Genomic DNA, 56,457 nt, shown 5'->3' with positions numbered 1-56,457 from the left:
CTGCGCCGTCCGGTTCGGAGCCAGGACCCGGTCGCCGGCGTACGCGGTGTGCAGGTAGAAGTCGATCACGCGCCGCAGTGCGGCCTCCCGTTCGCCTGAGGTCAGCTGCTCGTGCGCGGTGTCGGCGGCGTAGTGGCGGATCAGGTCGTGCATCGAGTACCGGCCGCGCGCGTTTCGCAACACCAGCGACGCTTCTTCGAGTTCTCGCAGCACCTTGACGGTCTCCGCCACCGCCAGTCCGGCGAGATTCGTGGCCGCCGGGAGACCGATGTCCGGACCGGGTGCGATCCCGAGCAGGACGAACAACGTGCGCTGACGTGCGGTGAGTGCGGCGAAGGACCAGGACAGCACCGTCGGCAGACCAGCAGACGGGTCGTCGTCGACCAACGCTGCCAAGCCCAGGTCGCGCAGTTCGGCGGCGAGCTCCGTCAGCGGGACGTGCCGGTGGACCAGGGCTCGTCCGGCGATGATGCCGAGCGCCAGCGGGAACCCGCCGCACAGCTCGACCAGCTCGGTCACCGCCGCGGGCTCGGCTGCGATGCGGTCCGCTCCCAGCCGCCTGACCAGCAGCAAGCGGGCTTCCACCGCGGTGAGCGTGTCGAGCCTCAGGTGGTGCGCGCCGTGCCGGGTGATCAGGCCGGTGAGGGCACGGCGGCTGGTCACCACGACGGTGCACGAGTCACCGCCGGGTAGCAGGGGGACGACCTGTCCGGCGTCCGCCGCGTTGTCGAGCACGATCAGGATCCGCTTGCGGGCGACGAGGCTGCGGAACAGTGCGGCCTGCGCCGTGAGGTCGACCGGCATCCTGGCGGGATCCACGCCCAGCGCGTCGAGGAACACCCGCACGGCGACCGCCGGCGCCATCGGCTCGCTGTCCGGGCTGAACCCGCGCAGGTCGACGAACAGCTGTCCGTCGGGGAAGTTCTCCAGCTGCCGGTGCGCCCACTGCAGCACCAGCCACGTCTTGCCGATCCCGCCCGCGCCGCCGACGGCCGAGATCAGCATCGTGCTGCCGGAAGGTGCCCTGCCCAGCTGGGTGTCGAGCGCGGTCAGCTCGTCGACACGACCAGCGAAGAGTCCCGACCGGGAGGGCAGTTGGCGTGGGACGACCGGGTCTTGTGCGGCGTGGACGTGCACGTCGCCGTGGAGGGTGCCCGCCTGGACCACCGCGCCGGCCGACGTGCCGACCACCTCGTTGCGCATCTCCGGGCGATCTGCCACCCGTCCAGCGTGCGCATTCGCTCAATGCCGCGGAACCCGGTTCACCCGTCCGCCCGCGCACGTGGTTCCGCGGCTGCGGGCTGCGCCGGCTCCGGCCACGACTCGGGGGCGTCGCCGAACGCGTGCCGCGCGGCTTTGACGGCGAGTACGGCCATGGTCGCGTTGGCACCGCCGCCGATCAGCGCGCCGATGCCGAACGGGATCACGCGACCCAGTACGACGATCCCCTGCTTGGTGCCGTACTTGGTGACGAAGTTGACGCCCAGGACGCGGTTGATCTGCTTCAGGGTCGTCGTCGGCACCGCGCTGATGATCTGGCGCGCCCAGTGCCGGCCGGTGCGTTCGGCCACCTTGCCGATGGTCTTGGACCCCGACTCGCCGAGCAGGATGCCCAGGACGAGAGTCCGGCGGCGTTCGATCTCGTCGAGCGGGATGCCGTGGACCTCGGCTGCGGAGAGCACGAACAGGGCGCTGAGCTCGAACGACGTCAGCGCCTCGCCCGCCGACAACGCCAGGGCTACTCCTGTGCCGACGCCGGGCGCGGCCGCGGCTCCCCCGACCGCGGCACCCGTGCCGGCCAGGGCGCTGACGTACATCTTCTCCAGCGTGCCGATGACCTCCGCCGGAGTCGCCTCGGGGTTGCGCTGCCGGGCACGCGCGATGTTCTTGCGGATTAGCGGTGTTTGCAGGCCGATGGCCTTGTCCAGCAGGTCGAGGATCGCCTGGCCGGGACCGCCCGGCGAGACCGGTTCCTCGACGACGGCAGGCAGATCAGCGGGTTCTTCCGGGTTCTTGGCGTCGACCACGGGTCGTATGTCGCCGAACGGCCGCCCCGCGCTACATCAGCGACCGGCCGCCTCCGCGAACCCGATCTCCTCCAGCATCTGGTCCAGCATGCTGTCGAACATCGGCTCCGGGTTGCTCACCGCGAACGGGAACCGCCCGAACACCTCCAGCGCCACGTGCCCGTACAGCCGCACCCACGACTGCACGACGTGGTAGATCTTGCCCAGGTTGAGCACCTCGTCCGACAGTGTCACCCCGTGCGTGGCCACCGCGTCCCGCAGCACCTGCTGGAACCGCACCAGGTCCTCGTGCAGGATCGCGGGCACCTCCTCGCCCACGTGGTTCGCGTCCTCGTTGGACGCGATCAGCGGACCCGCGAGCTGCAGGAAGACCGAGCCGAACTGGTCGGCGCCGATCGGGTCCCGTGGCGACGCGAAGACCAGCGCGAACTCCTGCGGGTGGGCCAGAGCCCACCGGCGGAACGCGTGGCACACCGCCCTCACCTTGCAGCCGACCTGGCCTGACGTCTCCGCTGCCAGGTTCGCGTGCAGGGCTGAGGCCATGTCGTCGCAGATGTCGTCGCACAGCTGGCGCAGCAGGGCGTCGTGCGAGTCGTAGTAGCGGTACAGGGCTGGTGCGGTGATCCCCAGTTTGCGTGCGATCGCACGGAGGGTAACCGCGTCACGTCCGCTTTCCACCAATAGAGCGCGGGCCGCCTGCCGGATCTCACGCTCGGTCTCAGCACGGAGTCGTTCTCGGCGAGTGGCCTCGGTCATATGTCACTCCATCGGGTTGTAGACCCTGTCCACGGCCCCGTACGGTTTCAGTGAACGGTGTTTACGCAAGTTCACGGGATTTACAGAACGGTAACCCAGGAGGCCGTCGCCGATGTTCGCGAAGTGGGGCTCGATCGCATATCGCCGCCGATGGGTGGTGTTGGTCGCGACGGTGCTTCTCGCCGTTCTGGGCGGCGTGTGGGGCCTGGGCGTGTTCGACAAGCTCAGTCAGGGCGGCTACGAGGCTCCTTCCAGCGAGGCGGCGCGGGCCGACAAGGTAGCCGAGGAGGCGTTCGGGCGGCAGAACGGTGACGTGATCGTCATTTACCGCGGCGACTTCGCGAACCCGCTCGAGCTCAAGAAGGTCGCCGACCACATCAGCGGCTTCCCCAAGGACGACGTGCTCAAGACCGTCGGGCCGGTGCCGTCCGACGACCAGCGGCAGGCGCTCGTCGCCATCACGCTGAGCAGCGGCGACTCCAACGAGCAGATCAAGCAGTTCCAGGACGTCGAGGGCCAGCTCGCGATCGACGGCTTCACGCACCAGGTCGGTGGGCTCGTGCCCACCCAGAAGGCCATCAACGACATGTCGCAGGAAGACCTGACGCGCGCCGAGATGTTCTCGTTGCCGCTGGTCCTGCTCCTGCTCGTGATCATCTTCGGCGGCCTGGTCGCTGCCAGCCTCCCGGTCGTCGTCGGCGGTCTCGCGATCATGGGCGCGCTCGGCGTGCTGCACGCCGTCGCGATCTTCACCGAGGTCAACTCGTTCGCCGTCAACGTCGCGTCGCTGCTCGGCCTCGGCATGGCGATCGACTACGGCCTCTTCATGGTCGGCCGGTTCCGCGAGGAGCTCGCGCAGGGACGCACCACCGAACAGGCCGTCGGCCGCACGGTCGCGTCCGCCGGTCGCACCGTCGTGTTCAGCGCGACGCTGCTGGTCATCGCACTGGCCGGCCTGCTGCTCTTCCCGCACGGCTTCCTGAAGTCCCTCGCGTACGGCGGTGTGGCGTCGGTCGCGATCGCGGCGCTGGTCTCGCTCACCCTGCTGCCCGCGCTGCTCGGCGTCCTGGGCAAGCGGGTCGACAAGCTCGCCATGCCGTGGCGCAAGAAGGAGCCGAGCGAACGCGGCTGGCGCAAGCTCAGCGGCGCGGTCATGAAGCGGCCCGTGCTGATCGCCGTGCCGATCATCGGCGTGCTGGTCGCGCTCGGTTCGCCGTTCCTGAACGTGCAGTTCGGCCAGGTCACCGAGAAGGTGCTGCCCGAGGGCAACGCGGTGCGCGTCGCCACGGAGAACATCAACCAGAACTTCTCCGCGCTCTCCAGCCAGGGCTTCAAGATCGTCGTCAAGGGCGGCGACCAGGCCGCGGTCCAGGAGTACCTCGGCAAGGTCAAGGACGTCGCGGGCGTCAAGGACGTCCAGCCGACCGGCGCCGCCAACGGCGTCACGTCCGCCTCGGCCGGGCTCGACAACGACGCGTTGAGCGAGGAGTCGAAGCAGGCGCTCAAGGACGTCCGAGCGCTCACGCCGCCCGCCGGCGCCGAGGTCCTGGTCGGCGGCAGTACCGCCATCGTCAGCGACTCCCTCGACGCCATCGCGGCGGGCCTGCCGTTGATGATCGCGCTGCTCGTCGGCGCCACGCTGATCCTGATGTTCCTCGCGTTCGGCTCGGTCGTGCTGCCGATCAAGGCGGTGCTGATGAGCGCGCTGTCGCTGTCGGCGACGTTCGGCGTGCTGGTCTGGGTCTTCCAGGAGGGCCACGGCGCCGGCTGGCTCGGCGTCACGCCGGGGCCGCTCGAGTCCGGCATCGTCGTGCTGATGGCGGCGATCGTGTTCGGCCTGTCGACGGACTACGAGGTCTTCCTGCTCTCCCGCATGGTCGAGGCCCGCAGCCAGGGCGCGACGACCGAGGAGGCCGTGACCACCGGTCTGGCCAAGACCGGCCGGGTGATCACGTCGGCGGCGCTGCTGCTGATCGTCGTGACGGGCGCGTTCGCGTTCTCGCAGGTCGCGATGATGCGGTTCGTCGGTGTCGGCATGATCCTCGCGCTGGCGCTCGACGCCACCGTGGTCCGGATGCTGCTCGTGCCCGCTGTGCTCAAGCTCCTGGGCAACGCCGCGTGGTGGTCACCCGGTCCGCTCAAGCGGATCCAGGAACGCCTCGCGCTTCACGACGAGCCGGTCGACGACTTCGACGACTGGGACGACGAGATCCGCGAGCCCGTCGGGGTGCGCTGACCGGCGGAGAAGGCGATCATGGCCGCGTCGAACCGGCGCGGCCCCATCTCCCCCAGCCCGTCCGTCGTCATCCGGTACGTGGTGAGCACGGTGTTCGAGCTGTCCAGCACCGTCGTCGTCGCTCCGGTCGCGAGGAAAACCCTCGAGTCGCCCGGAGCGATGGCGACGCCCGGCGAGTCGATGGGCAAACGTTCGCGCACCGTCATGGTGGCCGCGTCGACGACCACGACCTCGCTCTCCTTCGGCAGCGTCAGGTAGACCGTGGCACCGTCCGGCGTGACCGCGATGCTGCCCGCTCCCCTGCCCACCTCGACCGAACCGACCACGCGGTTCGCGACCGTGTCGATCACCAGCAGCGTGCCGGGCGTCTGCTCGCCCAGGCGCAGGGTGCTCACGTAGAGCCGGCTGCCGTCGGGGGAGATCGCCAGGAACTGCGGCATGCCGCCCACCTCGATCGTCGAGGTCTGGGACGCCGTCGCGGTGTCGACCAGGCCGACCGTGCCGTCCTGCGAGTTCGCGACGTAGAGCACCTCGTTGTCCGGGTGCACCGCGAGGCCCTGCGGCTGACCGCCGACCCTGATCGCCGCGACCAGCCGGAAGTCCTCCGGGTCCACCACCGCGACGCCGCCGCTGGCCGAGACGTAGAGCCGCTGGCCGTCCGGGCGCATCACCGCGTGCGACAGCTGCACCTGCGTGAAGATCCGGTCGAGGATCTCCCCGGAACGCGGGTCGACCACGGTGATCGCGCCGGTCCAGCCGTTGACCACGTAGAGCCGCAGCCCGTCCGGCGACACGGCGACCCCCGTCGCCCGGCCGCCGGTGTCGGCCTTGGCGAGAACGGCACCGGTTCTCGTGTCGACGATCTGGACGAGACCCGACTTGCCCACCACGTACGCGAGCGGCGCGACCGAAGCGGAGGAAGTGGTGGTGTACTCGAGCCGTTGCTGAACACCCATCGCCGCGAAGGCCGCCGAGAGCGCGATAACCGCGGCCACGAGGCGTGGCTTTGCCATGCGGCGATGGGACCACTTCCGGGTGCTTTCAATCCACTTCGGTCACCCGGTCGAGCGAAATCTTTGCCTTCTCGTAGTACTAACGAGGACCGTTGGCCGACGCCACCAGCTTGGCGTACCGGGTGCCCGCGGTGAGCAGGACCAGACCGGCACCGAGGAACGCCAGCACGCGGGCGATGCCGTCGAGCGCGGACAGGTCGAACAGCACCAGCTTCACCACCGCGGCGGCGACCAGGATCAGGCCGGAGATCCGCAGCGCCTTGTTGCCGATCCCCTTCACCAGCAGGAACAACGCCGCGATCGTCCACGACACGGTGACGATCGAGTGTCCGAAGAGGAACCCGGTCTCGTCCGGCGACACGAGCAGCGCCGCGCACAGCACCACACCCGCCGCGCCGTAGAGCAGCACCAGGCCCGAGACGATCCACGGGAACGGGTGGCGCGCCGGCTCCCGCAGCACCTGCATCTTCAGCGCGGCCCACGGTGCGACGGCCGCGTAGATCCCCAGCACCACGGCGGTGACGAGCCCGGCCGCGTAGTCACCCGGCGAGACGGTGTTGAAGAACCGGGGTTCCTCGACCAGCCACGTGATCGGCACGGCGAACCCGACGGCCATGAAGAACCCGACGACGCCGAACACGATCGACCCGACCAGCGCGCTCCGCTTGCCCAGCCGTGCCGCGAGGAACGCCAGCAGCACCGCCTCTGCCAGCACGATCGCCGTGCGCACGTTGCCGTCGAGAGCGATGACCGTGGTCTGGAACAACGCGAGCATGCCCGTCGCACCGGCCGCCGTCGCAAACGCTCGCGGCAGGTCCGGGACCATCCAGATCGCGAGCAGCACCGCGGCCACCGCACCGGCGAGGACCGAGGCGGACGTCCTGTCCAGCAACGTCGTCGCGAACAACGCCGGCAGGGCCGACCCGGCGACCAGCGCGATCGCCACGACGTCGTCGCGCCGCTTCCTGATCGTCAGCAACGCCACCACGATGCCGACGACGGTCGTCGCCGCGGCGACCCCGACGACGGTCCACTCGTAGCTGCGCGGGATGGCGTTCGCGGTCGTGACCAGCGAAGCGACGATCGCGGGGAAGCCACCGGCGATGGCGAGACCCGGCCAGTTGCGCCGGATCTGCACCGGCGTGCTGGCCATCTTGAGCACCAGCAGGAACGCGACGAGCAGGACCGTGAAGCCCTCGGTCAGCGCGGGTGAGCAGACGGCGCAGGCGGTGACGACGGTGACCGCGAGCGCTTGCGAGTCCCAGCGCACCGCGAGCACGACACCGGTGACGGCGACGGCGAGCCCGACGAGGAGCCCGGCCGCGGGCGGGAAGTAGTGGTAGAGGCTCGTGGCCGCGATGACGTCGAGGTAGAGCCCCGCGAAACCGGTGAAGGCCAGCGCGAACGCCCCCACGCGTCCGGCCGGGGTGCGGTGCAGCCACACGCCGATGCCGATCAGCGCGCTGCTGAACACCGCGCCGCCGATCACCCGCGGCAGCGGGCCGAGCCAGCCGCGCTGCACGGCCAGGACCAGCAGCAACACGAAGCCGAGCACGGTGATCGCGCCACCGACCCACGCCAGCAGCTTGGCTCCGGCGCCGTCCTTGCCGAGCTTCTCGAACAACGTCTCCCGCGGCGGGGGCGGACCCCACGGCTGCTGCGGCGGCCACGGCGCCTGCGAAGGCGGGGGGAACTGGGGGCCAGGGGGCGGAGGCAGCGGTGCGGAGGCGGCCTGCTGCGACCACGGGTTGGCCGGCACCTGCTGCTGCACGGGAGGCGGCGGCGGTGCCTGCTGTGGAATCGGACCGGGAACCGGTGCCTGAGCGGGCATCGGCCGCGGGGGCGTCGGAGGTGCGACGATCTCGGCCACGGCGGTGGCGGCAGCCGCCACCGGGCCCGCAGTGCGCTCCCGCATCTCCGAGCTGATCGTCACCAGCCGCTGCCCGATGGCCGCGAGCTCCAGCGCGAGGCGCTGCTCGTCCCCGAGGCGATCCTGTCCGTCCATGTGATCAGAGTGCGGCAGAGCATGCCGAGTGACATCCGTACACCTACTCATCCACCGGTCTCAGCTTGACTACATAGATGTGTAATCGATTAACTAAGGCCTCGTGACGACCATGAAGGACGTCGCGCAGCACGCCGGCGTCTCCACGGCCACCGTGTCGCGCGTGCTCAACGGCCATGCCGCGCCGACGCCCGAGACCCGGGAGCGCGTGCTCGCCGCGATCGAGGAGCTCGGCTACCGGCCCAACGCCCTGGCGCGATCCCTCCGCACCACCAGCACCCAGACCCTCGGTCTGGTCATCAGCGACCTGCTGAACCCGTTCTTCGCCGAGATCGCGCGAGCGGTCGAGGACGAAGCCCGGTCACACGGCTACTGCGTCGTGATCGGGAACGCCGACGAGAGCGCCGAGCAGGAGGCCACCTACGTGCGCACCCTGCTCGACCGCCGGGTGGACGGCCTCCTGCTGTGCCCCGCGACCGACGACCCGAGTCTGGTCCGCGAAGTGAGCGCAGGCGGCGTACCACTGGTTCTGCTCGACCGGACGGTCAAGGGCGCGACATGCCCTGTCGTCCGCGCCGACGGCAGCGAGGCATTGACCGCGCTCGCCCGGCGGCTCGTCGGCGCCGGCCACACCCGCATCGGAGTGATCGCGGGTCCGCCGAACACCTCCACCGGAAGAGAACGAACGCAGGTGCTCACGGGCTCGCTCGGCGGCCTCGCGCAGGTCGTGCACGGCGACTTCCGGCAGGAGAGCGGCAGCCAGGCCGCCGCGAGGCTCCTCGACGACGGCGCCACCGCGCTCGTCGCCATGGACAACCTGATGGGCCTGGGCGCGTTGGGCGAGGTCAGGGCCCGCGGCCTGCAGATCCCGCACGACATCGCGTTCGCGGTGTTCGACGACCAGCCGTGGTTCCCGCTGCTCGACCCGCCGATCACGGTCATCGCGCAGCCGACCGTGGAGATGGGCAAGGCCGCCGCGCGCAGCCTGCTCGCCCTGATCGACGGCCGCCAGCCCGACGACGTCCGCCTGACCGCGAAGCTCGTGCTGCGCGGCTCGCTCGGGGAGGCCGAGCTGTGAACACGCTCATCACCGCACGCGGCATCACCAAGCACTTCGGCGGCACCTTGGCGTTGGACGGCGTCGACCTCGACATCAACGCGGGCGAGGTCCACGTCCTGCTCGGCGAGAACGGCGCGGGCAAGTCCACGCTGGTCAAGGTCCTCGCGGGCATCCACGGCCACGACTCGGGCACGATCGAGGGGCGCGCCAGCCTCGCCGTGATCCACCAGGAGCTGGCCCTGGTCCCCGAGCTCAGCGTCGCGGAGAACCTGTTCCTCAACCGCCTGCCGCGCCGGTTCGGGTTCGTCGACCGCGCCGAGATGCGCCGCCGCGCACCGGAGCTGCTCGACCGCGTCGGCCTGCGCGTCGACCCGGACACCAAGGTCCGCGACCTCGGCATCGCGCAGCAGCAGATGATCGAGATCGCCCGCGCGCTCGACAGGGACGCCGGCGTGCTGATCCTCGACGAGCCGACCGCGGTCCTCACCGACACCGAGACCGACCGGTTGCTGCAGATCATGGCCCAGCTGCGGGACAACGGCGTCGGGCTCGTCTTCATCACCCACCACCTCAACGAGATCCAGCGGATCGCCGACCGCGTCACGGTCCTGCGCGACGGCCGGTCCGTCGGAGTGCTCGGCCCGCGCGCCACCACCAGGCACATGATCGAGCTGATGGTCGGCCGTCCCATCGACGAGCAGTACCCCCGCGAACGCCAGCGCGCCGGGCAGCCGTTGCTCAGGATCTCGGGTCTGACGAAGAACGGCGTGTTCAGCGACATCGACATCGAGGTCCACGCGGGCGAGGTCGTCGGCATCGCGGGACTCGTCGGCGCCGGCCGCACCGAGGTCGCGCGGGCGGCGTTCGGCGTGGACGACTACGACCGCGGCACGGTCGAGGTCGACGGCAAGCGGTTGCGCCGCAACGACGTCCAGGCCGCCATCAGGGCAGGTCTCGGCCTCGTGCCGGAGGACCGCAAGGGCCAGGGCCTGGTCCTCACGGCGACCGTCGGCCAGAACCTCGAGCTGGTGACGCTGGAGAACCGCGACGCAGGGCGGCTGCGCGACATCGCGGGCAAGCTGCGGATCAAGGGCCGCGTCGACCAGCCGGTGAAGGAGCTGTCGGGCGGCAACCAGCAGAAGGTCGTCATCGGCAAGTGGCTGCTGGCCGACCCGAAGGTGCTGATCCTCGACGAACCGACCCGCGGCGTCGACGTCGGCGCCAAGGTCGAGATCTACGAGCTGGTCAACCGGATGACCGCGCAGGGCAGGGCCGTGCTGCTCGTGTCCAGCGACCTCCCCGAGGTGATCGGGATGAGCGACCGCGTCGTCGTGATGGCGCACGGCCGCGTGGCCGGTGAGCTGCCGAAGGGCGCGACCCAAGACCAGGTGATGGCACTCGCCGTGCAGGAGATCTCCGCATGACCACGATCAGCAAGCCTAGGTACACAGCCAAGAATTTTTTGGCAGAGAACGGCGCTCTGGCAGGGCTTTTGATCCTCGCCCTCGCACTCGCGATCTCCAACCCGGCGTTCCTCACCGCGCAGAACCTCGTCAACGTCGGCGTGCAGGCAGCGGCCATCGCGATCCTGGCGTTCGGCATGACGTTCGTCGTCGTCGCGGGAGGCATCGACCTGTCCGTGGGCAGCATCGCCGCGCTCGCCGCGATGGTCGGCGCCCTCACCGCCGGACCGGTCGGCCTGGTCGTCGGCGCGCTGTGCGGTCTCGTCAACGGCGCGATGATCAGCTACGGCAAGCTGCCGCCGTTCATCGCGACGCTGGCCATGCTGAGCGTCGCCCGCGGCCTCACGCTCGTGGTCTCGGAAGGTCAGCCGCACAACACCGACGAGCTGGTGACGTTCCTCGGCTCGAACCTCGCGCCGATGCTCCCGTTGCCGCTGCTGCTGATGCTCGCGTTCTTCGGCATCACCGGCCTGATCCTCACGCGCACGAACCTCGGCCGGCGCATGTACGCGATCGGCGGCAACGAGGAGGCCGCGAAGCTCAGCGGCATCGACGTGCGCAGGCAGAAGCTGTGGATCTACGCCCTGTCCGGCCTGTTCGCCGCCGCCGCGGGCCTCGTGCTCGCCGGACGGCTCGGGTCCGCCGGCCCGCAGGCCGCGGCCGGCTACGAGCTCGACGCCATCGCCGCGGTCGTCATCGGCGGTGCGTCGCTGTCCGGTGGCGTCGGCCGCGCCACCGGGACGTTGGTCGGCGCACTCGTGCTCGCCGTCCTGCGCAACGGCCTCAATCTGCTGCAGGTCCACCCGTTCTGGCAGCAGGTCGTCATCGGCGTGGTGATCGCTCTCGCCGCGCTGCTCGACTCACTTCGCCGTCGCTGAGCAAGAACCCCGCAACAGGTAAGGAAGACACTGATGAAGGTGACCCGACGGATCGCGCTGACCCTCGGAGCCGCGGCACTGGTCGCGACCGGGTGCAGCGGTACCGGGGCGTCCGGAAGCGACATCACCATCGGGCTCGCGGTGTCCACTTTGAACAACCCGTTCTTCGTGGAGCTGCAGCGGGGCGCGCAGGAGATGGCGGACCAGCTCGGTGCCAAGCTGACCGTGGTCGACGCGCAGAACGACGCGACGAACCAGGTCAACCAGGTGCAGACGCTGGTGACCCAGGGCGTCAAGGCGATCCTCCTCAACCCGGTCGACTCCCAGCAGTCCGCACCCGCCGCGAAGGCCGCCGAGCTGGCGGGCATCCCGCTGATCTCGGTCGACCGCTCGGTCGAGGGCAAGGTCGCCGCCGAGGTCGCGTCGAACAACGTGCAGGGCGGCAGCCTCGCGGCCATCGAGCTCGGCCGCGCCACCTCGGGCGAGGTCGGCCACCTCAAGGGCATCCAGGGCGCCTCGGCGTCGCGTGACCGCGGCCGGGGCTTCGAACAGGGCCTGAACAGCGGCAACATCAAGGTCGCCGCCACCGCCGTCGCCGACTTCGACCGGGCCAAGGGCCTCAACGAGACCACGAACCTGTTGCAGGGCCACCCCACGCTGAAGGGCATCTTCGCCGAGAACGACGAGATGGCGCTCGGCGCGATCAAGGCGCTCGGCGCCCGTGCCGGCAAGGACGTCCTGGTCGTCGGTTTCGACGGCACGCCCGACGGTCTGAAGGCGATCCAGGACGGCACGCTCGCCGCGTCCGTCGCGCAGCAGCCGAAGCAGCTCGGGTCGAAGGCCGTCGAGCAGGCGGTGCACGCCGCGAAGGGCGAGACCGTTCAGCAGGTCGTGGACGTCGAGGTCAAGGTCGTCACGAAGCAGAACGTGGCAGAGTTCCTCAAGTGACGAAGCCTCTGCTCGTGCTCGGGTCCGCCAACGCCGACCTCGTGGTCGAGGTCGGCAGGCGGCCCGGCGGCGGTGAGACCGTGCTCGGTGGCGACACCGTCGTGCTGCCCGGCGGCAAGGGCGCGAACACCGCCGTCGCCGCCGCACGGGTCGGCGCGTCCGTCGCACTGGTCGGTGCCGTCGGCGGGGACGGGTACGGCTCGCTGCTGCGCGAGTCGCTGGAGTCGTCCGGCGTCGACACGGCGCTGGTGAGGACCTCCGCGCGGCCCACCGGGATCGCGTACATCACCGTGACGCCCGACGGCGAGAACTCGATCGTCGTCTCCCCCGGTGCGAACGCCGACGTGTCGTCGTCCGATGTGGACGGACTGTCGTTCGACGGCGTCGAGGTGCTGGCGTGCTCGCTGGAGGTGCCGCTGGAGACGGTGGTCCACGCGATCGGCGTGGCTTCCGAAGCCGGTGTCCGCACGGTGCTCAACCTGTCGCCGGTGGCCGAGCTGCCCGCGAAGACGTTGGCGCAGCTCGCGGTGCTGGTCGTGAACGAGCACGAGGCCGCGCAGCTCGCGCCGGAGTGGTCCGGCCTGCTCGCGCTGGGACCGGCGTCGGCGATCGTCACGCTCGGCTCGCGCGGTGCCTCCGTGGTGGAGAAGTCGGGGATCGTCGAGGTCCCGGCCGTCGAGGTGGCCGAGGTCGTCGACACGACCGGTGCCGGTGACGCGTTCGCCGGTGCGGTGTCCGCGCGGCTGGCCGAGGGCGACGACCTGGTTGCCGCTGCCCGTTATGCGGTGAAGGTCGCGGCCCTGTCCGTCACGAAGGCGGGCGCGCAGCCGTCGTACCCGACCGCGGCCGAAGTCGAGTCACGCACGGACTGACGCCCCCGGGTCCGAACGGCTCACCGTCACGCCGCTGTCCGTCGTACGTGTTAAGCCGAGATGACGTCCCACGCGCCTTTCCGCGTTCCGCCGGACTTTTAGTCACACTGAGCTGTCGTCGGTTCCCGGTGGAAGGGTATGGTCTAGACCATGTCGAGCGCGCGGCTGAGCGGTGTCGGTGTCAGCAGCGGCCGGGCTTCCGGCCCCGTCGTGAGGGTCTCCGAGGCCCTGCCCGAACCTCCCACGGGTCCCCGCCCCGCGGACACAGCCGAGGAGGCCTCCCGGATCCGTCCGGCGACGGAGGTCGTGGCGCAGCGCCTGATGGAGCGCGCGAAGACCGTCGAGGGCGACGCCCGCGCGGTGCTCGAGACCACGGCGGCGATGGCCGGTGACCCGTCCCTGATCAAGTCCGCCGAGAAGCTCGTGTCCGACGAGTCGCTGCCCGCGGCCCGCGCCGTGCACCAGGCGGCGCAGAAGTTCATCGCCGCACTGCAGGCCGCCGGCGGGTACATGGCCGAACGCGCCCGCGACGTCCAGGACGTCCGCGACCGCGTGGTGGCCGAGCTGCTCGGTCTGCCCGCCCCCGGCGTGCCCGACCTGGCCTCGCCGTCCGTGCTGGTCGCCCGCGACCTGGCACCCGCCGACACCGCGGGCCTCGACCCGTCGAAGGTCCTCGCCCTGGTCACGGAGGAGGGCGGCCCCACCTCCCACACGGCGATCCTCGCCCGTTCGCTGGGCATCCCGGCCGTCGTCGCGTGCCGCGGCATCCTGGCGTTCGAGGCCACCTCGCTCGACGTCGACGGCGACACGGGTCAGGTCCGCGAGTCGGACGGCAAGGTCCGCACCGCCGGCACCGGCAAGAAGGTCACGTGGAACGGCGTCGGCGTCCTGAAGGACGGCCACCGCGTGAAGGTCCTCGGCAACGTCGGCTCGCCGGCGGACGCGGCCGCCGCTGCCGCCGCGGGTGCGGAGGGCGTCGGTCTCTTCCGCACGGAGTTCTGCTTCCTGGACGCCGCGGAGGAGCCGACCGTTGCTGAGCAGACTGCTGCATACGAGGCCGTACTGGCGCCGTTTGCGGGCAAGCCCGTGGTGGTGCGCACCCTCGACGCGGGCGCGGACAAGCCGCTGGCGTTTCTGAACCCGGACCCCGAGCCCAACCCGGCACTCGGCGTCCGCGGCCTGCGCGTGGCCTTCGACCGTCCCGAGGTGCTGGACCGCCAGCTCGAAGCCATCGCCGCGGCGGCTGCTTCTTCCGGCGCCGACGTCTCCGTCATGGCCCCGATGGTCGCGACCGCCGCCGAAGCCGCGTGGTTCGTCGACCGCGCGCGCAAGGCCGGCATCGCCCGCGCCGGCGTCATGGTCGAGGTCCCGTCGGCCGCCCTGTCGGCGCGCGAGATCCTCCAGGTCGTCGACTTCATCTCCATCGGCACCAACGACCTGGCCCAGTACGTCTTCGCCGCCGACCGCCAGCTCGGCGGTGTGGCCGCGCTGAACGACCCGTGGCAGCCGGCGTTGCTGCGCCTGATCGCCCTGGTCGGCGAGGCGGCCACCGCCACCGGCAAGCCCGTCGGCGTCTGCGGCGAGGCAGCGGCCGACCCGCTGCTGGCGTGCGTGCTCATCGGCCTCGGCGTGACGTCGCTGTCGATGAACCACACCGCTCTCGCCGGCGTCGGCGCCCGCCTGGCCACGTCCAGCATGGACATCTGCCAGCTCGCCGCCCGCGGCGCGTTGTCCGCGGGCGACCCCGGCACCGCCAAGCTCGCGGCCCGCGCCCCGCACTAGTCCACCGCGGTCACGCGGATCTCGATGCGCATCTTCGGGTGACCGAGGGCGGTGACCCCGCTCTCGGTCCAGATGGGCCTGCGCTCGCCCATCCGCTTGCGGAACTGCTCGACCATCACGCGGTTGTGGTCGTCGAACGTCTCGTCGCGCAGCACGTGGTACGAGTTGACGTGCACGACGTTCGACCACGTGCTTCCTGCTTCCCGCAGGGTCCGCTCGACGTTGTCGAAGGCCCGGACGATCTCCTCTTCGAGCGTCTCGGGGAACCCGAACTCGTCGTCCCACCCGCCCTGCCCGGAGATCTCGACCCGGTCGCCGATCCGCACGGCCTGGCTGTAGTGCATGTTCTCCGCCTGCGTCACGCCGTAGCCGGGCGTCGCGAAGAACTCGACCTCGCTCATCGTCGTCTCCTCTGACTTCATGCTTGAATTCACGCTTGAAGTCAACCGTACACGACTTCAAGCGTGAAGTAAGGTCTGCGACGTGGAGTGGCTGAACGCGCAGGAGAAGGAAGCCTGGACGGGGCTGGTCTCGTTGCTGCTGCTGATGCCGGGACGACTCGAGGCGCCGCTGCAGGAGGAGTCGGGCCTGAGCCTGTTCGACTACCTGGTGCTCAGCCACGTCTCGGAGGCCCCGGACCGCCGCATCCGCATGAGCGAGCTCGCCTTCCTGGCGAACGGCTCGCTCTCGCGCCTGTCGAACGTGGTCAAGCGCTTCGAGCAACGCGGCTGGGTCGAGCGCTACCCGGACCCGGACAACGGCCGGTACACGATCGCGTCGCTGACCGACTCGGGGTTCGAGGTGGTGGAGGCGGCCGCGCCGGTGCACCTGCGGGCGGTGCGGCAACTCGTGCTGGACCCGCTCGACGACGAGGACCGGCAGGCGTTGACGAGGATCGCGGCGAAGCTGCGGGTGTCGATCCCGCCGCCGTAGCGGAGTCACCTGATCGTGGCAGGGGCCCTGGCGCTGAGCGTCGCGGCGGACACAGACGGCCTGAGCACGACCGGTCCGCCCGCGCCGAGGCGGCTCCGGCGGATCGTCGTTGCGGCTCGGCCCGCGCAAAGCCGAAGGTCAGAAGGCCGCGCGCAAGGGTGATGTGGACGGTGCCTGGCAGCGCATGGGCATGCGGCAGCTCAAGCGCACGGCCAGGCAGCAGGCGGAGTGCGTCGCCGTGTCGTTCGGCGAGATCCGCGAGTTCTTCACCCGGAACCGCTGCACATCGCTGGACCGGGTCCTGTTCGCGGTGACGGACGGCGCCGGCAACACCGCCGTGATCTCGGTCGTGTGGATCGGCCTCGCGTCGACCGGTGACGCCCGCGACTTCCAGACCGTCATGAACAGGCACGGCAGCGGCGACGTCCACCCGCTCGGCAGCCACCTGCTCGACCTGGCCGAGATCCAGTTCACCGGTCTGCGCTACGGCAGCGAACGCGACGGCAAGACCGTGACCATCGCCGAAGCCGAGACCGCGACCGGCAACGTCGACCACGAGACCTTGGACGCGCTCGCCGAGGTTGCCGCCTATCTCCCGCGCGTCTAACGAGCCGCTTGGAGCTCGTCCAAGACCGCCCTGATCAGCGGGTGTTCCTCCGACCCGCGCCGCACCGCCGCCACCACCCGCCGCAACGGTGCGACCCCCGACACCGGCACCCCGCGCACGGCGTTCCGCGGCGCCAGCGCCACCCCCGCACCCGCCGCGACCAGTGCCTCGATCGCCCGGAAGTCGTCGGACGTGTGCCGGATCCGCGGCGTGAACCCGGCCTGCGCGCACGCCATCTCCACCACGTCCCGCAGCGGGTTGCCGGGCAGCGTCACGACCCAGTCCTCGTCGGCCAGCGAGGCGAGGTCGACCGGCTGGCCCGAACCCCGCCCCGGCGGCAGCACGACGTCGAAAGGCTCGGTGTACAGCGGAAACCGGGTCAGCCGGTCGGTGGTCCGGTGTTCCTCGGTGATCGCCACGTCGATCTCGCCGTCCAGCAACAACCGCACGCTCTCGTGCCCCTCGGCGTCACGCACCGACAGCTCGATCGACCGCGACTTCAACGCCGCCAGCGCGGGCGCCACCACCTGCGTGATCGCCGACGCGAACGACGCGATCGCCACCCGGCCGGCGTTGCCCGAGGCCAGAGCGTCCAAAGTGGCCTGTGCGCGTTCCAGTTCGGCGGCCACGACGTGGGCGTGCGCCACCAGCAACGAACCTGCGGGCGTCAGTGAGACACGGCGTCCCTTGCGCAGCAGCAACGGATGTCCGGCCTCGGACTCGAGAGCGGCCAACTGCTGCGACACCGCTGACGGCGTGAGGTGCAGTGCCGCGGCCGCGGCCGTCACGGTGCCGTGGTCAGCCAGTGCGCGCAGCACGCGGAGCCGTCGTGGGTCGATCACTTCTCAATGATGGGGGATTCCACCGCGCCGTTCATGGGGATGTCCTTCGGCAGGATCGGCTCGAAGTCCACCTGGTCGAGCAGGAGGTACTCCTCGCTCGAGACGACCATGTCGGCGGGCAGGCCGTACTGGGGCTTGGTGGTCAGGTCGAACTTGACGATCGGCAAGCCGGTGTCGGGGTTGACGACGAACCGCGTCTCGACGTCGGTGAACTGGAAGGTCGACGGCGCGTCGATCGCCACGCCGACGCCGTCCTGCCCACGCCACTGGGTCTGGCCCAGTGACCGCATCCCGTCGAGCGTCTTGAGCATCTCGAACGCGGCGCGGCGCTGGTCGTCGCGGATGTTGGAGGTCATCAGCTCCATCGCGAGCGTCGCGACTCGATAGGAGTCCTTACCGACGATGGTCTCGAGCTCCTTCTTCAGCTCCGCCGGATCGGTGGGCAGCGCGTCCAGCGAGTCGATGCGCACCTGGCTGTGCGCGGACATCTGGAAGCCGGACACGGTGGTCTTCTGCATGTACGGCTTCATCGGCCCGAACCGCACCGAGCGGCTCCCGCCGACCAGGGGCGCGGTCTCCGGCCTGTCCGTGTTCACCCACCAGTCGCGGTCCCTGGTGATCGCCGAGGCCGAGACGTCGCCCTCCTTCTGACCGACCGTGATCCGGCTGTCGGCGGTCACCCACTGCTCGGTCACGGAGGAGAAGTACGCCATGTACGGCTTCGCCGGGTCGCCGACGATCATCGTCGAGTTGAGCTGCGACAGCATGTGCCACCAGCGCGGCGCCGCGCCGGGCTGCACCGGCTGGGGCGGCGCGGGCAGCAGGACGACCGCGAGGACGACCACCGCCGCGATGACCAGCAGCGGAGCGAACCGCCGGACGAACTGCCTGCGGGCTGGCCGCTCCTTGGGCAGCGTGATGATGCGGGCGAGGTCGCGTTCCATCCGGTCCTGGTCGACCTCGGGAACGGGCGGCCTGGCCTGCGCCAGGTCCTTCATGAGGTCTTCCACGAGTCCCTCGCACTGTCGAATTTCGGGGTCCAGAGAGCAGCCTGCAGACGCCGCCGAGCCCGGTGCAGCCGCACGAAGAACGTCGCCGTCGTGCACCCGAGCACCTGCGCAGCCTCCGCCGCCGCCAACCCGTGCCACGCGATCAGCGTCAGCACCTCCTGGTCGGTCTCGGAGAGGCTCGACAACGCCGACCGCAGCTCGATCACCGCGAACTCGTCCTCCGCGGGGAAGTCGGTGAGCTCGTAGTGCGTCGTCTGCCGGCGGGTGGCGCGCACCAGGTTGCGGGCGATGCCGAGCAACCACGGCAGCGCGTTCGACGGCATCTGCGCCGACTTGCGCCACGCGATCGTGAAGGTCTCACTGGTGATGTCCTCGGCGAGCCGCTGCCCCGCGTGACTCGCCGCATAGGCGAGCACCCGCGGGTAGCACTCGCGGTAGACGGTCGCGAATTCCTCCACGTCGAGAAGTGCGCCGGACGAGCCGGTTCTTACTCGGAAGTGACGCGGGTCACATCGTGGAGGAACGCCGACCACGCCTCGGCCGACACCGGCACGTGGGCGGTGGGCGCCTTGCTGTCCCGGATGCCGACGCCACGTCCGACCTCGACGCAGTCGCTGGCGTCGGGGCTGTAGGAGCTCTTTCGCCAGTTCGTCATGCGGAACGCCTCCTCAGGTAAGCAGGCCGGTGATCAGCCTCCTGGATTGTTCCGGATCCAAAGCCTGAGCGTCGAGCCGCTTCAGCACGGAGGAGTAGGCGGCGAGCGATTTCTTGTTCTCGATGAAAAGCCCGGAAGTCTCACTGGTCGTTCATCACCTCCGGCCCGCCCGCCGGTACGCGCAAGGCCGGTTCGTAGATGTAGAACACGAACGTACGGCTCCAGTGGAAGAGGTTGCGGCGTTCGAGCTTCGCCGCGATGACCTTCTCGTAGTCGACGGATTCGGTGCGAACAGCCCCGTCGAGAACGGCGCGCATGTAGTCCGCGGTTTGGAGATGGCCTGGCACGAGCACCGTCGACCAGACGGTGATCTCGTCGGGGGTGGCGCGGCAGTACCCGAGCAGCAGCGTCACGTCGAACTCGGTCACGCCGCCCTTGCCGCGCACCAGGTCGGAGAGCTTGGCCTCGTCCCAGTCGAGATCCTGGGCGAGCTTGCGCTGGGTGAGCTTGGTTCGCGCGATGACCTTGCGGACACCGTCGCCGAACTCGCGGCCCACCACGCTGGACTTCCGCAGTGGCATGGCGGACAAGTTAGAAGGAACGCGAAGACCGGCTCCATCTTTTACTTCCGAATGTCCCTGAAGGAAGTAGTTTTTGGAACCGGTCCAAGTCCTACGGTTACATCTTCGCCCGTGCGGCCACAAATGCATCCACGGCGCGATTGACGTCATCGGTCGTGTGTGCGGCGGACATCTGCGTGCGAATGCGCGCCTTGCCGTGCGGCACGACCGGGTACGAGAACCCGATCACGTAGATGCCCTGCTCCAGCAACAGGTCCGCGAGCCGTCCCGCCTCGGCCGCGTCGCCGATCATCACCGGAATGATCGGGTGCTCACCGGGCAGCAGGTCGAAGCCCTCCTCGGTCATGCGCCGGCGGAACAGCTCGGTGTTCGACCGCAGCTGGGCCAGCAGGTCCGTGGACGACGAGAGCATGTCGAGCGTCGCGATCGCGGCGGCCGTGATCGAGGGCGCGAGCGAGTTCGAGAACAGGTACGGGCGCGAGCGCTGGCGCAGCAGTTCGATGATCTCCGCGCGGCCGGACGTGTAACCGCCCGACGCACCGCCCAGTGCCTTGCCGAGGGTGCCGGTGACGATGTCGACGCGGTCCTGCACGCCGAACAGTTCCGGGGTGCCGCGACCGGTCGGGCCGGTGAAGCCGACGGCGTGCGAGTCGTCGACCATGACCAGGGCGTTGTAGCGCTCGGCGAGGTCGCAGATCTCGTCCAACGGCGCGAGGTAGCCGTCCATCGAGAACACGCCGTCGGTCGCGATAAGGCGGTAGCGCGCGTCGGACGCGTCCTTGAGCTGGCGCTCCAGGTCGTCCATGTCGCGGTTCTTGTAGCGGAACCGCTTGGCCTTCGACAGGCGCACGCCGTCGATGATCGACGCGTGGTTCAGCTCGTCGGAGATGATCGCGTCCTCGGCGCCGAGCAGCGTCTCGAACAGACCGCCGTTGGCGTCGAAGCACGAGCTGTAGAGGATCGTGTCGTCGGTGCCGAGGAACTCGCTGAGCTTGCGCTCCAGTTCCTTGTGCGGTTCCTGGGTGCCGCAGATGAACCGCACCGAGGCCATGCCGAAGCCCCAGTCGTCCAGGGCCTTCTTCGCAGCCTCGATGAGCGTCGGGTGGTCGGCGAGGCCGAGGTAGTTGTTGGCGCAGAAGTTCAGGACCTCGTCACCGGAACCGACCCGGACGGCGGCGTTCTGCGGGGTGCCGATCACGCGCTCGGACTTGTAGAGCCCGGCCTCCCGGATCTCCCCGATCGTCTTGACCAGGTCGTTCTTCAGCTCGCCGTACATCAGGCTCCCGTCCAGTCGAGGATGACCTTGCCGCACTTGCCCTCGCGCGCGGTGGCGAACGCCTCCGCGTGCTGCGTGTGGTCGTACCGGTGCGTGATGACCGGTGCGAGGTCGAGGCCGCGCTGCAGCAGCACGGTCATCGAGTACCAGGTCTCGAACATCTCGCGGCCGTAGATGCCCTTGATGTGCAGCATCTTCAGCACGACGCTGCTCCAGTCGACGGAGAACTCGTCCGCGGGCAGCCCGAGCATCGCGATGCGGCCGCCGTGGGCCATGTTCGCGATCATGTCGCGCATCGCGACGGGCTTGCCGGACATCTCCATGCCGATGTCGAAGCCCTCGGCCATGCCGAGCTCGGCCTGTGCGTCGGCGATCGTGCGCTCGGCGACGTTCACGGCGAGGTCGACGCCGACCTTGCGGGCCAGGTCGAGGCGGTGCTCGGAGATGTCGGTGATCACGACGTTGCGCGCGCCCGCGTGCTTGGCGACGGCGGCGGCCATGATGCCGATCGGGCCGGCGCCGGTGATGATCACGTCCTCGCCGATGACGGGGAAGCTCAGCGCGGTGTGCACGGCGTTGCCGAACGGGTCGAAGATCGCGGCCACGTCCAGGTCGACCTGCGTGCGGTGCACCCACGCGTTCTGCTCGGGCAGGACGACGTACTGGGCGAACGCGCCGTTGGAGTGCACGCCGAGACCGCGCGTGTTGGCGCAGAGGTGGCGGCGGCCGGCCTTGCAGTTGCGGCACTTCCCGCACACGAGGTGACCCTCGCCGCTGACCAGGTCACCCGGCTTCACGCTGGTGACGGACGCGCCTGTTTCCACGACCTCGCCGACGAACTCGTGCCCGATGACGAGCGGCGCCTCGATGTTCGAGGCGGCCCAGTCGTCCCACGAGTCGATGTGCAGGTCGGTGCCGCAGATACCGGTGCGCAGCACCCTGACCAGCACGTCCGTCGGTCCGGGAGTGGGGTCCGGGACGTCGGTCAGTTCGAGGCCAGGCCCAGCGGCGACCTTGACGAGAGCCTTCATGCGGGAAGTCTCACCCTTTGCTGCTTGTGCAGTCCATCAGGACTTTCTGAAGTTCTTGTGCAGCTCAGCTTCATTGGCGATGTTGCGCACCATGCCGCCGAACACGACGCCGTGGAACGGCCAGACAGCCCACCAGTAGAGCTGCCCGGCGAGCCCTTTGGGCACGAACACGGCGCGTTGGCGGTAAGTGGACCCGGACCCCTCGTTGGCCGCCACTCGAAACTCGAGCCACGCCTTCCCGGGCACCTTCATCTCGGCCCGCAACCGCAGCAGCCGCCCGCGTTCGATCTCCTCGACCCGCCAGAAGTCGAGCGCCTCCCCGACGTGCAGCCGTTGGGGATCACGCCGGCCCCTGCGCAGCCCGACGCCGCCGACCAGCCGGTCCATCCAGCCCCGCACGGCCCAGGCCAGCGGGAACGAGTACCAGCCCCGTTCGCCGCCGATGCCCTCGACGACCTCCCACAGCCGTTCGGGCGTCGCCGTGGTCTTGTGCTCGCGTTCGTCGGTGTAGACCGACCCGCCGGACCAGTCGGGGTCGGTCGGCAGCGGCTCGCTCGGCGCGCCGGGGAAGGAGGCCCCCGACCAGCGCGTCTCGACGTCGGCGTCGCGGGTCTTGGCCAGCGCGAGCTCGACCGCCTTGTCGTAGCCGATGTTCTCGCCCGGCAGGACCTCGCGGATGTCGTTCTCCCGGCACACCACCTCGTGCACCAGCGACTCGATCAACGGCCTGGCGATCGACTTGGGCACGGGCGTGACGACGTTGACCCAGTGCGACGACAGACCGGGCGTGAGCAGCGGCACCGGCAGCACCCGCCGCTTCGGCAGCCCCGCGACCTGCGCGTACCGCAACATCATCTGCAGGTACGTCAACACGTCCGGCCCGCCGATGTCGAACGTCCGGTTCGTGTTCTCGAGCGTCGTCGCGTCGACCAGGTAGCGCAGCACGTCGCGCACGGCGATCGGCTGGATCCGGTTGTGCACCCAGCGCGGCGTGACCATGACCGGCAGCCGCTCGGTCAGGTAGCGCAACATCTCGAAGCTCGCCGACCCCGACCCGATGATCACCGCCGCCTGCAGGACGATCGCGGGGATCTTCGAGTTGAGGAAGACCTCGCCGACCTCCTTGCGGGAGGCCAGGTGCGGCGACAGCTCGGTGTGCTCGGGGTGCAGCCCGCCCAGGTAGACGATTCTCTGAACGCCTGCTTTTTCTGCGGCCTTCGCCGTGTTCTCGGCGGCTTTCTTGTCGGCGTTCGCGAAGTCCTTCGAGTTCAGCGAGTGCACCAGGTAGTGCACGACCTCGACGTTCCGCATCGCCTCGTCGAGGTTCTCGAGCACGTCCCCGCGCACGATCTCGACGTCAGCGGCCCACGGGACGTCGCGCAGCTTCTCCGGCGACCGCACGAGGCACCGCACCTGGTGCCCCTCGGCCAGCAGCCTGGGCACGAGCCGTCCACCGAGGTATCCGGTCGCGCCGGTCACGAGACATCGCATGCCTCGATCCTGCGGTCTGGGCGGGGTCCGTGCAGATCAGCGGCGCGGCTTGGTGGCGCGGGTCTCGCTCGGGGGCGGTGTGCCCGGCGCCCGGCCTTTGCTGTTCGGAGCACGCTCACGCAGGGGTCCCCCCGGTCTGGGATCCCCTCGCATCCCAACGTACTCAGCGGGTCTGACAGTTCTCGGCGTCGGCGTCGGCGTCGGCGGGCGGCCAGGCGTCCAGCGCGGCGAACTGGCGCAGGTACCGCTCGCACCGCCCGACGAAGTCCTCACCCCGGTCCCGCAGCCTCGTCAGCTCGACCACCTGCTCCGGGTCGCTCACCGACGGCGTCATCATGATGTTGACGTCGACGAACTCGCCACCGCCCCGCGTCGCCGCGGCCAGCGCGAGTGCGGTGGCCACGACGACGCCGGAGCAGGTTCGGACCGGGGTGAAGGCAGCGTCGACCACGTCGTGCGTGGCGTCGGGCGCACCGCCGCACCGGTCGAACACCATCAGCCGGGCGCCGGTGCCGGGAGCGACCTCGAAGTCGAAGCGGCGACGGACCGACTGCTCGAACAGGTCCGCTGCGACGTGGCCGCCGATCGTGGTGGACCGCAGTGCGCGAGCGCTCAGCGGACGTCCGGTGTTCTCCTCGTACCGCACGGCCTCGAAGACCTCGACGACCGGAGCCGTGCCGAGGCCGAGCAGCCGCTGCACCGTCTCGCCGGCGGTCGTGACCAGCGCGTCCAGCGAGATCGGTGTGCGGAGGGTCCCGACCAGGTCGACCGACACGCGACCAACCCCTCCGTCAGCGCTTCCGCTTGATCACCACGGACCCGCCGCGCACGGCCCCCTTGAGCTGGAAGTGCGGGCTCCCCACCGACGAGTTGACCTTGTCCTTCAGCTCCCCCGCCGTGATCTCCACGGCGTTGGCGTCCACCGACGACCCGGCCGGCAGCAGCAGCTTCACCGAGCCGAACGACACGTCGAGGTCGACGTTCACGATCTCCGGCACGTCGGCGCCGGTGAAGTCGAGGTCGGTGGTCCCCAGGGTGTTGCGGATGACGAGCTCGCGCGGCACGACCCAGTGCCCCCTGCGCTTGGTGGTGCCCATCGTGTTCTTCAGCTCGGTGCGGGCCTGGGCCAGCTCGTTGTTGACCATGCCGGGCAGGTCGATCAGCACGACGTTCAGGTCGGCCCTGGTCTTGGCGCTCAGCGCGGTGTCCGTGCGGACGGTGAACTCGTCGAGCGTGATCATGCCCCGGCCCACCGCTTTGTTCAGCAGGCTGACGACGTGCTCGCGTTCCGCATCGGACACGCGTAAGTCTCTCGGGTCTGTCATTTCTCTGCCTCCGGATCGGCGTCGAGACCGTGCTCGATGGCATAACGCGCCAACTCCACCCGGTTGTGCAGTTGGAGTTTGCGCAATGTCGACTGGACGTGGTTCTCGACCGTGCGGTGGGAGATCACCAGGCGGTTCGCGATCTGCCGCGCGGTCAGGCCCTTGGCCACCAGCCGGAGCACCTCGGTCTCCCGATCGGTCAGCTGGGGCTTCTCCTCGGAGTCGTCGGGGGCCGCGGCCATGCGCCGGTACTCACCCAGCACCAGGCCCGCGAGGCCGGCGGTGAACACGGCGTCGCCCGCGGCCGTCCTCGACACCGCCTCGACCAGTTCCTCCGACGACGCGGACTTCACCAGGTAGCCCGACGCGCCGGCCTTCACGGCCTGCAGCACGTCGTCGTGCTCGCCGGACGCCGACAGCACGAGCACGCGCGTGTCCGGCAGCTCGCTGGTGATCAGCAGGGTGGCGTCGACGCCGGAGAGCTCGCCCAGGTTGAGGTCCATCAGGACCACGTTGGGCCGCACCGCCTTCGCGATGCGCACCGCCGAAGGCGCGTCGCCGGCGGTCGCCACGACCTCGAAGCCCCGCTCCTGCAGGTCGCGCGCCACGCCTTCGCGCCACATCGGGTGGTCGTCGACCACCATCACCGAGACCGTCATCTTGCCGCCCCCTTCCTGAACACCCGCACCTCCCACTCCGTGCCCTCCCCCGGCCCGGTCTGGAGCTCGAGCGTCCCACCGAGTGACTCCACCCGGCCTTTGATCGATTTCTCGATGCCCATCCTGCCTTCCGCGGCAGCCGACGCGATCCTTCCTTCCGGGATGCCGGGACCGTCGTCGCGGACACTCAACACGACTTCTTCGCCGAGGTCCTCGAGCAGCACCCACGCCCGCGCGTCGTCACCTGCGTGTTTGTCCACGTTGGACAGTGCTTCGCGCACCAGCGACGTGAGCTCGCCGGCGGCTCCTGCGGCGAACATCACCTGCGTGGCGGGGGTGGAGACCTGGATCTTGGGAGTCGCGAGGAGCTGCAGACCGGGGCGCAGGTCGATCTCTCCATCCACAGTGGAGTCGGTGGGGGCGGCGGCGACCAAGTTCCGCAGCGCCACCTCCTGCTCACCGGCCATCCGGGCCAGCTCCGCCGCCTCGCCGCCGACCTCCAGGCCGCGTTTGCGCACGCGGGCGAGGACTTGGAGCACGCTGTCGTGGATCGACCGGGCCAGCCGTTCGCGTTCCGCCGTCGCCGCCTCGGCTCGCAACGCCTGGGCGAGCAGCACCGCCGAACGGTGCGCGGTGGCGGACGCCATGCCGACGACCATGCCCGCGCCGCCCAGCAGCACGACGTCGCGCAGCAGGTCCAGGCTCGGCACGCCCTTCGAGAGATAGGTGGAGAGACCGACGACCAGGCCGCCCGCGAGACCCGCGTAGGCACCGCCGAGCGCCCCGAGCGCGACCGCGGGGACGCACGCCCAGATCGTCGTGATCAGCGGGACGTTCAGGGTCAGCAGCTGGTGGTCGGACATGATCAGCGGCGACAGCGACATGAGCCCGCAGGTCACCGCGAGGTCGACGAGCACGACCGGCCACCGCCTGCCCCACGTCGTGCTGTACGCGCGGCTCGTGAACACGGACCACAGCGCCATCACCCCGAGCGTCGTCCACGCGAGCCACGGCCGGACGTACCCGGACTGGTTCGCGATGATGTTCGCCGTCGCGAAGAGGAATGTGACTATGCGTAGCGCAATCACCCCGCGCCACAGGGGCGTGGCCGGGTCGTCGATCACCTTCGTCACACGTTCGGCAGGCTCTTTGCGCACGCTGTGCTCCCTTCGGACACCATCCTGCCGCGTGAACGTGGCCTGGCTAACCCCCAGGTGGCCGTCTTCTGCCGAACGGAGGAATGTGCGACGCTCTCCGGGTTCAGGTGGGGAGGGCATACAGGTGCGCGACTGGCCGGTGTGGACACTGCGGCGGCCCGCGCTCTGCTACTGGCTGGTGGTCGACGTGGCCGCGCTCGCCACCGTCACCTGGACCATCGTCTCCTCCGAGACGCCGTCACCCTCCGAAGTCGGCAAGTTCGCCGCGATCGCGGGAACGGCGGGCGCGGTGATCATCGGCAGCTCCATCTACAGCCACCGCCTGGGCGAGACCGAGCGCAACCCGTGGGCGGCACACCTCTCCTACCTGACGGCGGGCGTGCTCGCCCTGCCGCCGAACCTGCTGGTGCTGCTGCTCTTCGGTCCCGCGCTGCACTGCCTGCTGGCGCAACGACCGGAGACGCACCGCTGGACCTTCACGCTGAGCGCCACCGCGCTGTCCGTCTTCGCCACCCGCTACCTGCTCGGCTGGACGGACCCGCGGGCGAGCCTGCTGCTCATGGTCGCCGGCGCGGCCGTCCTGCTGGCCCTGCGCGCCGCGCTGATCGCGTTCGGCCTGAAGCTGCGCAACCCGTCCGCCACCTTCGAGGAGAACGTCGGCGAACCCATCGACGTCATCCTCGGCATCGTCGCGGTCTCGATCGGCGGCCTCATGGGCTGCGTGGCCCAGACCAACGCCGTCCACGCCCTGATCGCCGGCCCGTCGCTGGCCCTGCTGGAACGGGCGGCGCAGCTCCCGCAGTGGCGCCGCTCCGCCCAGCGCGACGCCAAGACCGGACTGGCCAACGCCGTCCACTGGGACAGCCGCGCCCGCTACGAGCTGACCAAGGGCGCCGGCCGGATCCGCCCGATGGCCGTGATGCTGCTGGACCTCGACCACTTCAAGCGGGTCAACGACGAGGTGGGCCACCTGGCGGGCGACGCCGCGCTGGCCGCGATCTCCCTGCTGCTGCGCAGCACCGTCCGCCGCAACGACCTGGTCGGGCGCTTCGGCGGCGAGGAGTTCGTCGTGCTGCTGCCCGACGCCACCCCGGAGGAAGCCGAGTCGGTGGCCGAACGTGTCCGCAACGCCGTGGAGAAGCTGACCGTGCCGACGATGTCGACCGACCGCAAGCCGCACGAGCTGTGCGGGCTGACCGTGTCCATAGGAGTCGCCACGACCACGCGGTTCGGGTACGAGCTGTCGGACCTGCTGGTCGCGGCGGACGCGGCGTTGCTGGCGGCGAAGGCGTACGGCCGCAACCTCGTGTCGATGGCCTAGCGGCCGAGGTGCTTCTCGATCTCGCTCGCCATGTGGGCGTGCGCGAACCGGGCCTTCCCGAACGCGTAGGAGAACAACGGCGTCGGCGCCTCGAACGTGATGGCGACCTTGATCGCCACCTGCCCGTCGCCGACGTCCGAGACCCGCACGTGGCTGCGCAGCGTCGTCCGGGGCTGCTGGTAGGCGACGGTCGACACCTCGTCCTCGCCCCGCTTCAGCAGGTCCACCCGGTAGGTGATCTTGAAGGCCGCCGGGCCCAGCTTCAGCCGTGACGTCACGGCGGTGCTGCGCAGCACGTCCGGACCAGGGGTCAGCGCCTCCGTCCCGATCGCGAGCGGGTGCATGGTGGTCAGGCGGGGCACGTCGGCCATGAGGTCGACGGCCTCCGCGACCGTGGCCCTGCCGGTGATCGTGTAGTCGAAAGTGCCGGTGCGCACGCTAGATGTCCTTGACTCGTTCGCTCTTGTCGTCCTTCGGAGCGGTGTCCTGAGGATTCAACACGTCCACCCTCTCGGGCTTCTGCATCGCATCCGCGTCGGACACGAGCGACCGGATCCCGGAGTTCAGCACCGCGAGCAGCGGCACGGCCAGCAGCGCTCCGGCGATCCCGCCGGCGACCAGGCCGATCGCGATCGCCAGCACCACCGCCAGCGGGTGCAGCTTCACCGCGCGGCCCAGCAGCAGCGGCTGCAGCACGTGCGACTCCAGCTGCATCACGCCGATGAGCACGGCCAGAACGACCAGGGCCGCGATCGGGCCGTTGGTCACCAACGCGATCAAGACGGCGATGGCACCCGTGAACACTGCACCGATGATGGGGATGAACGCGCCGAGGAACACCAACGCCGACAGCGGCACCACCAGCGGCACGCCGATGATCGCCAGGCCGATGCCGACACCGACGGCGTCCACGACCGCGACGGCCGCCGTCGCGCGCACATAAGAGACGAGAGAGCCGAAGCCGCGACGGCCGGCCACGTCGACACGCTGACGCACGTCGCCAGGGACCACGCGGATCGTGAAGCGCCAGATGCCGTCGCCGTCGTGCAGGAAGAAGATCAGGGTGAACAGGGCCAGCAGCAGGCCGGTCAGGGCCTCGCCGACGGTCGCCGCGGTCGTCAGCGCGCCGGACGTGATCTCGGCCTGGTTCTCCTTGATCGTCTTCACGATGTCGTTGAGGTAGTTCTGCAGCTGCTGGTCGGACAGGTGCGCGGGACCGTCCTTGAGCCAGCGCTGGATCGTGTCGAGCGAGTTGCCGACCTGCGACTGCAGCTCCGGCAGGCCGCGGGAGAACTCGCTGATCACGAACGTCAGCACGCCGCCCAGCACGCCGATGCCGAGGATCATCATCACGGTCACCGCGACCCCGCGCGGGACCCGCCACTCGACGAGCTTCGAGACCCCCGGTGAGAGCAGCGCCGCCAGCAGCAGGGCGATGGCGACGGGGATCACGATCGAGGCGAGATAGCCCAGGACGTACGCGACCACGTACAACGCGGCCACCACGACGACGAATCGCCAGCTCAGCGCGGCACTCACGCGCAGCAGCCTGGGCACGCGGCTGCTGATCTCCGACTCCGGTGCGCTCACGGACCTCACGGTAACTGTTCTGCCCCTCGCCAAGGTGGAAGCTGATTGGGGATGATCCGGTTTGTCAGGGGGAGGGACGGAAGTGATCAAGCCGGAAGACTTGACCGACGTGGAGCGCCAGGTCGCCGGTGCCTACGCGGGTGGCACCGAGATCGACCTGACCGGGCAGAGCGTGCGCGGCGAGGTGCTGACCGGGTTGCTGACCGGTATGTACCGAGTGCCGCGCAGGGGGTTGCCAGCGCTGCGACTTCGAAACACCCGGATCACCGGCGGTTTCGAACTGGAGGGCACCCGTGTCACGAGGGTCATCGACCTCACCCACTGCACCTTCGAGGAAGCGCCCGACCTGCGCATGGCCCGGCTCATCGGGCTGCGCCTGCGCGGCACCCGCCTGCCCGGGCTCCAGGGCCGCAACCTGCGCGTGTTCAGCGACCTGGTCCTCGAGGCCGGCTTCACCTCCACCGGCACCGTCGACCTCACCGACGCGGCCGTCGACGGCACGCTCCGGCTCGCGGGCGCGGTCCTGCGTTCGAACACCGAGCACGCCCTCTTGGGCGCACGACTGCGGGTCAGCGGTTCCGTCCAGGCGATAGCGATGCGGGCCAACGGCGAGGTCCGGCTCCGGGGCGCGCAGATCGGCGGCAGCGTCCACCTCGGCGGCGCGCGCCTCGCCAACACCGGGCGGGACGCGCTGGAGGCGTCCGGGATCGTGGTCGCGGGCAACGTCTTCTGCAACGCCGAGGGCGGCCGGTTCACCGTGGACGGGCGGGTGCTGCTCGACGGCGCGCGCGTCGGCGGCAACCTCGAGCTCACCGGCGCCCGCCTGCACTCCACCCACCGCGTCGACCAGGTGCTGGTCCTGCCGCACGGACTGGCCGACGAGGCCGCGACACTCGTCGCCGACCGCATCCGGGTCGAGGGCAACGTCGAGCTGGACGACGGCTTCACCAGCACCGGCACGGTCCGGCTGCCCAACGCGGTCATCGGCGGGTACCTGCGGATGTCCGGCGCCGTGATCGGTCCGCGCGACGTCGCCGAGGAGCTCGCCGGTGACGTCACGAACCGCATCCCCGTCGCACTGCACGCCGACGGCATGGAGGTCCGCGGCGACGTCGAGGCCCGCAGCGCGGTCAACGGCGCCGGCACCCGGTCGTTGCCGTTGCAGACCTACGGCCAGGTCCGGCTGTCCAACGCGCACATCATGGGCAGCGCCAGCATGTCCGGCGTCTCGCTGCACGGCCCTGGCATCGACGTCCTGTTCGCCGACCGGCTCCGCGTCGGCGGCACCCTGTTCCTGCGCGAGCTGCGGGCCAAGGGCTCGGTCCGGCTGCAGAACGCGAACATCGGCTCCACCCTCGACATGTCCGGCGCCGAGCTGACGCTGCCCCGCCTGCGCGCCAACGGCACCCAGAAGCCGTCGCTCGACGCCCGCGCCATCACGATCGGCAAGGACCTGCTGTGCAGCCGCGGGTTCACCGCGGTCGGCGGCGTCCGGATCCGGCTGGGCGAGGTCGGCAAGATGGCGACCTTCAGCGACTCGCACCTCGGCTCGACGGCCGCGGACATCGCGCTCAACGCCTACGGCCTGACCGTCCACCAGTTCCGCCTGCACATCCCCGAGGGCCAGCAGCCCAAGGGCAAGATCGTGCTGAGCCGCCTGAAGGCCGTCTCGGTCACCGACGGACCGGGCCTGTGGGACGCGGAGGGCGGCGTCGCCGTCGACGACTTCGAGTTCGCCGGCATCACCGCCGACCCCGACGTGCCGGTGGAGACGCGGCTGAAGTGGCTGCTCAAGGTGCAGCCGGATTTCGCGCCGGGACCGTACGAGCAGCTCGCCGCCGTCTACCAGCAGGGCGGCGAGGAGGAGCTCGCGCAGAAGGTCCAGCTGGAGAAGCAACGCCGCCGCTACTCCGAGCTCGGCAGGTTCGGCCGGGGCTGGGGCCAGGTCCAGCGGTGGACGGTCGGGTACGGCTACCGGCCGTGGCTCGCGATCTGCTGGCTCGGCGTGTTCTGGCTCGGCGGCGCGCTCTGGTTCAACTGGCACACGATGGTCAAGCTCAACTCCGACGAGGACCCGGTGTGGAACCCGTGGCTCCTCGCGCTCGACCTGCTGATCCCGATCATCGACTTCGGCCACGACGGGAAGTGGCAGTTCACGGGCGCCTCGCAGTGGATCTCGTCCACGCTCGTCGCCGTCGGCTGGGTGCTCGCGTCGACCGCGGCGGCCGGTGCGGCCAGGGTGCTGAAGCGAGTCTGATAGTCACTCGATGTAGTTAATCGGGCGCTCAGAGCGTGCGTTCGGGGTGGCCGGGGTGGCAGAGTCGCCGACGTCGACTTGATCAGTTGATCGTCGGCGAATCCCTTGAGCGCCACCGAGTAGCGAGGTTTCCGCGTTGTCCTCTGCCGATCTGCGAGCGAAGACGGGAGCGAACGGCATCCGCCGGTTCGCCACCCGAGCGCTGCTCGCCGTCGGTGGTGCGATCGCGGGAACGGCCGTTGCCTGGGCGCTGGCCACGTCGTCGGCGCAGGCCGCCGACACGGTGCCGGCCGCGGACGCGCAGCAGTTCGACGTCGTCAGCAAGATCGTCGCGAAGACCGACGAGAAGCTGCCGGTCGTCACCCCCGCTGCCACCGCGGTGCACAAGATCGACGAAACGCTGCGCGCCGAGCACGAGAAGGCGCGTGCCGCTCTGCCGGAGGTGCAGGTCACCGAGGCGGTCGAGAAGATCGCCGAGCGGATCCTGCCCCAGGTCTCCCGGATCGGTCAGTCGCAGGCCCCCGCCACCGAGCGGGCCCTCGACGTGACGTTCCCCGAGGTCCCGGCCCCCGCCACCGAGACCGGTCAGTCGCCGGTCGCGCAGGTGGTTCCGCAGGTCACCGGCCAGTCCGGTGCCACGTGGACGGATCTGCTGGAGCACGACAGGTCTGTCGTGCCCTCCGAGCAGCGTCCGTCCCTGCCCGGCAACCCGATGCCGAAGCTGCCCGTCCCGGCCCCCGCGCCGGTGCAGTGCTCTTCGTGCTCCGACGGTGCCGGCTCTGCCAAGGGCAGCACGTTCGCTGCTCTCGCTGCGTCCGGCAACGCTCTCGGCACCTCGGTGACGCGCGCTCTCGCGCCGTCCACCGACGAGGTGACCGTGACGCCGGGCAAGCAGCCCGGTATCAACCCCGACTGATTCCAGCGCGCGGTCCGCGGCAGCCACCTCCCCAGGCTGTCCGGAAGTCGACCGTCGCGCTTTTCTCTTGCGCTCCTTTCGGTCGATCACCGCGTGCGACTCCTCCGGTGATGACGCGCCATTCCCCATGCGCGTCCGGCCCCACTCGCCATGATCCCCCGTCGTCGAGACGGGACATTTGGAAGAAGGAGATCTAATGCAGACCTGGGCAAAGCGCGGACTTCAGACCGCGTTTGTCACTGGTGGTTTGCTGATGCTCGGTACGGGCATCGCTTCTGCCCAGGAGAACGTCGACCCCGACGCCGCCCCGCCGGCCGTCGACGTCGCGGCTTCGATTCCGGTCAAGGCCGACCAGAACAAGCTCGCCACCCCGGTCAAGGAAGTCACCCTTCCCAAGGTTGACCGGACGATCAGCACGGACCGCGTCACCAGCGTGGTGCCCACCCGCACGGCAGCGCCCGTCGCGAACCCGCTGATCCGTCAGGCAGGCGAGCGCCTGCAGGGCACCGCGTTGCAGAACGTGGTGCGGGGCAACACGATCCAGGCGCACGTCGATGTGCCGATCAACATCTGCGGCAACGCGATCGCGGTCCTCGCCAACGCCGAGGCGACCGGCGACTGCACGCAGTACACGCACCGCGACGGCACGATCGTCACGGACGGCGCGGGCCAGGCCCTCGCCGGCAACGTCGTCGCCGTCAACCACGTGCTCCCGGTCCAGCTGACCGGCAACGCGATCGCGGCGGGTGGCAACTCGACCACCAACACCACCGCCGAGCAGGTCTCGACGACCGGCGGCGACATCACCACCAGCGGTGACAGGGGCGCTGTCTCCGGCAACGTCGTGGCCGAGCAGGGCGCGACCCCGGTCCAGCTGACCGGCAACGGCATCGGTGCCGTGGGCATCGCCGAGGCCAACTCGACGGCCGACACGTTCGCGTCCTCCGAGGGCGACGTCACCTCGAGCGGCGACAACAGCTCGATCTCCGGCAACACCGTGCCGGTCCCGCTCGCCCCGCTGGCCGAGGTGAACGGCAACTCGGTCGCCGGTGCCGGCAACGCCAACACCGACTCCGTGCAGACCGGCGCCGCCTACGCCGGTGGCAAGACGGTCACCAGCGGCGACCCGGCCACCCTGGCCGGCAACGTCATCGCGCCCGCCCTCGCCGGCCCGATCACGGTCGACGACAACGCGGCCGCCGCGGGGGGCAACGCCACCGCGATCAGCGACACGACGAACGAGTCGGCCGCGGGCGGCGAGATCTTCACCACCGGTGACGGCTCCACGGCTTCCGGCAACGTGGCCGGCGTGCCGATCTCGCTCCCCGTCGCCGCGGGCGGCAACGGCGCGTCGATCGTGGGCAACGCCCTGACCGACCACGCCAACGACGCGACCTCGACGGCGGGCGGCAACGTCTACACCATCGGCGACAACTCGGTGCTGTCGGGCAACATCGCCGACGTGCCGCCGGCCACCGCCGTGGACGTGTGCGGCAACGGCGCCTCGCTCGTCGGCCAGTCCGTCGGCACCTGCGAGAACGACGTCAAGTCCACCACCGGTGGCTACCAGGGCACGCTCGGCAACGACTCGGTCGGCTCCGGCAACATCGCGCAGACGCCGCTCGCCGCGCCGGTCGAGGTCTACGCCCTCGCGGCGACCCTCGGCGGCCAGGCCACCGGCTCGGCCGACGAGGTCAAGGACGTCCGTTCGAGCGGCAAGCCGAACACGATCGACGACCGCGGCACGGTCTCGAGCAACATCGTCACCGCGCCCACCGCCGTGGCCCCGCAGGTCTTCGCCGTCACGGCGGGCCTCGTCGGCAACACCACGTCGATCGCGTCGAACGACACCTCGGTCACCGCGGGCGACGCCCCGCTGGCGTCCGGCGAGAAGGGGTCGGTCGCCGGCAACATCGTCCAGGTCCCGACCTCGACGCCGGCCCAGGTCTTCGGCGACGGCGCGACCCTGGTGGGCAACAACGCCACCACGGCCGACAACGCCACCGACATGAAGGCCGGCGGCGACGCCATCACCAGCGGCGAGCAGGGCTCCATCGCGGGCAACGCCGTCTCGGCCCCGGTCGCCACCGGCACGCAGGTGCTCGGCTGGTCGGTCGGCGGCGGCAGCAACGTCGACTCCATCGCCACCAACGACCTCGACTCGGTCGCGGGCGGCGACGTCAACAGCAACGGTGACGGCGGCGCCGTCTCCGGCAACCTGATCGGCGCGCAGCCGGCGGTCTTCCCGGCCGTCCCCGGCGACAGCGTCTCCGCGGCGGGCATCACCACGTCCGACGTGGTGAGCGACACCAACGTCGTGTCCGGTGGCGACAGCTACTCCACGGCCGACGACGCGTCGGTCTCCGGCAACCTGATCCACGTCCCCGCCAACGCCACCGCCGGCGTGTACGCGGACGCGGTGGCGGCTGCGGGCAACGCCACGACGGCCACCGACAAGGTGTCGCACACGCAGGCCGGCGGCGAGATGCTCACGGACGGCAGCGGCCCGCTGACCGCCCGCGAGATGACCGTCCCGGTCGAGGCGGCCGCCAAGCTCGCCCGCGTCCCCGTCGAGGTCGTCGGCCAGGCGACCACGCTGGGCACGAGCGACGACACGCAGCTCACCGGTGAGGACACCGGCACCCTGCGCGCCACGCAGCTCAAGGGCATCCAGCTGCCCAAGGGCGTCGACAGCCTGATGAAGGCCGACGAGGTCCCGGCGTTCCACGGCCTCGGCGGACTGCCGGTCAACACCCTCCCGAACCCGGCCGAGCTCACCGCCCTCACGGGTCAGCTGCCCGGTGCGGCGCAGGAGCGCTCCGCCCTGCCGCTGAACGGCGGCACGGCCGGCATCACGCCGAACGTCCAGGGCCTGCCCCTGGGCCAGGTGCTCGACGTCACGCAGGGCCTCGTCCCGGCGGGTGCCACCAGCCGGTCGCTGCCCACGATGCCGTCGCTCCCGGTGACCGCCCCGGCCCTGCCGGTCCAGGTCCCCGGCCTGCCCACCGAGCGCTCGCTGCCGGCCCTCCCGGTCGACGGCCCGGCCTCGGTCTCCGGCCTGAACCTCAACCCCACCCAGGGCCTGGTTCCGGCGCAGGAGCGCGCGCTGCCGTTCTCCGCTCCGGCGATGACCCTGATCGACCCGGCCCACCTGTTCGACACGGTGACCGGCCAGCTGTAACACCCCGCACCACGTAACACCCTCCCTCCGGTAAGAAGCCGAGCCCCGGCGACACGACGGTGTCGCCGGGGCTCAGTGCTGTCCAGGGTGTTGTGCGGTGGCGATGACGTCCTCGGGTGCCGCGTCCCCGTCACTGGTCACCCAGTGGATCAGCGGCCGCGCACCGACGAGCTGCCTGATCAGTGACGAGATCGGCGAGCCGTCCCCGAAGTCGTGCTCGGCGACCACCGCCAGCACCGTCTCGTGGAACCGGGCGACGGTGAAGTCGGGCCGCAGCCCCTCCCGCAGCACCCGCGCCGCCTCCAGCACCGAGTCGGGTGCCGTGACCAGCACCAACGTCACCAGCGTGCCGCGCGTGCGGGCGCGGATGAGCGACTGCTCCAGGCGGTCGAGCAGCAACGCGTGTCCGGGCAGGCCCGTGAGCGGGTCGTGCAGCACAGACCGTGTCTAGTGCAGGCACGAGCCGTTGACCAGCATTGCCGCGCCGACGACCGTCAGCCGACGGCGTGAACGTCCCCTTCGGACGCGGCCGCGACCTCGCCCCCGAACGCGGAGCGCGCGGCCTCGACGGCGAACCCGCTGCACGCCCGCCCCGGCTCGGGACAGGCGCCGCAGCTGCACAGCACGGTCAGCCGCATCGCTTGCTCAGCAGGATTCCGCGCGGCCCGTAGCCCGCCCGCGAGTAGAACGCGTGCGCCTTCTCGTTCGTCGCGAAGATGTTCGCGAACACCAGCTCGGCCCCGTGGTCGGCGGCGACGCGTTCGGCCTCCGCCACCAGAGCCGCGCCGATGCCCCGGCCGCGGTAGCCGTCCAGCACCGCGGTGTGCACGTCGGCCGCGCGGCGGGGCACCAGGATCTGGTGGTCCGGACCGGTGGCGAGGACCAGCACGACCTCGGCCATGCCGACCACCTGGCCGTCGACCTCGGCCACCGAGATCAACGCGCGCCCGGCGACGTCCTCGAAGTGCCGCCGCACCGCCGCCTCGTCGGGGATCCGGAAGAGGTGCGGGTCGAGCTCGACGTGCCGTGCGGCGTTGGCCAGGCGCAGCTGCACCAGAGCGGGCACGTCCCTGCGGTCGGCAGGCCTGATCAGCATGTGCCCATTCTCAGGCAGGCGGCGTGAAGAAGTTGATCAGGTTGCCGTCCGGGTCGCGGAACAGCAGCGACCGGTTGCCCCACGGCATGGTGGTCGGCTTCTGCACGACCTCGACGTCGGTCAGGCGCTCGTACTCGGCGTCGACGTCGTCCACCCGGAACTCGATGATCGCCGTCCTGTTCGACTCGGGCACCGCGGCCCCGGCGCCGAACAGCGCCATCGTCTCCGCGTGGCCGATGGCGAGCGTGCACGACGGGCCGACGAGCTCGGCGAACTGCTCGGTGCGCCACTGCACCTCGATGCCGGTGGCCCGTGCGTAGAACTCGGCGAGGCGGGCGACGTCGTTGGTGATCACGCGGACTGAAACGAACTGCACAGCGGGTCCTTTCCTCGGGAACACCGGACACGCTAGGAGCGATACTGGACAGGATCCGCCCGGTATCAGCAGGATCTTCGCGTGACGCGTCCCATCGCCCGTGTGCTGGCGCTCTTGGAGATCCTCCAGACCGGCGGCACCCACACCGTCGCCGAGCTGGCCGAACGCCTCGACGTCGACGAGCGCACGGTCCGCCGGTACGTGGAGCGCCTGCTCGACCTCGACGTGCCGGTCCGGTCGGTGCGCGGACGGTACGGCGGGTACCGGCTCGCGCCCGGCTACCGGATGCCGCCGCTGATGCTCACCGACGAGGAGGCGCTCGCCGTCCTGTTGGGTCTGGTCACGGGCCGTCGGTCCGGGCAGGTCACCACCTCGGTCGCGGCGGTCGAGAGCGCGGTCGCGAAGGTCCGGCGCGTGCTGCCGGCAGCGCTCGGGCCGCGGCTCGACGCGTTGCTGGAGGTCACCGACTTCACCGCCCCGGCTCGCACGACGCTCACGGCGGACGCCGACGTCCTGCTGACCGTCGCCGAGGCAGCACGCGCGCGCCGACCGGTCGCGCTCGCCTACCTCGCAGGTCACGGCGGTGCGAGCGAACGCGTCGTGCACCCGTACGGCGTTGTCGCGCACTCCGGGCGCTGGTACCTGACCGGTTTGGACTCCGCCAGCGGCGAGGTCCGCACGTTCCGCGTCGACCGGATCACCGCGGTCGAGGCGCGGGACGGAACGTTCGACGTGCCGACCGGTTTCGATGCCGGACAGCGGGTGCTGGCGTCGATCGCCGAGGCGCCGCACCGGCACGAGGTGTCCGTGCGCGTCCGGTCGACGCCCGATGAGGTCCGGGGAGTCTTTCCGCCGGCCGTCGCGTCGATGGAGGAGGACGGGGAGTGGACGCGGGTGCGGATCCGGGCGGAGCGGCTCGGCTGGATCCCGCCGCTGCTCGCGCGGCTTGACCGGCCGTTCGTCGTCGAGCGACCCGCTGAGCTGCGGGAACACATCCGGGAGCTGGCAGCTCGGTTAATCGCGCACGCCGGCGGATGATCTCGTGCGATCGTTCGCCGGTGGCACTGGTGTGGGTGACGGGGAACTCGGGCGCGGGCAAGTCGACGGTCTGCGAGCGGCTGAAGAGCCTGGGGCACCAGGCGGTCGACGCCGACTGGGAGGGCTACAACCGCTTCTTCGACCGCGTGACCGGGGAGGTCGTCGTCGACCCTCCCTATCCGGCGCCGCAGGGCTGGCTCGACCGGTACGGCTGGCAGATCGACCGCGCGCGGGTCGAGGCGCTCGCGGCCCGGTCGCGGGACACGACGGTGTTCCTCTGCGGAGGTGTCGAGAACGAGGACGAGGTCCGCGACCTGTTCGACCTCGTGGTCTGCATCGTGATCGACGAGGAGACGCTCCGCGAACGCCTGCTGACCCGCACGACGAACTCGTTCGGCAAGAACCCGGAGGAGCTGGCCTCCGCGCTCGACCACAACGACGCCATCGAGACGTTCTACCGGTCGATCGGCGCGACGATCATCGACGGGACGCAGCCGCTGGACGACGTCGTCAGCCAGGTCATCCGCACGAGCCGCGGGCGATGAGCGCGGGTTCGAAGACGACCTCGGTCAGGTCTCGCGGCTCCTCGACGATGATCTCCGCGGCTCGGCGGCCCATGTCGTAGGAGGGCTGCGCGACGACGCTGATGCCGAGCGCGCTCGCCCACGGGAAGTCGTCCATGGTCAGGAAACCGACATCGTCGGGCATCTTCAGCCCGCGCGCGGTCAGTGCCGTGTGGACCGCCACGGTCAGACGGCCGGTCGTGCAGACGATGGTGTCGTTGCGTTCGAGCAGCGTGCCGACCGCTTCGTGGACCTCGTCCTCGTTGGTCACCAGCACTTCCTCAGGGTCTCGCAGGCCGTGCTCGGCAAGCCCTCGCCGCAGCCCTTCCGCGCGCTTGACCTGCGTCGACCGGTGGCGTCCGCTCACGACTCCCACCCGCGACCGGCCGCAATCGGCCAGGTGCGCGGCCATCAGCTCTCCGGCCGCGACGTCGTCGAGGCTGACCGAATGCAGCCCTGGTGCCGTGCGCGCGACGACGACGCACGGCGTGCCGTTCTCGGCCATCCGCCGTGCGTGGTCGTCGGCGGTCTCGTCGGCGGTGATGACCAGGCCGCGCACGCGTTGCTGGTCCATCGCCCGCACCTGGGCCGCTTCCCGGCCGGCGTCGCGGTAGGTGTTGGCCAGCAGGACCGGGCTGTCGGCGGACGCGGCGACCTCGTCGACGCCGCGGATGAGCTCCAGGTAGAACGGGCTGCTCAGGTCGCGGATGACCACGCCGATCGTGCTGGCGCGCCCGGCGAAGATGCTCCTGGTCAGCGCGTTGGGGCTGTACCCGAGGCTCTCGGTGGCCTGCCACACCTTCGCGGCCGTCGCCTCGGCGACGAGTCCACCGTTCAGCACGCGGGAGACCGTCGCCGTGGACACCCCCGCGTGCGCGGCGACGTCACCGATCGTGACCCGCTTCATCCGCGACCCGCCTGCCTTCCCGGACGACCACCCTGCCGCCGATCATGACGGTCCGGACATTCTCCAGCGCCGCCGGGGAGGTCACCACCAGGTCGGCGATCGCACGCGGCACGATCCGCCCTCGTCGTGGCGCCAGTCCTGGGAAGACGTCGGCGACCTTCGACGTGGCCATCGCGATCGCGGCGGGCAGGCCGACCACCCCGGCCTTGGTGGCGCGGTCGATCGCGAGCAGGATCGGGTCGTGGTGGCCGGCGGCGTAGTCCGTCGAGATCGTGTCCACCAGCCCGGCCTCGAACAGCGCGTGCAGCAGGTCTTTCAAGTGCGGCCGTGAGCCGCCGTAGGTGTCCAGCACCGACACGTCGATCACGACACCCCGTTCCTTCAACTGCTCGGCGTGCCGCACGGCCTCACGGGTCGTGAAGCTGGGGTGGTTGGAGTGCCCGGCGACCAGCCGCACATCGGTCCTCGCGATCGCGGCGACCTGAGTCATCGACGCGGCCGCGTTGTGCACGAGCACCGGAACGTCCAGCTCACGGCCCAGGTCAGCCGCTTCCGCCAGGCCGTGCAGCGCGATGTCGAACGCGGGCAGGACCACCCCGGACACGATCTCGCGGGCGTCCTCGACGGACAGCTTCCCCGTCAGTCCCGCACCCGCCAGCGCCTCCTCCACCGCGTCGCGGTCGAACGCGGACGCCCTGATGTGCCGGCCCAGCACCGCCACCTTCAGGTCGTTCGCCTGCAGCGCCGTGACCGTCACTCCGGTGCGCCGCGCGATCTCCTCAGGGATGTAGAGATAGCTCGCCCCACCACCACCGAGCGTGTGACCAGCACCGATCTCGCCCAGCGCGACTGCCCCCGCCGCCACGGCCCGGCGCGCGGTGAACGTCCGGTGCTCCTCGCCGAGCCCACCTCCGTCGGCGATGGTCGCCGCCTGCAGACAGGCCGGCGTGTTGCAGGAGGCTGCTCGCACGGTGACCGGGTGCGCCTCGTCGGTCCTGGCCACGCCCTCCGCGGTGATGAACCCGTCGACGCACAGCAGTGTCGTCGTCCCCTCCAGCAGGTGCCGGTCGAGGTTGGCGAGCACCTGTGCCGGACTCAGCGGCTCGTGCCCGCTGGGGAACAACGGCCCGAACGCCGTGCCGTGCGTGTGGTTGTTGATCAGCCCGGGCAGGACGAGCATCCCCGCCGCCTCGACGACCTCCGCCGACGGGTACTCCCCGTTCCCCGGCTCGACGATCTCCCGGATCGTGTCGCCCTCGACGACGACGTCGACCCCGCGCCGCAGCTCGCCGCCCAGGCCGTCCGCCAGGTCGCAGCCCCGCACGACGGTCGTCATCACGCCTGCCCGAACCGCTCGACCCGGTACGCCGCCAGCTCGTCCCGCTCCTCCCCGAGCACCTCGTCGGCGACGAGCCCGCCGACGTGCAGGCACAACGTCACCGCGCTGTGCGACACGGCGAAGAAGTAGTTGCGCACCCCGGCGACCCTCCCGAGCACCGGCAGCCCGTCCCCGGGAATCGGCCGCTCACCAGCACGAACGCTCTCGACGGTCGCGTGCCTGATGCCGGGGTAGACCGACGCGGCGGCGTGGACCAGCTTCTCGACCTCGCCATTGCGGTCGATCTCACCGGAGTGCAACAGGATCCGCCCGTCCCCCTCGGGCCGCAGGTGAACGTCCGGCGCGTGCACCACCCGAGCCAGCGGCACGGCGACCGGCGAGGTGTAGACGAGCAGGCAGCGCAGGTTGCTCATCGGCAACGTCAGCCCCACCATCGCCGCCACCTCCGCAGCCTTGGCCCCGGCGCAGTTCACGACCGCGTCCGCCCCGATCTCCACCCCGGACGCCAACCGCACACCCCGCACCACGTCACCGCGCAGGTCCACCGCCACCACCGCATCACCGGTGACGAGCTGGACGCCTCTCGCCAGCAGATGCCCGATCAGCCGCACCGGCTCGACCCACCCCTCGTCGGGGAAGTAGCCGATCCCGTCGTCGGGCAGCCGCGCGGGATCGATGCCGGGCTCCAGCTCCATCGCCTCAGCCCTGGTCACCACCTCTGCCGCATACCCGAGCTCCCGAAGCGCGTCGACTCTCTCGCGCACCTCCGTGCCACCCCACGTGAGACCGCCGCCGCCGTGGTACCAGTCGCCGAGCGGAACCTCGGCCGCGAGCTGCCGATGCGCGGCCATCCCCGCGACGTTGAGCTCGTGGTAGTGCAAGGGCTGCTTGTTGCGCGAGTTGACCCAGGCGAACGACGCACCGGACGTCCCCGACCCCGGCGCACTCCCGTCGACCACCGTCACCGCCGCCCCACGCCTCGCCAACGCCGCTGCGACGGCGGCTCCGTAGACACCCGCTCCGACCACGACGACTCGCATCTCGACCTCCGCTTGGCTCGACGCTCCTCGGGTGTAACTAGTTGCATGTAACTAGTTGCACGGTAAGGCCACGAACGAGCGACGGTCAAGTGCCACGTACCTGGACCTGCTTGGATGGTGCTGTGACCGCTTACGACGTCGCCCGCCGCCTGCCCTCCATCCCGGACATGCGCGCGCTCTGCCGTGCGCTGGCCGCACTGGACGTCGTGCTGGATCCGGACACCGAAGACCGCTACCACCTCTACGACCCCTCGTGGGGACCTGACCAGCAGCTCGCGTCCATGCGCGACGGCTCCGGCAACGAGTACTCCGTCGTGTTCACGACCGCGGGCGCCTACGTGCGCGGGTTCGACCACGAGTCGCCGATGAGCCCATACGCCACCGACGACGAAAAGCCCTGGCCAGGCGTCCTCGACTCAGTGCCCGACGTGTTCCGGGCATGTGTGGAGGAGCCGGCGTTCTCCGATGAGTTCGGCACGCCCTACGTCACGACGTGCCTGTGGCGTGAGCACAGCGACGCCACTTGGCACCACGGCGACATCGCCTTCCCCGCCACGGACCACGACCCGGACGGCGCCGACTGGCTCTTCGCCCTGCTGACCGACGGCACACCCGAGGGTTTCCAAGGCTGGGCGCAGGCCTACTACGAACAGCCGGTCGACCTCGACGCGGTGCGGCACGTCTACAGCGGCCAGCCGATGACGGCGGAGGTCGTGGCCGCGCTCAACCCGGCGACCAGCCTCGCCGCGGTCGGCGAGAGCTTGGCCGCGATGGGCTGGTCGGTCCGCTGAGCTGGGGGAAGCCGCCGCGGATCAGGTCTGCGCGAGGTCGGTGAAGCGCGAGTAGTGCAGCTGGTGCGCCACGGTGATGGTGGCGGTCGGGCCGGCGCGGTGCTTGGCGATGATCAGGTCGGCCTCGCCCGCGCGCGGGTCGTCTCGCTCCCAGGCGTCCGGGCGGTTGACCAGGATGACCATGTCGGCGTCCTGCTCCAGCGAGCCCGACTCGCGGAGGTCGGAGAGCATCGGGCGCTTGTCGGTCCGCTGTTCCGGACCGCGGTTCAGCTGGGAAATCGCGATCACCGGGACGTGGAGCTCCTTGGCGATCAGCTTCAGGTTTCGGGAGAACTCCGAGACCTCCTGCTGGCGCGACTCGGTCTTCTTGCCCGAGCTCATCAGCTGGAGGTAGTCGACGACGACGAGCTTGAGGTCGTGGCGCTGCTTGAGGCGCCGGGCCTTGGCCCTGATCTCCATCATCGTGAGGTTCGGGCTGTCGTCGACGAAGAGCGGCGCCTCGCTGATCTCGCTCATGCGGCGGGCCAGGCGGGTCCAGTCGTCGTCGCTCATCGTGCCGCCTCGCATGTCGCTCAGGCGGATGCGCGCCTCGGCGGAGAGCATGCGCATGACGATCTCGGTGCGGCTCATCTCCAGGCTGAAGATGGCGCTGGTCATGCCGTGCTTGACGGAGCAGGAGCGGGCGAAGTCGAGGCCCAGCGTCGAGTTGTGGGTCGGGATCATCGTCTCGCCCGCGAGGTACAGGTGGTCGTGGTTGTCGACCTCCACGCACCGCACCGGCACGGACGCGACCGGGCGCACCGCCACCATCTCCACCTGGTCGTGGCGGCCCAGGCCGGCGATCAGCTCGTCCACGTCGCGGCGCAGGCGGGCGAAGCGGCCGTCGATCTGCAGGGCGGCGAGGAGCTCCTCGCGCTGCTTGCGCGACGAGCGCAGGTAGGTGGCGGGGATGTGCGGGTCGTCGGCCAGGTCGAGGTCCTTGGCCACGCGCAGCTCGTCGTCCGTCAGCTCCAGGTCGCCCAGGCCCGACAGGAACAGGCCGAGCGCGCGGGGCGTCAGCGGCAGCGACGCGGCCGGCAGCTCCCAGGCGGCGGACATGCGCACGAACACACGGCACAGGCCGACGCGCTCGAACAGCTGCGCGGTGGTGCGGATCGCCCAGAAGCCGCCGGTCTCGCTGCACGACTCCGCGAGCCACTGGTGCTCGGCGTCGGCCACGATCACCGTGCCGTCGGAGAACTCCACCTCGAAGCACGGGCGACCGGTCATCACCTCGGTCGCGGCGACCACGCGCGTCGGGCGGCCGTCGGCGCCCATCAGGAACGAGCCGACCTCCACCGCGCCCATCGTGGTCCAGCCGGACGGCGTGGGCAGCGGGGTGTCGAGCGCGAGCGCCTTGCCGACACCGGGACGGGCGGCGACGATGATCATCTGGCCGCCGTGCAGGCCGTTGGTCAGCGCGTCGAGGTCGGCGAAGCCGGTCGGGATGCCCTGCGAGATGCCGCCGCGCGACGCGATGGCGTCGATCTCGTCCATCGTCGGCTGGAGCAGGTCCTCCAGGGCGACGTAGTCCTCGGTGGTGCGGCGGTCGGTGACCTCGTAGATCGCGGCCTGCGCGCGGTCGACCACCTCGTCGACGTCCGCGCCCTCCGCGCCGTTGTACCCGAGCTGCACGATCCGGGTGCCCGCCTCGACCAGGCGGCGCAGCACGGCCTTCTCGGCCACGATCTCCGCGTAGTACCCGGCGTTGGCGGCCGTCGGCACCGTCGCGATCAACGTGTGCAGGTACGGCGCGCCACCCACCCGCAGCAGCTCGCCGCGCCGCTCGAGCTCGGCGGAGATGGTGATCGGGTCGGCGGGCTCGCCGCGGCCGTAGAGGTCGAGGATGCAGTCGTAGATCGCCTGGTGTGCCGGACGGTAGAAGTCGTTCGGCGCGAGGGCCTCGATGACGTCCGCGATGGCGTCCTTGGACAGCAGCATGCCGCCGAGGACCGACTGCTCCGCGGCGAGGTCCTGGGGCGGCTGACGCTCGAATGCGGGCTCCGCCATGCCCCGGTCGTCCACCAGCGCCACTGCCAAATCACCCCTGCGAAGAGTCGAGAGCCGGTGCGTGTGTCCCCCAGTTGTACCGCGAGGCACCGACAATTCCGGGCGGCCACGCTGCGCGATGGCGATGCCCGTGCCGCGACGCTAGAGGGACCCGTCCGGAGCAAGCAAACCAGCGTGTGGATTGCCCTGTGGACAACTGGGGGACAACTTGTGGATGGTTGCTCACAGGACCGGAGGCGCTGGGGACAACCTGTTGACAACCGGTGGAGTGACGGAAGTAACCGCAGCTCAGAGGCTGTGCACAAGTTGTGGAAAAAGTTGTGCGGCACACCGTCGGCGTGTCGCGAAAAACACCTTCTTCGGCGTGTCGCGGTAGGGCTGAACGCCGCGTTTATCCACAGGAGGTGGACAGCTGTGCACTGGTCCGAACGAGCGAAAGCGCCACCCACCCGGAGCATTCCGGGTGAGCAGCGCTTCAGCAAACCGAACCGCAGGCGAGCCGCACCGACCTGGCAGCGGCGTCTCGCCTGACGAGATCGAACTACTCGCCGGCCGTGACGACCAGCGGCAGGGCGACGGTGACCTCGGGGTGGAGGCGAACCGTGACCGAGTGCTTGCCGGTCGTCTTGATGTGACCCGGCAGCTCGATGGCGCGCTTGTCCAGCGACGGACCACCGGCGGACTTGACGGCAGCCGCCACGTCCGAAGCGGTGACCGAGCCGAACAGCTTGGTGCCGCCGGAGGCAGCCTTCGCCTTGAGCGTCACGGAGAGACCCTCGAGCGCGGTCTTGATCTCCTTGGCGTGGTCCAGGTCGCGCACGCGGCGGGTGTCCTGCGCGCGGGTGATGACCTGGATCTGCTTCTGCGCGCCACGGGTCGCGACGATCGCGAGGCCGCGCGGGAGCAGGTAGTTGCGGCCGTAGCCGTCCTTGACCTCGACGATGTCGCCGGGCGCGCCAAGGCCGGAAACGTCAGCGGTGAGGATGAGCTTCATCGCGAAGGTTCCCTTTCTCTTAGCGGGCGGTCGAGGTGTAGGGCAGCAGGGCCATCTCACGGGCGTTCTTCACGGCAACAGCGACGTCGCGCTGGTGCTGCGAGCAGTTGCCGGTGACGCGGCGGGCACGGATCTTGCCGCGGTCCGAGATGAACTTGCGGAGGAGCGTCGTGTCCTTGTAGTCGATCAGGCTCGCGCTCTTGTCCTTGCAGAAGGCGCAGACCTTCTTCTTGGGCTTGCGCACAGGCGGCTTGGCCATGTGTCTCTAACTCCTGGAATACGCAGTGATCAGGTTCTGGATGACCGGTGCAGCGGTCTAGAAGGGGGGCTCGTCGGCGAAGCCACCAGAGCCGGCCGGCGGGGCGGAACCCCACGGGTCGTCTGCAGGCGCGCCACCGCCGCCACGAGACTGCTGACCGCCGCCGCCGCCGCCGAAGCCGCCGCCACCGCCGCCGTCTCCACGGCTGACCTTGTTGACCTTCGCGGTCGCGTAGCGCAGCGAGGGGCCGATCTCGTCGACCTCCAGCTCCACGACGGTGCGCTTCTCGTTCTCCTTCGTCTCGAAGGAGCGCTGGCGCAACCGTCCGGTGACCACCACTCGCGAACCGCGGGTGAGCGACTCGGCCACGTTCTCGGCGACCTGACGCCACACGTTGCACCGCAGGAACAGCGCTTCGCCGTCCTTCCACTCGCCGGACTGGCGGTCGAAGGTGCGGGGCGTGGAGGCGACCGTGAAGGACGCCACCGCGGCACCGCTCTGGGTGAAGCGGAGTTCGGGGTCGGCAGTCAGGTTCCCGACTACCGTGATCGTCGTCTCACCAGCCATGTCTTGGGAGCTCCCCTAATCGAGGTTCGTCAGGCCTTGGCGGCCGACTTGGCGGGCTCGCGGCGCAGGACCTTCGTCCGGAGCACCGTCTCCTGCAGACCGAGCTGGCGGTCCAGTTCCTTCACCGCGTCCGGGGTCGAGGTCAGGTCGAGCACCGCGTAGATGCCTTCGGTGTTCTTGTTGATCTCGAAGCTCAGACGGCGCTTGCCCCACACTTCGACCTTCTCGACGTTGCCGCCCGACGTCTTGATGACGTTGAGGAACGTGTCGAGAGACGGCGCGATCGTGCGCTCGTCAAGGCTGGGGTCGAGGATGACCATCACTTCGTAATGACGCATGAGGACCACTCACCTCCTGTGGACTCGCGGCCACGGGCTTTCCGTGGCAGGAGGGTCGTCGCGTCAGCAACTGACAAAGGTTAACAGGGCGAGTCCAACGACTACGCGGGGGTGCGGCGAAGGACCCAGGTCCGCACCAGCGCACCCGTCACCATGGCCAGCATCAGCACCGCGACCAGCACCGGAGCACCGACGCCACCGGGGCCGCCGAGCCGCGGCAACGCCGTCGCGCGGCCGGCCGCCTGCACCGAGTCGCCCTCGATGCCGTTGCCGTTGGACGCGCGCGGCACCTGCGAGCCGTAGCGCACGCCGGGCGACGGCGAGTACAGGCCGGGCATCGCGAACGGCAGCGAGCCGTAGCTGAACAGCGGCACGCGGCCGAAGTTCGCGCCCACCGGGTACAGCGAGAAGTCGCGGTTGCTCGGCGCACCCGCGGCGAGGCCGGGGATGCCGCCGGGGTTGTTCACGCCGGGCTGCTGCTGGGCGGGCGGCGTGCCTGGCTGGGGCGGCTGGGCCGGGGGCTTCGGCGCGCCGGGGATCGCCCCGACGGCCTGCTGCGAGGCGTCGGCGATGGCCTTGCTGCCGTCCTGCACGGGCGCCACGACCTGGTTCACGCCGGTCACGGTCACCTTGCAGCCGCTGGTCAGCGTCGCGCGCACGGTCCCGTCGAGCGTGCCGAGGATCGGCCCGAGCAGAGGGATCTTCGCGACCTCGACCATCACCGCGTTCGCGATCGTGCCGCCGGAGATGGTCGTCGTGCCGACCTGCACCGCGCCGATCGGAATGGGCTTGGCCTGCGAGAACGCCTGCCTGAACGGTTCGGCGAGCGGCGGCCCGAGCAGTGGCACCGCGCGCACCAGGTCCGTGATCGGCTGGGTCACCGCGGAGGGGCTGAGGGAGACGGGGGTGCCGGGCGCGCCCTGGATCGACGTCGCGCAGCTGCCGATGACGATGGGCTCTGCGGCCGTGGCCGTGGTCGCTCCCACACCTGCGGAGGCCAGCGTCAGAAGTGTCGCGGCCGTAACGCTCAGCAGTCGCATGCCAACCCCTTTCCTACTCTCAAGTAACGACCGTAGGTCCTGGTGGTGACGCAGGCCATCCCCAGTTTTTTCAGTTACTCCTATCGGCGGCGCCTGCGATGGCGTTATGGACGCCGACTACCCTCCAGGTCATGCGCATCGGGGCCCATGTACGCGACGACGACCCGGTCGGCGCCGCGGCCGAACGCGGGGCCGAGGTCGTCCAGTTCTTCCTCTCGGATCCCCAGGGGTGGAAGAAGCCCAAACCTCATCCGCAGACGGAGGCGCTGCTCGCCTCCGACCTCGAGGTCTTCGTGCACGCCCCGTACATGATCAACATCGCGTCGCTGAACAACAAGATCCGGATTCCGTCCAGGAAGAACGTGATCCAGCACGCGGAGGCCGCCGCGACCGTGGGCGCGCAGGGCCTGATCGTGCACGGCGGGCACGTCACGAAGGGCGAGGACCCGGCGGACGGCTTCGCGAACTGGCGCAAGTTCTTCGAGCGCCAGGTCGCCGAGGGCGGCTTCGCGGTCCCGGTCCTGATCGAGAACACCGCGGGCGGCGACAACGCCATGGCCCGCACGTTCGACTCCCTCAAGCTGCTCTGGGACGCGGTCGGCGAGTTCGGCGCGGGCTTCTGCCTCGACACCTGCCACGCGTTCGCCGCCGGCGAGGACCTCGTCGGCATCGTCGATCGGGTGAAAGCGATCACCGGCCGCATCGACCTCGTGCACCTCAACAGCTCGCGCGACGAGTTCGGTTCCTCGCGCGACCGGCACGACAACATCAAGACTGGCACCATCGACGCCGACCAGCTGGCGGCCGTGGTCGCCAGTGCCGGATGCCCCGTCGTGGTGGAGACACCGGACGAGGGCCAGGCCGACGACATCGCCTTCCTGCGCGACCGCGCCGGCCGGTGAACACCGTGCACGAGGTGGTGAGCGTGACGCCCGAGCGAGGCGACGCCGGGCGTTCCGCGCACCGCTTCGGCAGCGCCGCGCTCGCCGTGCTCGTGCTGCTGTGCGGCCTCACGCTGCTGCTGGGCTTCGTCAACAAGGACCGCTGCACCGGTCCCGCGTTCGACCAGTGGGGCCGCACGCAGCCCGACTACGACGAGCGCAACAAGGAAGACGTCTGCTACTCCGACATCCAGCACCTCTGGATCGGGCGCGACATCGACCGGCACGTCTTCCCGTACGTCGACGGCGGCATCAACGACAAGGGCATCCTCGTCGGCGGCTCGGTCGAGTACCCGGTGCTCTCCGGCCTGATCATCTGGGCCGGCGCGATCTTCGCGCACAACGACGCGGAGTACCTGCTCTACTCGGCGCTGCTGATGACGCCGTTCGGCCTGCTCACGGGCTGGTTGCTGGGCAAGCTCGCCCGCTGGCGCGCGCTGCTGTGGGCGATCGGGCCACCGCTCGTGCTGTACGCGTTCCACAACTGGGACCTGCCGGTCGTGCTGTGCTCGGCCGCCGCGGTCTACGTCGTGCACCGCTGGAACCGGCCGCTGGTCGAGAGGGCGACGGTCGCGTCGGTCCTGCTCGGCCTCGGGTTCGCGTTCAAGGTCTACCCGGCGATCTTCGTGCTGCCGCTGATGCTCTTCGTCGCCACCGGCGGGTGGCGCGGCCAGGAGATGCCGGCCAGATTTCAGGGAAGCGGCAAGAAGGTCGACATCGCCGGCGCGGTCAAGGTCGGCCTCGCCTCGATCGTCACGGTCGTGCTGGTCAACCTGCCGTTCGCCTTCGCGGGCTACGACGGCTGGCTCGCGTCGTTCGAGTTCCAGCAGCTGCGCCGGGTCGACATCACGACCAACTCGATCTGGTACTGGGGCCTGCGGCCGTTCCTGGGCGACGACCCCATGCAGTCGCTGGTCGGGGTCCTCTCGCCGATCACGATCCTGATCTCGTTCGCGATCGCCGCCGGCTACGGCTGGCTGCGGTTCCGCCGCGAGGGCAGCTACCCGTGGATCGCGGTGTCGGGCGCGATGCTGTGCGGCTTCATGCTGCTGCACAAGGTCCACTCGCCGCAGTACACGCTGTGGCTGGTGCCGTTCCTCGTGCTCCTGCGCGTGCGGCTGATGTGGGCGTTCGCCTACTTCGTCGTCGACCTCGCCATGGGCATCGGGATCTTCCGCTGGTTCTGGGCGATCGAGTTCGGCCAGCCGGCCGGGATCTACGACAGCTTCTCCGCACAGGCCGTGATGATCGGCGTGTGGGGGCGTGCGGCGCTGCTCGTCGCACTGTTCGTGGCGTTCCTGAAGGCGAAGGACGTCACCGAGGACGACCACGAGGACCTGAAGTTCATCCGGGGAGCAGTAGCAGCGAAGAGCTGATCACCGCAGACTGATCTGGTGAGGGTGATCTTCGCTCTGGCGTTGGTGCTGGTCTGCGCTGCCTCCGGTGCGCACGCGCGGTCGGAGGCCGTCCGCTGGCTGCCCGTGTGGCAGGCCGTGCCGACCCTTCCTGCCGGGGTGCCCGACCACGTCGTGCGCACGACGGTCGACCTCGGCGCGAGCGGCACGTCGGTCCGGGTGCGCCTGTCGAACCTGATGGGCATCAAGCCGGTCCGCGTCGAGCAGGTGACCGTCAAGGCGAACGGTGAGCTGCGCGAACTCACGTTCAACAGGTCCACCGCCGTCACGATCAGAGCGCGTAGCGAGGTCCTCAGCGACGCCGTGCGACTTCCCGTCGGCACCACGCTGGAGATCAGCACGTACGTCCCGGGCGGCACGCCGTGCCAGGCGCGCGCGTGGAACACCATCACCTCGGCGCGCGCGTACGTCTGCCTCGTCTCGGCGGTCGAGGTCGCGGGCTTCAGCGCACCGGGCGCCGCGGTCATGCTCGGCGACTCGATCACCGAGGGCTACGCCGAGGGCAGCTGGCCGGCGCTGGTCGAGAGCGACTACGCCGTGCTGAACGCGGGCATCAACGGCAACGGCGTCGTGTACGGCGACGCACCGATGGTCACCCGTCTGAACCGAGACGTGCTCTTCAGCCGTGAGGTGCGCAAGGTCGTGATGCTGGGCGGCATCAACGACATCCAGAACGACGTCACGGCGGAGAACGTCATCGCCGGCATCAGCGCGATCCGGCAGCGGTGTCAGGCCCAGGGCGTGCAGTTCCGGGTCGGCACCGTCACGCCGTGGCACGGCTGGCCGAACTGGACCGAGGTCAGGGAGCAGCAACGGCAGAAGGTGAACGCGTGGATCCGCGCCACCTTCCCCGACGCGATCGACTTCGACGCCGCCGTCCGCGACCCCGCCGACTCGCTCAGACTGCGTCCGGAGTTCGACGCCGGTGATCACCTGCATCCGAACGCGACCGCATTCGGTGCGATGGCTCGGCTCGTGCGGGTCTGACCAGCTGCCGGTCGGGGGCACCGGCCAGCACGCCCTCCAACGGGTCGTCGCCCGCCTTGCGCACGAGGTCGCGCTCCGGGTGGTAGATCTCCCGCACGATGAGCACGCACAGCGTGACGACCGCCGCGTCCCGCAGCAGCACCGCGCCGAGGAACCAGTCGATCGGTAGGCCCTTGTTGTCCGTGCCGAGGTAGAAGTACATGCGCGGCACCCACACCAGCGCGTCGACCGCCATCCACGCGAGCAGCAGCTTCCAGCGCGGCAGCGCGAGCACGGCCAGCGGCACCAGCCACAGTGAGTACTGCGGGCTCCACACCTTGTTCGTCAGCAGGAACGCCGCCACGACCAGGAACCCGAGCTGCGCGAGCCGCGGCCGCGTCGGCGCCGACAGGGTCACGTACGCGATGCCGGCGCAGCAGACGAGGAACAGCACCATGCTGACCGTGTTGAGCACCGTCGGCGGCTGGCCCTGCGTGAGGCCGGGGTCGAAGCCCTGCCACCCCGTCCACTGCACGAGGACGTTGTAGAGCGTGTCCGGGTCCGCGTTGCGCTCGGTGTTGAGGCGGAAGAACTCACGCCACCCCGTCTGCGACGCCGGGTTCAACGCGATCGGCGCGTTGACGAGCGCCCACGCGCCGATGGCCGACGCGGTGGTGACGAGACCTGCCTTGAGTCTGTCCGAACGCCAGCACAACAACAGCAACGGCCCGAGGAGGAACAACGGGTAGAGCTTCGCCGCGCCGCCCAGCCCCAGCAGCACCCCGGCGAGCGCGGGTTTCTTCCGCGCCCACGCCAGGAGGCCGGCCGTGGCGAACGCCGTGGCGATCGTGTCGAAGTTCGTGAACGCGTGCACGATGACGAGCGGTGACACGGCCACGATCGCCGCGTCCCAGGTGCGGCGCCGGGCGATCCGGGCCACCGAGAACACGGTGACCAGCCACGCCACGGCCAGCCAGAACGCCGTGACGTTGAAGAACACGATCACGGTCATCGGCAGGCCGGGGACGAGCGCCACGAGCCCCTGCGCCACCCGCGCGTTGAGCCACATGAACACGCCGGTCACCACCGGGTACTCCATGTACCGGATGTGCTCGGTCGGCTTGCCCTCGTCGTCCTTCCACGACGTGATGTACGGGAAGGAGCCGCGCTGGTCGAGCCGTTCCGCGGTGTAGAGCGGCACGGTGTCGGAGTAGCAGAGGGCGGTGAACTGCCGGCTGCCGCGCCAGTCGAGCTGCACCTGGCCCTTGTCGTCGACGTACTGCTGGACGCACGGCGACTTCTGCACCCAGCCCGCCAGCAACGTCAGCACGGCGAGCAGCAGGATCACCCGCACCGCTGTCCAGAAGTAGTTCCTGCCGACGAGCGCGTGCTCGCCGAGCGGACCGCCGAACGGTCTGCTCAACGACCGGGCGAGCGACTCGGTCCAGGTGGGTGCGACCCGCTCGGAGCGGGTGAGCGACTCGGTGTCCTCGGCGAGGTCGGCGGAGAGGGCCTCGGCGGGGAGCTCGGCAGGGCTGCTGGGCACGTCGCGGATGTTACGGCCAAGACCGTTTCGCCGTGGTCAACATCCCTGGACCGATGCGGTCGGTCAGCTCTGAACAGGTCGTGCGGTGGGACTGAACGTGGCCTCCGGGCAGGACGGCTCGTCCCGGTAGCTCGCCTCGGCACCTGGTCCGAGCGGCTGCTTGAGGGTGAAGACCACGCACTGGTCGGATCCCGCCGGACCGAACAAGCCGGAGCTCACGCCGATCAGTCGCGAGGTCACGGCGATCTCCCCGTCGGTGCGGGTGACGGCCCGGACGGACTGCTGGGCACCCGTGGCCTCGGCGATGTCGGCGTCGGTCAGGACGCCGTCCTCCGCGTGCTGCCGCAGTTGCGCCAGAGTGCTCTCGGCGTTGTCTCGGATGCTCTGTTCAGCGGCGTCCTGAGGGCCTTGGACCGCAGACCGCACCTGGATCACGAGCCATACGGCAACGCCGACCGCCACGACCAAGCCGAGCCAGAGCCCCCCGGACGACGACGGTGAGGGCCGGGGAAAGCGTCGAAGAACGGCTTTTGGGCATGAACCTTGATAGCCGATCCGGAACCGGCCGCGGCGAGGATTCGGGCAACAGAACGAAAAGCGGGGCCGGCGTGTGCCGGCCCCGCTTCTCACGATCTTCCAGTCCCGATCAGCCCGTGTCTCCAGGAGCACGGGCGCCGTCACCTGGCTTCGGCTTGCCCGACGTGGAGGTCGGCGGGTTGTTGTTCGACTCGGTCGGCGGGCAGAAGATGCCCTGACACGGCTCGGTGCCGGTCGGCCTCGTCGGACGCGGGTCCGACGACTCCGGGGGCGGGGTGTTCGACGACACCGGGGGCGGCGTGTTCGACGACGGCGGCGGCGCGGAGTTGGACGGCTTCGGCGGGTTGAAGTTGCCGAGCGGCTTGGGCTTCGGGAACTTCTCCACCGGCGCGCCCGACAGGGCCGCGTCCATGAACTTCTTCCACATCTGACCCGGCAGGCCACTGCCGAAGACCGCTCGGCCGGTCTTGTCCTTGATCGGCTGGTTGCCCTGGTCCTTGCCGACCCAGACCGACGCCGCGAGCTGCGGCGTGTAGCCGACCATCCACGCCTTCGAGTTCTGGTCCAGGCTGCCCGGGAGCTCGTGCGTACCGGTCTTGCCGGCGCACTCGCGGTTGCCCGCACACGCGATCTTCGAGTAGGCCGGGATGTCCTTGAGCGTCTCGGTCACGTTGTCCGCGATGTCGCGGCTCTTCTCCTCGACCGGGTCGAACGCGGGCACCGGCTTGTCGACGTGCTGGTACAGGATGTCCTTGCTCGGGCCCTCGATCTTCGTGATGAAGAACGGCTCGTGGTACACGCCGCGGGCGGCGAACGTCGCGTAGGCCGAGGCCATGTCGAACGGTCGCACCTGGGCGTTGTCGGCGCCGATGGAGATACCGGCGTTGGGCGGGTTGCCGCCCTCACCGACGAGCGTGTCCTGCATCTTGCCGCCGACCTGCACGGACTTCGGGATGCCTGCCTCGTGCGCCGCCTTCGCGACCGCCAGGGTGCCGGTGCCCTCGTTGCTCGCCACCATGTCGTAGAAGACGGTGTTGAGCGACTCCTTCATGGCCTGCTTGATCGGGCACTGCTTGCCGCACTGGCTGGCACCCGCGTTGCGGATCTCCACACCGGCGATCTTGCGCGGCGACGTGCCGTCGTAGGTGTCGCCGATGCCCTTGCCCATCTTCAGGGCCGCCACCAGGTCGAACGGCTTGAACGACGAGCCGGCCTCCTGGATCGTGCCCTTGGCGTAGTCGATGCCCTTCAGACCGTCCTTGCCCGGGTAGTAGGCCCGGACGGCACCGGTCTGCGGGTCGATGGCGCTGAGCGACGTGCGGAGCTCGGGGTCCTGGCCGTCCATCACGACGTTGACCGCGTCGGTGGCAGCCTGCTGCATCTTCGGGTCGATGGTCGTGTGGACCGTGATGCCCGTCTTCTGCGCCTTCTCCATCGTGAGGCCGACCATCTCGCTGTCGATCTCGTTCTGGACCTGCTGGCTCACGCGGGCGAGCGGACCCTCGAGACCACCGGGCTGGGTGTCCTCGAAGTTCAGCGGCTTCGGGTACTTGCGGGCGTCGAAGTCGGCCTGGCTGATCCAGTTCTTCTGGACCATCTGGCCCATCACGAACTCCCAGCGCTTCTGCGAGTACTCCTCGTCCTCGGACCACGAGGGCGTCTGGATCATGCCCGCGATCAGCGCCGCCTCGGACGGCGTGAGGTCCTTCATCTCCTTCTTGTAGTACACCTGCGACGCGGCCTTGAAGCCGTTCGCGCCACGACCGAAGTACACGGTGTTGAGGTACGCCGTGAGGATCGTGTTGTGGTCCGACTCGTTGCTCATCTTGAAGGCCTTGACGACCTCCGTGAACTTGCGGGTCAGCGTCGGCGCCTCGTTGTTGGTCGCCTTCTTGATGTACTGCTGGGTCAGACCGGAACCACCGGAGCTGCCGCCCGTCGCCTGGATCCAGACGGCGCGCAGGATCGCCTTGGCGTCGAAGCCGGGGTTCTCGTAGAAGTTCGCGTCCTCGGCCGCCAGCACCGCGTGCTTGACGTTCTCGGGGATCTCCTCGTACGTCAGCATCGTGCGGTTCTGACCGGGCGAGGTGATCTTGCCCATCTCGGAGCCGTCCGAGTAGAGCAGGGTGATCGTCTTGTCCTGGTCGGCCGCGACGTCGCTCGGCTTCGGCCAGTCGACCAGCGGGTACGCGACGGCGACGGCGATCACCGGGCCGAGGATCATGAGGCCGATCGCGACGAAGGCACCGATCCGGACGCGCTTCCAGATCTTCTTCTTGCGCAGTCGGCGCTCCTCCTCCTCGGTGAGCTCCGGCTCGTCGTCGTAGTAGTCGTCGTCATCGTCGACGACTCCACCCGCGAGCAGGAACTCGTCCTCGGGTTCGCGGTGCGTGATCAGCTCCGGCTCGCGCTGCGTCGGCCGGTTCACCGGCGGCAGCTGAGTCGTCCGCTCCTCACCCGGCTTGCGCGGCGGCACACCGGGACGGCCGGGGCCACCCGCGGGTGCGCCGGGGCCGTTCGGGCCGCCGGGACGTCGTCCACCGGGAGGCGGTGCCATCGGCATGCCACCGGGAGGCGTCGGAGGACGGCTGCCGGGGCCACCCGGTCCGCCCGCCGGTCCACCGGGACGACCCGGCCCGCCCTGCGGCGTCCCCGGAGCGCCCTGCGGTCCGCCTGGTCCGTTCGGGCGGCGTGGGGGCTGCTGCTGTGGGAAACCACCAGGGGGCGTGCCACCCTGGGGAGGGCGTGGGAAACCGCCGGGCGGGGTGCCCGGTCGCGGCTGA

General features: G+C 70.1%; 54 protein-coding genes and 1 pseudogene (1 of these 55 cut by a window edge). 19 read left to right on the top strand and 36 right to left on the bottom strand.

Going from position 1 to position 56,457, the window contains the following annotated elements:
• The 3 genes in view from ACFWV3_RS27095 to ACFWV3_RS27085 are tightly spaced (at most 41 nt apart) and all read right to left on the bottom strand, a layout consistent with a single transcriptional unit that may run on beyond the window.
• Positions 1-1,221, bottom strand: partial view of an ATP-binding protein gene (locus ACFWV3_RS27095; protein WP_382414946.1) — the 5' portion only. The gene continues 894 nt to the left of window position 1, outside the view; only the first 1,221 of its 2,115 coding nucleotides appear in the window; the start codon lies at positions 1,219-1,221; its stop codon lies beyond the left edge, outside the window.
• A 41-nt stretch (positions 1,222-1,262) separates the two neighbouring features.
• The gene (locus tag ACFWV3_RS27090; protein ID WP_382414944.1) at positions 1,263-2,027 is read right to left on the bottom strand and encodes a hypothetical protein; all 765 of its coding nucleotides are present in this window, start codon (positions 2,025-2,027) and stop codon (positions 1,263-1,265) included.
• 36 nt (positions 2,028-2,063) lie between these two features.
• Entirely contained in the window at positions 2,064-2,783 is a 720-nt protein-coding gene (locus ACFWV3_RS27085; RefSeq protein ID WP_382414943.1) for a TetR/AcrR family transcriptional regulator, read from the bottom strand.
• A gap of 112 nt (positions 2,784-2,895) precedes the next feature.
• Between ACFWV3_RS27085 and ACFWV3_RS27080 the strand changes: the two genes are divergently transcribed.
• Positions 2,896-5,019, top strand: a complete 2,124-nt coding sequence (locus ACFWV3_RS27080) for an MMPL family transporter (RefSeq protein WP_382414941.1) — start codon at positions 2,896-2,898, stop codon at positions 5,017-5,019.
• On the opposite strand, the gene ACFWV3_RS27075 is transcribed toward ACFWV3_RS27080, so the two are convergent.
• Both ACFWV3_RS27075 and ACFWV3_RS27070 read right to left on the bottom strand, forming a co-directional pair.
• Positions 4,950-6,032, bottom strand: coding sequence for a cytochrome D1 domain-containing protein (locus tag ACFWV3_RS27075; protein WP_382414939.1), 1,083 nt, complete (start codon positions 6,030-6,032; stop codon positions 4,950-4,952). The two genes, ACFWV3_RS27080 and ACFWV3_RS27075, sit on opposite strands and share 70 nt — an antisense overlap.
• A 79-nt stretch (positions 6,033-6,111) precedes the next feature.
• Positions 6,112-8,037, bottom strand: a complete 1,926-nt coding sequence (locus ACFWV3_RS27070) for a DUF2339 domain-containing protein (RefSeq protein ID WP_382414937.1) — start codon at positions 8,035-8,037, stop codon at positions 6,112-6,114.
• A gap of 112 nt (positions 8,038-8,149) precedes the next feature.
• Between ACFWV3_RS27070 and ACFWV3_RS27065 the strand changes: the two genes are divergently transcribed.
• The 6 genes from ACFWV3_RS27065 (at position 8,150) to ptsP (ending at position 15,040) form a co-directional block, all read left to right on the top strand.
• Positions 8,150-9,115, top strand: a complete 966-nt coding sequence (locus tag ACFWV3_RS27065; protein WP_382415064.1) for a LacI family DNA-binding transcriptional regulator — start codon at positions 8,150-8,152, stop codon at positions 9,113-9,115.
• The gene (locus ACFWV3_RS27060) at positions 9,112-10,521 is read left to right on the top strand and encodes a sugar ABC transporter ATP-binding protein (RefSeq protein WP_382414935.1); all 1,410 of its coding nucleotides are present in this window, start codon (positions 9,112-9,114) and stop codon (positions 10,519-10,521) included. Before ACFWV3_RS27065 ends, ACFWV3_RS27060 begins: the two co-directional genes overlap by 4 nt.
• Complete coding sequence (locus tag ACFWV3_RS27055; RefSeq protein ID WP_382414933.1) at positions 10,518-11,438, top strand: ABC transporter permease; 921 nt, start codon at positions 10,518-10,520, stop codon at positions 11,436-11,438. Before ACFWV3_RS27060 ends, ACFWV3_RS27055 begins: the two co-directional genes overlap by 4 nt.
• Before the next feature lie 33 nt (positions 11,439-11,471).
• On the top strand, positions 11,472-12,386 hold the full coding sequence (locus tag ACFWV3_RS27050; protein WP_382414931.1) for a substrate-binding domain-containing protein: 915 nt from the start codon (positions 11,472-11,474) through the stop codon (positions 12,384-12,386).
• Positions 12,383-13,258, top strand: coding sequence for a ribokinase (locus ACFWV3_RS27045; RefSeq protein ID WP_382414929.1), 876 nt, complete (start codon positions 12,383-12,385; stop codon positions 13,256-13,258). Before ACFWV3_RS27050 ends, ACFWV3_RS27045 begins: the two co-directional genes overlap by 4 nt.
• 150 nt (positions 13,259-13,408) lie before the next feature.
• Positions 13,409-15,040, top strand: coding sequence for a phosphoenolpyruvate--protein phosphotransferase (ptsP, locus tag ACFWV3_RS27040; RefSeq protein WP_382414927.1), 1,632 nt, complete (start codon positions 13,409-13,411; stop codon positions 15,038-15,040).
• On the opposite strand, the gene ACFWV3_RS27035 is transcribed toward ptsP, so the two are convergent.
• Positions 15,037-15,441: a RidA family protein gene (locus ACFWV3_RS27035; RefSeq protein ID WP_382414925.1), complete on the bottom strand. Its 405-nt coding sequence runs from the start codon at positions 15,439-15,441 to the stop codon at positions 15,037-15,039. The genes ptsP and ACFWV3_RS27035 overlap by 4 nt on opposite strands.
• 82 nt (positions 15,442-15,523) lie before the next feature.
• Between ACFWV3_RS27035 and ACFWV3_RS27030 the strand changes: the two genes are divergently transcribed.
• Together ACFWV3_RS27030 and ACFWV3_RS27025 are read left to right on the top strand one after the other, a co-directional pair.
• Positions 15,524-15,973, top strand: coding sequence for a MarR family winged helix-turn-helix transcriptional regulator (locus ACFWV3_RS27030; RefSeq protein WP_382414923.1), 450 nt, complete (start codon positions 15,524-15,526; stop codon positions 15,971-15,973).
• 109 nt (positions 15,974-16,082) lie between these two features.
• The gene (locus ACFWV3_RS27025; protein WP_382414921.1) at positions 16,083-16,580 is read left to right on the top strand and encodes a hypothetical protein; all 498 of its coding nucleotides are present in this window, start codon (positions 16,083-16,085) and stop codon (positions 16,578-16,580) included.
• On the opposite strand, the gene ACFWV3_RS27020 is transcribed toward ACFWV3_RS27025, so the two are convergent.
• From ACFWV3_RS27020 to macS, 12 genes and pseudogenes are all read right to left on the bottom strand, one after another.
• Positions 16,577-17,422, bottom strand: coding sequence for a LysR family transcriptional regulator (locus tag ACFWV3_RS27020; protein ID WP_382414919.1), 846 nt, complete (start codon positions 17,420-17,422; stop codon positions 16,577-16,579). The genes ACFWV3_RS27025 and ACFWV3_RS27020 overlap by 4 nt on opposite strands.
• A complete protein-coding gene (locus ACFWV3_RS27015) occupies positions 17,419-18,420 on the bottom strand; it encodes a hypothetical protein (protein WP_382414917.1) in 1,002 nt (333 codons plus the stop codon). Before ACFWV3_RS27015 ends, ACFWV3_RS27020 begins: the two co-directional genes overlap by 4 nt.
• Positions 18,417-18,890 carry an RNA polymerase sigma factor gene (locus ACFWV3_RS27010; RefSeq protein WP_382414916.1) on the bottom strand — a complete coding sequence of 158 codons (474 nt, stop codon included), beginning with the start codon at positions 18,888-18,890 and terminating at the stop codon, positions 18,417-18,419. Before ACFWV3_RS27010 ends, ACFWV3_RS27015 begins: the two co-directional genes overlap by 4 nt.
• A gap of 29 nt (positions 18,891-18,919) precedes the next feature.
• Positions 18,920-19,087 carry a DUF397 domain-containing protein gene (locus ACFWV3_RS27005; RefSeq protein ID WP_382414915.1) on the bottom strand — a complete coding sequence of 56 codons (168 nt, stop codon included), beginning with the start codon at positions 19,085-19,087 and terminating at the stop codon, positions 18,920-18,922.
• 13 nt (positions 19,088-19,100) lie between these two features.
• A pseudogene (locus tag ACFWV3_RS27000) lies at positions 19,101-19,668 on the bottom strand (Scr1 family TA system antitoxin-like transcriptional regulator).
• A 97-nt stretch (positions 19,669-19,765) separates the two neighbouring features.
• Positions 19,766-20,944 (bottom strand): glycine C-acetyltransferase, encoded by a 1,179-nt coding sequence (locus ACFWV3_RS26995; RefSeq protein WP_382414914.1) that lies wholly within the window; start codon positions 20,942-20,944, stop codon positions 19,766-19,768.
• Entirely contained in the window at positions 20,944-21,975 is a 1,032-nt protein-coding gene (tdh, locus tag ACFWV3_RS26990) for an L-threonine 3-dehydrogenase (RefSeq protein ID WP_382414912.1), read from the bottom strand. The genes ACFWV3_RS26995 and tdh overlap by 1 nt, the downstream gene beginning before the upstream one ends.
• Before the next feature lie 36 nt (positions 21,976-22,011).
• Entirely contained in the window at positions 22,012-23,466 is a 1,455-nt protein-coding gene (locus tag ACFWV3_RS26985; RefSeq protein WP_382414910.1) for an SDR family oxidoreductase, read from the bottom strand.
• Between the two features lie 163 nt (positions 23,467-23,629).
• On the bottom strand, positions 23,630-24,241 hold the full coding sequence (locus ACFWV3_RS26980; protein WP_382414908.1) for a hypothetical protein: 612 nt from the start codon (positions 24,239-24,241) through the stop codon (positions 23,630-23,632).
• A gap of 16 nt (positions 24,242-24,257) precedes the next feature.
• Positions 24,258-24,767, bottom strand: coding sequence for a DUF1707 domain-containing protein (locus ACFWV3_RS26975; protein WP_382414906.1), 510 nt, complete (start codon positions 24,765-24,767; stop codon positions 24,258-24,260).
• A 20-nt stretch (positions 24,768-24,787) separates the two neighbouring features.
• The gene (locus ACFWV3_RS26970; protein ID WP_382414904.1) at positions 24,788-25,450 is read right to left on the bottom strand and encodes a response regulator; all 663 of its coding nucleotides are present in this window, start codon (positions 25,448-25,450) and stop codon (positions 24,788-24,790) included.
• On the bottom strand, positions 25,447-26,607 hold the full coding sequence (macS, locus tag ACFWV3_RS26965) for a MacS family sensor histidine kinase (protein WP_382414902.1): 1,161 nt from the start codon (positions 26,605-26,607) through the stop codon (positions 25,447-25,449). Before macS ends, ACFWV3_RS26970 begins: the two co-directional genes overlap by 4 nt.
• Before the next feature lie 124 nt (positions 26,608-26,731).
• Here macS and ACFWV3_RS26960 point away from each other — a divergent pair, with 124 nt between their 5' ends.
• A complete protein-coding gene (locus ACFWV3_RS26960) occupies positions 26,732-27,928 on the top strand; it encodes a GGDEF domain-containing protein (RefSeq protein WP_382414900.1) in 1,197 nt (398 codons plus the stop codon).
• On the opposite strand, the gene ACFWV3_RS26955 is transcribed toward ACFWV3_RS26960, so the two are convergent.
• Positions 27,925-28,365 (bottom strand): SRPBCC family protein, encoded by a 441-nt coding sequence (locus ACFWV3_RS26955; protein ID WP_382414898.1) that lies wholly within the window; start codon positions 28,363-28,365, stop codon positions 27,925-27,927. The two genes, ACFWV3_RS26960 and ACFWV3_RS26955, sit on opposite strands and share 4 nt — an antisense overlap.
• Before the next feature lies 1 nt (position 28,366).
• Complete coding sequence (locus tag ACFWV3_RS26950; protein ID WP_382414896.1) at positions 28,367-29,518, bottom strand: AI-2E family transporter; 1,152 nt, start codon at positions 29,516-29,518, stop codon at positions 28,367-28,369.
• Positions 29,519-29,600: 82 nt separating this feature from the next.
• On the opposite strand from ACFWV3_RS26950, the gene ACFWV3_RS26945 reads away from it, so the two are divergent.
• From ACFWV3_RS26945 to ACFWV3_RS26935, 3 genes are all read left to right on the top strand, one after another.
• Positions 29,601-31,775 (top strand): hypothetical protein, encoded by a 2,175-nt coding sequence (locus ACFWV3_RS26945; protein WP_382414895.1) that lies wholly within the window; start codon positions 29,601-29,603, stop codon positions 31,773-31,775.
• Positions 31,776-31,911: 136 nt separating this feature from the next.
• Positions 31,912-32,691 carry a hypothetical protein gene (locus tag ACFWV3_RS26940; RefSeq protein WP_382414893.1) on the top strand — a complete coding sequence of 260 codons (780 nt, stop codon included), beginning with the start codon at positions 31,912-31,914 and terminating at the stop codon, positions 32,689-32,691.
• Positions 32,692-32,944: 253 nt separating this feature from the next.
• Positions 32,945-35,872 (top strand): beta strand repeat-containing protein, encoded by a 2,928-nt coding sequence (locus ACFWV3_RS26935; protein WP_382414891.1) that lies wholly within the window; start codon positions 32,945-32,947, stop codon positions 35,870-35,872.
• A gap of 72 nt (positions 35,873-35,944) precedes the next feature.
• Here ACFWV3_RS26935 and ACFWV3_RS26930 read toward each other — a convergent pair whose 3' ends face one another.
• From ACFWV3_RS26930 to ACFWV3_RS26915, 4 genes are read right to left on the bottom strand one after another with little or no spacing between them, the layout of a single operon-like run.
• Positions 35,945-36,310 (bottom strand): hypothetical protein, encoded by a 366-nt coding sequence (locus ACFWV3_RS26930; RefSeq protein ID WP_382414889.1) that lies wholly within the window; start codon positions 36,308-36,310, stop codon positions 35,945-35,947.
• A gap of 56 nt (positions 36,311-36,366) precedes the next feature.
• Entirely contained in the window at positions 36,367-36,510 is a 144-nt protein-coding gene (locus ACFWV3_RS26925) for a hypothetical protein (RefSeq protein WP_382414887.1), read from the bottom strand.
• Positions 36,501-36,968 carry a GNAT family N-acetyltransferase gene (locus ACFWV3_RS26920; RefSeq protein ID WP_382414885.1) on the bottom strand — a complete coding sequence of 156 codons (468 nt, stop codon included), beginning with the start codon at positions 36,966-36,968 and terminating at the stop codon, positions 36,501-36,503. The genes ACFWV3_RS26925 and ACFWV3_RS26920 overlap by 10 nt, the downstream gene beginning before the upstream one ends.
• Before the next feature lie 10 nt (positions 36,969-36,978).
• The gene (locus tag ACFWV3_RS26915; RefSeq protein WP_382414883.1) at positions 36,979-37,344 is read right to left on the bottom strand and encodes a VOC family protein; all 366 of its coding nucleotides are present in this window, start codon (positions 37,342-37,344) and stop codon (positions 36,979-36,981) included.
• A gap of 81 nt (positions 37,345-37,425) precedes the next feature.
• On the opposite strand from ACFWV3_RS26915, the gene ACFWV3_RS26910 reads away from it, so the two are divergent.
• Positions 37,426-38,382, top strand: a complete 957-nt coding sequence (locus tag ACFWV3_RS26910; protein ID WP_382414881.1) for a helix-turn-helix transcriptional regulator — start codon at positions 37,426-37,428, stop codon at positions 38,380-38,382.
• Between the two features lie 20 nt (positions 38,383-38,402).
• A complete protein-coding gene (locus ACFWV3_RS26905; protein ID WP_382414879.1) occupies positions 38,403-38,927 on the top strand; it encodes an AAA family ATPase in 525 nt (174 codons plus the stop codon).
• Here the strand turns inward: ACFWV3_RS26905 and ACFWV3_RS26900 are convergent.
• Genes ACFWV3_RS26900 through ACFWV3_RS26890 form a run of 3 tightly spaced genes read right to left on the bottom strand, consistent with a single transcriptional unit; the run spans position 38,902 to position 42,231 of the window.
• Positions 38,902-39,852, bottom strand: coding sequence for a LacI family DNA-binding transcriptional regulator (locus tag ACFWV3_RS26900; RefSeq protein WP_382414877.1), 951 nt, complete (start codon positions 39,850-39,852; stop codon positions 38,902-38,904). The two genes, ACFWV3_RS26905 and ACFWV3_RS26900, sit on opposite strands and share 26 nt — an antisense overlap.
• On the bottom strand, positions 39,830-41,188 hold the full coding sequence (locus ACFWV3_RS26895; protein ID WP_382414875.1) for an amidohydrolase family protein: 1,359 nt from the start codon (positions 41,186-41,188) through the stop codon (positions 39,830-39,832). The genes ACFWV3_RS26900 and ACFWV3_RS26895 overlap by 23 nt, the downstream gene beginning before the upstream one ends.
• Positions 41,188-42,231, bottom strand: a complete 1,044-nt coding sequence (locus ACFWV3_RS26890) for an NAD(P)/FAD-dependent oxidoreductase (RefSeq protein WP_382414873.1) — start codon at positions 42,229-42,231, stop codon at positions 41,188-41,190. The genes ACFWV3_RS26895 and ACFWV3_RS26890 overlap by 1 nt, the downstream gene beginning before the upstream one ends.
• Before the next feature lie 122 nt (positions 42,232-42,353).
• Here ACFWV3_RS26890 and ACFWV3_RS26885 point away from each other — a divergent pair, with 122 nt between their 5' ends.
• Entirely contained in the window at positions 42,354-43,022 is a 669-nt protein-coding gene (locus ACFWV3_RS26885; protein ID WP_382414871.1) for a hypothetical protein, read from the top strand.
• A 21-nt stretch (positions 43,023-43,043) separates the two neighbouring features.
• Here the strand turns inward: ACFWV3_RS26885 and dnaB are convergent, their stop codons facing one another.
• The 6 genes from dnaB to ACFWV3_RS26855 form a co-directional block, all read right to left on the bottom strand.
• A complete protein-coding gene (dnaB, locus tag ACFWV3_RS26880) occupies positions 43,044-45,002 on the bottom strand; it encodes a replicative DNA helicase (protein WP_382415062.1) in 1,959 nt (652 codons plus the stop codon).
• Between the two features lie 610 nt (positions 45,003-45,612).
• A complete protein-coding gene (gene rplI / locus ACFWV3_RS26875) occupies positions 45,613-46,065 on the bottom strand; it encodes a 50S ribosomal protein L9 (protein WP_382414869.1) in 453 nt (150 codons plus the stop codon).
• 19 nt (positions 46,066-46,084) lie between these two features.
• The gene (gene rpsR / locus ACFWV3_RS26870; RefSeq protein ID WP_030480165.1) at positions 46,085-46,324 is read right to left on the bottom strand and encodes a 30S ribosomal protein S18; all 240 of its coding nucleotides are present in this window, start codon (positions 46,322-46,324) and stop codon (positions 46,085-46,087) included.
• 57 nt (positions 46,325-46,381) lie between these two features.
• On the bottom strand, positions 46,382-46,891 hold the full coding sequence (locus ACFWV3_RS26865) for a single-stranded DNA-binding protein (RefSeq protein WP_382414867.1): 510 nt from the start codon (positions 46,889-46,891) through the stop codon (positions 46,382-46,384).
• 29 nt (positions 46,892-46,920) lie between these two features.
• Complete coding sequence (rpsF, locus tag ACFWV3_RS26860; RefSeq protein ID WP_086666963.1) at positions 46,921-47,229, bottom strand: 30S ribosomal protein S6; 309 nt, start codon at positions 47,227-47,229, stop codon at positions 46,921-46,923.
• A 101-nt stretch (positions 47,230-47,330) separates the two neighbouring features.
• Complete coding sequence (locus tag ACFWV3_RS26855; RefSeq protein ID WP_382414865.1) at positions 47,331-48,269, bottom strand: hypothetical protein; 939 nt, start codon at positions 48,267-48,269, stop codon at positions 47,331-47,333.
• Positions 48,270-48,400: 131 nt separating this feature from the next.
• Between ACFWV3_RS26855 and ACFWV3_RS26850 the strand changes: the two genes are divergently transcribed.
• From ACFWV3_RS26850 to ACFWV3_RS26840, 3 genes are read left to right on the top strand one after another with little or no spacing between them, the layout of a single operon-like run.
• Positions 48,401-49,171: a deoxyribonuclease IV gene (locus tag ACFWV3_RS26850; protein ID WP_382414864.1), complete on the top strand. Its 771-nt coding sequence runs from the start codon at positions 48,401-48,403 to the stop codon at positions 49,169-49,171.
• A 23-nt stretch (positions 49,172-49,194) separates the two neighbouring features.
• The gene (locus tag ACFWV3_RS26845; RefSeq protein WP_382414862.1) at positions 49,195-50,586 is read left to right on the top strand and encodes a glycosyltransferase family 87 protein; all 1,392 of its coding nucleotides are present in this window, start codon (positions 49,195-49,197) and stop codon (positions 50,584-50,586) included.
• An 18-nt stretch (positions 50,587-50,604) separates the two neighbouring features.
• A complete protein-coding gene (locus ACFWV3_RS26840; RefSeq protein ID WP_382414861.1) occupies positions 50,605-51,612 on the top strand; it encodes a GDSL-type esterase/lipase family protein in 1,008 nt (335 codons plus the stop codon).
• Here the strand turns inward: ACFWV3_RS26840 and ACFWV3_RS26835 are convergent.
• The 3 genes from ACFWV3_RS26835 to ACFWV3_RS26825 form a co-directional block, all read right to left on the bottom strand.
• The gene (locus ACFWV3_RS26835) at positions 51,524-53,137 is read right to left on the bottom strand and encodes a glycosyltransferase family 87 protein (protein WP_382414859.1); all 1,614 of its coding nucleotides are present in this window, start codon (positions 53,135-53,137) and stop codon (positions 51,524-51,526) included. The two genes, ACFWV3_RS26840 and ACFWV3_RS26835, sit on opposite strands and share 89 nt — an antisense overlap.
• A 63-nt stretch (positions 53,138-53,200) precedes the next feature.
• Positions 53,201-53,572: a hypothetical protein gene (locus ACFWV3_RS26830; protein ID WP_382414857.1), complete on the bottom strand. Its 372-nt coding sequence runs from the start codon at positions 53,570-53,572 to the stop codon at positions 53,201-53,203.
• A gap of 211 nt (positions 53,573-53,783) precedes the next feature.
• Entirely contained in the window at positions 53,784-56,231 is a 2,448-nt protein-coding gene (locus ACFWV3_RS26825) for a transglycosylase domain-containing protein (protein ID WP_382414855.1), read from the bottom strand.
• Between the last annotated feature and the right edge of the window lie 226 nt (positions 56,232-56,457).

Origin of the sequence: Lentzea sp. NPDC059081, from assembly GCF_042738015.1 — a bacterium.
Taxonomy (GTDB): Bacteria; Actinomycetota; Actinomycetes; order Mycobacteriales; family Pseudonocardiaceae; genus Lentzea.
This window is presented reverse-complemented; position numbering and strand designations above follow the sequence as displayed.

Coding starts and splice junctions, on each gene's coding strand:
- ACFWV3_RS27085 (WP_382414943.1), bottom strand. CDS start 2,783: ATGACCGAGGCCACTCGCCGAGAACGACTCCGTGCTGAGACCGAGCGT.
- ACFWV3_RS27080 (WP_382414941.1), top strand. CDS start 2,896: ATGTTCGCGAAGTGGGGCTCGATCGCATATCGCCGCCGATGGGTGGTG.
- ACFWV3_RS27075 (WP_382414939.1), bottom strand. CDS start 6,032: ATGGCAAAGCCACGCCTCGTGGCCGCGGTTATCGCGCTCTCGGCGGCC.
- ACFWV3_RS27070 (WP_382414937.1), bottom strand. CDS start 8,037: ATGGACGGACAGGATCGCCTCGGGGACGAGCAGCGCCTCGCGCTGGAG.
- ACFWV3_RS27065 (WP_382415064.1), top strand. CDS start 8,150: ATGAAGGACGTCGCGCAGCACGCCGGCGTCTCCACGGCCACCGTGTCG.
- ACFWV3_RS27055 (WP_382414933.1), top strand. CDS start 10,518: ATGACCACGATCAGCAAGCCTAGGTACACAGCCAAGAATTTTTTGGCA.
- ACFWV3_RS27050 (WP_382414931.1), top strand. CDS start 11,472: ATGAAGGTGACCCGACGGATCGCGCTGACCCTCGGAGCCGCGGCACTG.
- ptsP (WP_382414927.1), top strand. CDS start 13,409: ATGTCGAGCGCGCGGCTGAGCGGTGTCGGTGTCAGCAGCGGCCGGGCT.
- ACFWV3_RS27035 (WP_382414925.1), bottom strand. CDS start 15,441: ATGAGCGAGGTCGAGTTCTTCGCGACGCCCGGCTACGGCGTGACGCAG.
- ACFWV3_RS27015 (WP_382414917.1), bottom strand. CDS start 18,420: ATGAAGGACCTGGCGCAGGCCAGGCCGCCCGTTCCCGAGGTCGACCAG.
- ACFWV3_RS27005 (WP_382414915.1), bottom strand. CDS start 19,087: ATGACGAACTGGCGAAAGAGCTCCTACAGCCCCGACGCCAGCGACTGC.
- ACFWV3_RS26995 (WP_382414914.1), bottom strand. CDS start 20,944: ATGTACGGCGAGCTGAAGAACGACCTGGTCAAGACGATCGGGGAGATC.
- tdh (WP_382414912.1), bottom strand. CDS start 21,975: ATGAAGGCTCTCGTCAAGGTCGCCGCTGGGCCTGGCCTCGAACTGACC.
- ACFWV3_RS26985 (WP_382414910.1), bottom strand. CDS start 23,466: ATGCGATGTCTCGTGACCGGCGCGACCGGATACCTCGGTGGACGGCTC.
- ACFWV3_RS26970 (WP_382414904.1), bottom strand. CDS start 25,450: ATGACGGTCTCGGTGATGGTGGTCGACGACCACCCGATGTGGCGCGAA.
- ACFWV3_RS26935 (WP_382414891.1), top strand. CDS start 32,945: ATGCTCGGTACGGGCATCGCTTCTGCCCAGGAGAACGTCGACCCCGAC.
- ACFWV3_RS26925 (WP_382414887.1), bottom strand. CDS start 36,510: ATGCGGCTGACCGTGCTGTGCAGCTGCGGCGCCTGTCCCGAGCCGGGG.
- ACFWV3_RS26920 (WP_382414885.1), bottom strand. CDS start 36,968: ATGCTGATCAGGCCTGCCGACCGCAGGGACGTGCCCGCTCTGGTGCAG.
- ACFWV3_RS26900 (WP_382414877.1), bottom strand. CDS start 39,852: ATGAAGCGGGTCACGATCGGTGACGTCGCCGCGCACGCGGGGGTGTCC.
- ACFWV3_RS26895 (WP_382414875.1), bottom strand. CDS start 41,188: ATGACGACCGTCGTGCGGGGCTGCGACCTGGCGGACGGCCTGGGCGGC.
- ACFWV3_RS26890 (WP_382414873.1), bottom strand. CDS start 42,231: ATGCGAGTCGTCGTGGTCGGAGCGGGTGTCTACGGAGCCGCCGTCGCA.
- dnaB (WP_382415062.1), bottom strand. CDS start 45,002: ATGCTGCTGTCCAAGGACGCCATCGCGGACGTCATCGAGGCCCTCGCG.
- rplI (WP_382414869.1), bottom strand. CDS start 46,065: ATGAAGCTCATCCTCACCGCTGACGTTTCCGGCCTTGGCGCGCCCGGC.
- rpsR (WP_030480165.1), bottom strand. CDS start 46,324: ATGGCCAAGCCGCCTGTGCGCAAGCCCAAGAAGAAGGTCTGCGCCTTC.
- ACFWV3_RS26865 (WP_382414867.1), bottom strand. CDS start 46,891: ATGGCTGGTGAGACGACGATCACGGTAGTCGGGAACCTGACTGCCGAC.
- rpsF (WP_086666963.1), bottom strand. CDS start 47,229: ATGCGTCATTACGAAGTGATGGTCATCCTCGACCCCAGCCTTGACGAG.
- ACFWV3_RS26855 (WP_382414865.1), bottom strand. CDS start 48,269: ATGCGACTGCTGAGCGTTACGGCCGCGACACTTCTGACGCTGGCCTCC.
- ACFWV3_RS26850 (WP_382414864.1), top strand. CDS start 48,401: ATGCGCATCGGGGCCCATGTACGCGACGACGACCCGGTCGGCGCCGCG.
- ACFWV3_RS26825 (WP_382414855.1), bottom strand. CDS start 56,231: ATGGCACCGCCTCCCGGTGGACGACGTCCCGGCGGCCCGAACGGCCCC.